Origin of the sequence: Paenibacillus wenxiniae, from assembly GCF_039822605.1 — a bacterium.
Lineage (GTDB): Bacteria > Bacillota > Bacilli > Paenibacillales > Paenibacillaceae > Saccharibacillus > Saccharibacillus wenxiniae.
This window is the reverse complement of record NZ_JBCGUH010000010.1, coordinates 1-57,671: the sequence shown is the minus strand read 5'-3', so window position 1 is coordinate 57,671 and position 57,671 is coordinate 1. Positions and strand designations below refer to the sequence as shown.

General features: G+C 43.0%; 35 protein-coding genes, 1 pseudogene and 2 CRISPR repeat arrays. Of the genes and pseudogenes, 28 read left to right on the top strand and 8 right to left on the bottom strand.

Translation table 11 applies throughout. The features are described 5' to 3' along the window. The first annotated feature begins 314 nt into the window (after positions 1-314). Positions 315-1,634, top strand: a complete 1,320-nt coding sequence (locus AAHF22_RS17130; protein ID WP_347326248.1) for a glycoside hydrolase family 27 protein — start codon at positions 315-317, stop codon at positions 1,632-1,634. Positions 1,635-1,781: 147 nt separating this feature from the next. Here the strand turns inward: AAHF22_RS17130 and AAHF22_RS17125 are convergent, their stop codons facing one another. After that, the gene (locus tag AAHF22_RS17125) at positions 1,782-2,663 is read right to left on the bottom strand and encodes a DegV family protein (protein WP_347326247.1); all 882 of its coding nucleotides are present in this window, start codon (positions 2,661-2,663) and stop codon (positions 1,782-1,784) included. Between the two features lie 482 nt (positions 2,664-3,145). Between AAHF22_RS17125 and AAHF22_RS17120 the strand changes: the two genes are divergently transcribed. The 9 genes from AAHF22_RS17120 to cas2 all read left to right on the top strand — a co-directional run bounded on the left by AAHF22_RS17120 (position 3,146) and on the right by cas2 (position 16,986). Further along, entirely contained in the window at positions 3,146-3,748 is a 603-nt protein-coding gene (locus AAHF22_RS17120) for a DUF1836 domain-containing protein (RefSeq protein ID WP_347326246.1), read from the top strand. A gap of 183 nt (positions 3,749-3,931) precedes the next feature. Further along, positions 3,932-7,232: direct repeats of the CRISPR family, unit length 29 nt; unit sequence GTTTTATATGCACGTAGTGGGTTTTAAAG. Positions 7,233-8,330: 1,098 nt separating this feature from the next. Further along, positions 8,331-9,059, top strand: coding sequence for a CRISPR-associated endoribonuclease Cas6 (cas6, locus tag AAHF22_RS17115; protein ID WP_347326245.1), 729 nt, complete (start codon positions 8,331-8,333; stop codon positions 9,057-9,059). Between the two features lie 6 nt (positions 9,060-9,065). Further along, positions 9,066-11,087 carry a hypothetical protein gene (locus tag AAHF22_RS17110; RefSeq protein WP_347326244.1) on the top strand — a complete coding sequence of 674 codons (2,022 nt, stop codon included), beginning with the start codon at positions 9,066-9,068 and terminating at the stop codon, positions 11,085-11,087. Positions 11,088-11,089: 2 nt separating this feature from the next. Further along, the gene (cas7i, locus tag AAHF22_RS17105; protein WP_347326243.1) at positions 11,090-11,995 is read left to right on the top strand and encodes a type I-B CRISPR-associated protein Cas7/Cst2/DevR; all 906 of its coding nucleotides are present in this window, start codon (positions 11,090-11,092) and stop codon (positions 11,993-11,995) included. After that, positions 11,995-12,729: a type I-B CRISPR-associated protein Cas5b gene (cas5b, locus tag AAHF22_RS17100; protein ID WP_347326242.1), complete on the top strand. Its 735-nt coding sequence runs from the start codon at positions 11,995-11,997 to the stop codon at positions 12,727-12,729. Before cas7i ends, cas5b begins: the two co-directional genes overlap by 1 nt. Positions 12,730-12,818: 89 nt before the next feature. Further along, a complete protein-coding gene (gene cas3, locus AAHF22_RS17095) occupies positions 12,819-15,173 on the top strand; it encodes a CRISPR-associated helicase Cas3' (protein ID WP_347326241.1) in 2,355 nt (784 codons plus the stop codon). A gap of 60 nt (positions 15,174-15,233) precedes the next feature. Beyond that, positions 15,234-15,734, top strand: coding sequence for a CRISPR-associated protein Cas4 (gene cas4 / locus AAHF22_RS17090; RefSeq protein WP_347326240.1), 501 nt, complete (start codon positions 15,234-15,236; stop codon positions 15,732-15,734). Further along, on the top strand, positions 15,731-16,720 hold the full coding sequence (gene cas1b, locus AAHF22_RS17085; RefSeq protein WP_347326239.1) for a type I-B CRISPR-associated endonuclease Cas1b: 990 nt from the start codon (positions 15,731-15,733) through the stop codon (positions 16,718-16,720). The genes cas4 and cas1b overlap by 4 nt, the downstream gene beginning before the upstream one ends. Before the next feature lie 5 nt (positions 16,721-16,725). Continuing rightward, entirely contained in the window at positions 16,726-16,986 is a 261-nt protein-coding gene (gene cas2, locus AAHF22_RS17080) for a CRISPR-associated endonuclease Cas2 (RefSeq protein WP_347326238.1), read from the top strand. 207 nt (positions 16,987-17,193) lie between these two features. Next, positions 17,194-21,015: direct repeats of the CRISPR family, unit length 29 nt; unit sequence GTTTTATATGCACGTAGTGGGTTTTAAAG. 266 nt (positions 21,016-21,281) lie between these two features. On the opposite strand, the pseudogene AAHF22_RS17075 reads toward cas2, so the two are convergent. Beyond that, a pseudogene (locus tag AAHF22_RS17075) lies at positions 21,282-22,780 on the bottom strand (VWA domain-containing protein). Positions 22,781-23,050: 270 nt separating this feature from the next. On the opposite strand from AAHF22_RS17075, the gene AAHF22_RS17070 reads away from it, so the two are divergent. Beyond that, positions 23,051-24,682 (top strand): right-handed parallel beta-helix repeat-containing protein, encoded by a 1,632-nt coding sequence (locus AAHF22_RS17070; RefSeq protein ID WP_347326330.1) that lies wholly within the window; start codon positions 23,051-23,053, stop codon positions 24,680-24,682. A gap of 642 nt (positions 24,683-25,324) precedes the next feature. Here AAHF22_RS17070 and AAHF22_RS17065 read toward each other — a convergent pair. Further along, a complete protein-coding gene (locus tag AAHF22_RS17065) occupies positions 25,325-27,265 on the bottom strand; it encodes a helix-turn-helix domain-containing protein (RefSeq protein ID WP_347326237.1) in 1,941 nt (646 codons plus the stop codon). A gap of 494 nt (positions 27,266-27,759) precedes the next feature. Between AAHF22_RS17065 and AAHF22_RS17060 the strand changes: the two genes are divergently transcribed. Continuing rightward, positions 27,760-28,140: a hypothetical protein gene (locus tag AAHF22_RS17060; RefSeq protein WP_347326236.1), complete on the top strand. Its 381-nt coding sequence runs from the start codon at positions 27,760-27,762 to the stop codon at positions 28,138-28,140. Between the two features lie 929 nt (positions 28,141-29,069). Here the strand turns inward: AAHF22_RS17060 and AAHF22_RS17055 are convergent. Continuing rightward, positions 29,070-29,711 (bottom strand): hypothetical protein, encoded by a 642-nt coding sequence (locus AAHF22_RS17055; RefSeq protein WP_347326235.1) that lies wholly within the window; start codon positions 29,709-29,711, stop codon positions 29,070-29,072. 93 nt (positions 29,712-29,804) lie between these two features. On the opposite strand from AAHF22_RS17055, the gene AAHF22_RS17050 reads away from it, so the two are divergent. The 9 genes from AAHF22_RS17050 to AAHF22_RS17010 all read left to right on the top strand — a co-directional run bounded on the left by AAHF22_RS17050 (position 29,805) and on the right by AAHF22_RS17010 (position 43,296). After that, entirely contained in the window at positions 29,805-30,266 is a 462-nt protein-coding gene (locus AAHF22_RS17050; protein ID WP_347326234.1) for an SMI1/KNR4 family protein, read from the top strand. 50 nt (positions 30,267-30,316) lie between these two features. Continuing rightward, positions 30,317-30,556, top strand: coding sequence for a hypothetical protein (locus tag AAHF22_RS17045; RefSeq protein ID WP_347326233.1), 240 nt, complete (start codon positions 30,317-30,319; stop codon positions 30,554-30,556). 107 nt (positions 30,557-30,663) lie between these two features. Further along, entirely contained in the window at positions 30,664-31,254 is a 591-nt protein-coding gene (locus tag AAHF22_RS17040) for a GNAT family N-acetyltransferase (RefSeq protein ID WP_347326232.1), read from the top strand. Positions 31,255-31,743: 489 nt separating this feature from the next. After that, the gene (locus tag AAHF22_RS17035) at positions 31,744-33,711 is read left to right on the top strand and encodes a 3'-5' exonuclease (RefSeq protein WP_347326231.1); all 1,968 of its coding nucleotides are present in this window, start codon (positions 31,744-31,746) and stop codon (positions 33,709-33,711) included. 14 nt (positions 33,712-33,725) lie between these two features. Then, complete coding sequence (locus AAHF22_RS17030; protein ID WP_347326230.1) at positions 33,726-36,032, top strand: RNA-binding domain-containing protein; 2,307 nt, start codon at positions 33,726-33,728, stop codon at positions 36,030-36,032. A gap of 847 nt (positions 36,033-36,879) precedes the next feature. Continuing rightward, positions 36,880-37,203 (top strand): hypothetical protein, encoded by a 324-nt coding sequence (locus AAHF22_RS17025; RefSeq protein ID WP_347326229.1) that lies wholly within the window; start codon positions 36,880-36,882, stop codon positions 37,201-37,203. Positions 37,204-37,847: 644 nt separating this feature from the next. Then, positions 37,848-38,498: a TetR/AcrR family transcriptional regulator gene (locus AAHF22_RS17020; RefSeq protein WP_347326228.1), complete on the top strand. Its 651-nt coding sequence runs from the start codon at positions 37,848-37,850 to the stop codon at positions 38,496-38,498. A 203-nt stretch (positions 38,499-38,701) separates the two neighbouring features. Continuing rightward, the gene (locus tag AAHF22_RS17015; RefSeq protein WP_347326227.1) at positions 38,702-40,180 is read left to right on the top strand and encodes an efflux RND transporter periplasmic adaptor subunit; all 1,479 of its coding nucleotides are present in this window, start codon (positions 38,702-38,704) and stop codon (positions 40,178-40,180) included. Further along, a complete protein-coding gene (locus AAHF22_RS17010) occupies positions 40,177-43,296 on the top strand; it encodes an efflux RND transporter permease subunit (RefSeq protein WP_347326226.1) in 3,120 nt (1,039 codons plus the stop codon). The genes AAHF22_RS17015 and AAHF22_RS17010 overlap by 4 nt, the downstream gene beginning before the upstream one ends. Before the next feature lie 132 nt (positions 43,297-43,428). Here AAHF22_RS17010 and AAHF22_RS17005 read toward each other — a convergent pair whose 3' ends face one another. Continuing rightward, complete coding sequence (locus AAHF22_RS17005; RefSeq protein WP_347326225.1) at positions 43,429-44,502, bottom strand: WD40 repeat domain-containing protein; 1,074 nt, start codon at positions 44,500-44,502, stop codon at positions 43,429-43,431. A 487-nt stretch (positions 44,503-44,989) separates the two neighbouring features. Here AAHF22_RS17005 and AAHF22_RS17000 point away from each other — a divergent pair, with 487 nt between their 5' ends. After that, the gene (locus AAHF22_RS17000; protein ID WP_347326224.1) at positions 44,990-45,274 is read left to right on the top strand and encodes a hypothetical protein; all 285 of its coding nucleotides are present in this window, start codon (positions 44,990-44,992) and stop codon (positions 45,272-45,274) included. 205 nt (positions 45,275-45,479) lie between these two features. Here AAHF22_RS17000 and AAHF22_RS16995 read toward each other — a convergent pair whose 3' ends face one another. The 3 genes from AAHF22_RS16995 to AAHF22_RS16985 are packed head-to-tail and all read right to left on the bottom strand — an operon-like array spanning position 45,480 to position 48,079. Next, complete coding sequence (locus tag AAHF22_RS16995; protein WP_347326223.1) at positions 45,480-46,970, bottom strand: sensor histidine kinase; 1,491 nt, start codon at positions 46,968-46,970, stop codon at positions 45,480-45,482. Further along, on the bottom strand, positions 46,967-47,653 hold the full coding sequence (locus tag AAHF22_RS16990) for a response regulator transcription factor (RefSeq protein WP_347326222.1): 687 nt from the start codon (positions 47,651-47,653) through the stop codon (positions 46,967-46,969). The genes AAHF22_RS16995 and AAHF22_RS16990 overlap by 4 nt, the downstream gene beginning before the upstream one ends. A gap of 21 nt (positions 47,654-47,674) precedes the next feature. After that, positions 47,675-48,079 (bottom strand): CBS domain-containing protein, encoded by a 405-nt coding sequence (locus tag AAHF22_RS16985; RefSeq protein WP_347326221.1) that lies wholly within the window; start codon positions 48,077-48,079, stop codon positions 47,675-47,677. A gap of 142 nt (positions 48,080-48,221) precedes the next feature. On the opposite strand from AAHF22_RS16985, the gene AAHF22_RS16980 reads away from it, so the two are divergent. The 6 genes from AAHF22_RS16980 to AAHF22_RS16955 all read left to right on the top strand — a co-directional run bounded on the left by AAHF22_RS16980 (position 48,222) and on the right by AAHF22_RS16955 (position 57,583). After that, complete coding sequence (locus AAHF22_RS16980) at positions 48,222-48,662, top strand: Imm63 family immunity protein (RefSeq protein ID WP_347326220.1); 441 nt, start codon at positions 48,222-48,224, stop codon at positions 48,660-48,662. 393 nt (positions 48,663-49,055) lie between these two features. Then, entirely contained in the window at positions 49,056-49,964 is a 909-nt protein-coding gene (locus AAHF22_RS16975) for a methyl-accepting chemotaxis protein (protein WP_347326219.1), read from the top strand. A 683-nt stretch (positions 49,965-50,647) separates the two neighbouring features. Beyond that, positions 50,648-51,445, top strand: coding sequence for a family 20 glycosylhydrolase (locus AAHF22_RS16970; protein ID WP_347326218.1), 798 nt, complete (start codon positions 50,648-50,650; stop codon positions 51,443-51,445). Between the two features lie 129 nt (positions 51,446-51,574). Then, complete coding sequence (locus tag AAHF22_RS16965; protein WP_347326217.1) at positions 51,575-55,264, top strand: S-layer homology domain-containing protein; 3,690 nt, start codon at positions 51,575-51,577, stop codon at positions 55,262-55,264. A gap of 208 nt (positions 55,265-55,472) precedes the next feature. Continuing rightward, positions 55,473-55,649, top strand: a complete 177-nt coding sequence (locus AAHF22_RS16960) for a DUF255 domain-containing protein (protein WP_347326216.1) — start codon at positions 55,473-55,475, stop codon at positions 55,647-55,649. Between the two features lie 35 nt (positions 55,650-55,684). Continuing rightward, complete coding sequence (locus AAHF22_RS16955) at positions 55,685-57,583, top strand: thioredoxin domain-containing protein (protein ID WP_347326215.1); 1,899 nt, start codon at positions 55,685-55,687, stop codon at positions 57,581-57,583. The last annotated feature ends 88 nt before the right edge of the window (positions 57,584-57,671 follow it).

Below are 57,671 nucleotides of genomic sequence, written 5' to 3'. Positions count from 1 at the left end.
ACTAAATGCCTATTAAAATTCGTTTGTTAACATAACTTTGTTTTTAAATACCATTTAAACGTTGTTAAAAGAATTATTAAGATTAGATAAAATTAAATAAATAAATAAATTAATGCAGAAAATAGATTTTAATATCGAAAAATGTCGTTTTTGGCACTATAAAATATACATTTCTTCATGCATGGCTATACATGAATGCGAAAATATTAGAATCTTGTTTTCACGATGTTATGCCGTTGAATTGCTTCCCCACAAACGGTATGATCGAGAGAGGAATGTACGAATGATCGATCTAAAGATGAGGAGTGTATAACATGCGACATCATCAATGGACACATGTACCGCCGATGGGCTGGAATAGCTGGGATTGCTATGGAGCTGCGGTACGCGAAGAAGAGATTCGAGCTAATGCACAATATATGGCGAATCATCTCAGGGAATACGGATGGGAGTACATCGTTGTCGATATTCAGTGGTATGAGCCGGGCGCCGTGTCATCTGCATATCGTCCATTTGTCTCGCTGGAGATGGATGAGTATTCCAGACTGATTCCGGCAACGAACCGTTTTCCATCAGCAGTAGAGGGCAAAGGCTTTAAACCGCTGGCGGATTATGTACATTCGCTGGGACTGAGCTTTGGTATTCATATTATGCGCGGTATTCCACGTCAGGCAGTGCATGGGGATACACCGATCAAAGGAACTGCTGTAACCGCACGCCAGATTGCACATACGAACTCCATCTGTCCGTGGAATACGGATATGTATGGTGTTGATGCATCGAAAGAAGGAGCACAGGAATATTACAATTCTCTGTTCGACATGTATGCGGAGTGGGGAGTCGACTTTGTTAAAGTGGATGATATTGCTGCTTCGCGTTTATATGATACACATCTAGCAGAAATTGAGCTGATTCGTCACGCAATCGATCAATGTGGTCGTGCGATGGTGCTCAGTCTGTCACCGGGACCTGCGCCGCTTGCATACCATGAAGCATTTCGTACCCATGCGAATATGTGGCGCATAACCGATGACTTCTGGGATCAATGGGAGTTGCTGTATGAAATGTTTGAACGCTGTGAGCAGTGGGCACAGTTCGTCGAAGTGGGTAGCTGGCCGGACTGTGATATGTTGCCGCTCGGTCATATCGGCATCCGTTCAGTCGATGGAGGCGGAAGTGATCGCTGGACACGGTTTACTGAGGATGAACAGACGACGATGATGACGCTGTGGTCGATCTTCCGCTCGCCGCTCATGTTTGGCGGCGAATTGCGTGATAACGATGCCTGGACGATGTCACTGCTTACAAATGATGAAGTGCTGGAAGCGAATCGCTCCGGTCATTACGCACGTCAGGTGTATCGGGATGAATATGATCGGATTGTATGGATGTCGGAGCATAGCCGCACAGGGGAATATTATATCGCACTATTCAATGCAAGCGATGATCCAGCGCTGGTGCGAGTTAGTCTGGAGCAGCTTGGTCTATCTGGCAATTTCCGTCTGCGCAATTTATGGGAGCGCGCGGAAGCAGGAATGGTGAATTATGATATCGATGTGAAAGTGCCGGCGCACGGGGCTAGATTTTATAAATTGAGTCGGATGGATTATGAGGATGTTGTTGTACGTATGTAGAGGTGAGGTGTAGGGGGAACCTAATCGATTGCGATAGCGGTTTATGCGATTGCATAACTAACAAAAAGAGGAGAGAGCATCATGCTTTCTCCTCTTCGGCATACAGGTTCAACGTAGTGGTGGTCAAACGATCATTTTATATTCGAATCAAGCCATCGTCGAAATCGGCGCACCCAAACGCCCTAATGCACTATAATGATTTTTAATCCAAGCCAGTGCCAGCGTACCTTCACCGGCATGAATACCAGCCACCGGAATAAACGAAGCAATCTCGATCCGCAGCAGCGGAGCCATATGCATAATCTCTTCCTTCAGCTTGAATGCGCCTTCCATATTGTTCGCATGCATAATACACACATGGCGTACATGCTCAATATCCTTTTTTAGCATATCCAGCAGTTTTAGCCGCGCTTTCTTCACGGTACGAATCTTATCCTCGACGATAACCTTACCTTCTTGAAAACGAAGCAATAAATGAATCGATAACAGCTGGCTAATGACAAGCTGTGTACCGGATACACGTCCGCTACGATGCAGCTGTGACAGACTGGCTGGAATCATATAAAAGCTCATATCGTGGATCATCCCTTGAATCCGGTCACGAATCTCCAGCGCGCTCAATCCTTCACGCTGATACAAAATACCTTGCAAAATCATCTCCCGTAATGGAAATGCACCGATCTTGGAATCAATGCTAATAATAGGCGTGTCTGCAATCTCTGCTGCTTGGACGGAAGAATTGTACGTTCCGCTCAGTTCAGAGGAGCAATGGATCACGATAATATCATCATAATGCCCTTTCAGGCTCTCATATAATTGAATAAATTCACCAATTGGTGGCTGTGAGCTGCTTACCTTCTCATGCTCACGCATCTTCTCATAAAATTGCTCGGATGTAATATCGACATTTTCACGATACACTTCATCTCCAGCAATCAGGCAAAGTGGCACGACATACACATCATGCTCACGGGCAAAATCGGCATCCAACATGGCCGTGCTATCGGTTACCCAGGCGATTGTTCTCATTCAGATCACTACTTTCCATTGAAAGGTTTCAGCAATGCCTTGAAGAACGCAATGTAGCGCGACACCTCAAACATTGTGAGCATATGGTATTTTGCAAATGTATGCAGTCATTGAAGGTAAGACAAAATAGACATATGTACTATATAACTCTATCATATAGTTATTATAACTAGATGTGAGGTTGATTACAAACTTTAAATGTTGTTACGAAAACGAATTGTTTTTCGTTTCAGATGTTTTTCGGTATAATAGTAAAATAGTCATTTCTAGTAGCAGGATGTTCACTGTTTGGACATATAAAGCATGACATATGCGAAGAGAAGCAGATAGTAACGCTGGGACTACCTACTCGATATCCACATTAGCACTAGTCCATAGCTGAGCGCCGATACCAGCCAGCTACGAAACTACATACTCCATATTCACATCAGCAGTATGACAGACAATAGCCAATATAGTAGCAATGGAAGGAGATACACGTTATGGAACCGCAATACCCACTGCTTGACCAGCTCAAAGAATGGGGCGAGAAGAAGGTCGCCTATCGCTTTCCACGCTGGGAACAGCTACCGATGATCGGCATTTATATGGATCAACTTGTCGCCTGGTTAGAATATCAGTTCCACCAGTTCCCCGGCGAAACCGCAGGCAAGCTTATTACCCCGTCCATGATTAACAACTATGTAAAGCAGAAGATTATTCCGCCTACTGTGAAAAAGAAATATTCCCGCGAACATATCGCCTATCTCATTATGATCTGTAACTTAAAGCCCGTACTGCCGATTGGCACGATCCAAACGATGATTTCTATCCAGTTGAAAACGATGACGCTGGATGAGATTTATAATCATTTTTGCGAAGAACAGGAAGCTGCTTCACGGTATACGATGGAAATGGCGAAACAGGAAGGTCGCCAGCTGCGCGACAATGCAGAAGGCTCGCAGGAGAACATGCTGGCTGGATTCTCGCTCAAAATGGCGACGCTGGCTAATGCAGGGAAGATTTTGGCGGAGAAGATTACGGGGTTGGAAGGGGAAGGGAAGGATGGGGTTGAGGGGCTGGAGGTAAGGCAGGTTGGGGAGTAAGCTGGTGTTTGTATTTGCAGCGAACGATTATTTTGTCGAATCGCTCGTAAGGCAGACGGGGTAAGGGATTGGAGAGATTTTTGTTTTGAAGGATTTACAGGATTGGTCGCTTGATGCAAAATGAGAATTAGGAAATGGAATATTTGCTTGTGTGGCAAGGGGTTTCGGGGGTTTGAAGATGGGGTTTTATATGCACGTAGTGGGTTTTAAAGTGAGGAGCGTACCCTTGGTGTTGAGGTGGAGCGGCAGTTTTATATGCACGTAGTGGGTTTTAAAGCGGCTTAGCTTGACGTGCCGGGAGTCTCCGTAAATAGTTTTATATGCACGTAGTGGGTTTTAAAGTCAGCTAGACTAACGTAGCACTGGAACTCACTTACGGGTTTTATATGCACGTAGTGGGTTTTAAAGGTCGATAAAGAACCTGAGCCGTATATTCGTCAAAAGTTTTATATGCACGTAGTGGGTTTTAAAGACACCCCTATGACGAGCTGGAGACTATTTCCGTCCACGGTTTTATATGCACGTAGTGGGTTTTAAAGGCTGGAGATAAGAAGGCTTTACGACAGTTGATGGATGGTTTTATATGCACGTAGTGGGTTTTAAAGTGTTTTGAGCTGTATGAATACTGTAAGCTGATCCTGTTTTATATGCACGTAGTGGGTTTTAAAGCCAGATATTCCGATACCGGTAGTAATGCGTTCGCCTGTTTTATATGCACGTAGTGGGTTTTAAAGAATTGACAGTAATCCATAGCGATAATACAGCCAGAGTTTTATATGCACGTAGTGGGTTTTAAAGCACGACGAACATCGAATAATTCTTCAATTTGGTTATAAGTTTTATATGCACGTAGTGGGTTTTAAAGAGTCCAGGAGCTGTTGCTGATTTGCAAAAAGCAGTCCGTTTTATATGCACGTAGTGGGTTTTAAAGGGCTTTGCGTTTACGAGGAATCTTGCGGCAGATATCAGTTTTATATGCACGTAGTGGGTTTTAAAGACCAACAGATCGTGCTCGACAGCGCAGACGGGGTGGTTTTATATGCACGTAGTGGGTTTTAAAGTTGATAGTCTATTCACGCAATACAGTCTATCTAATGGTTTTATATGCACGTAGTGGGTTTTAAAGAAAGGATCAATGCAATTTAAAGCAAACATTACTCCGTTTTATATGCACGTAGTGGGTTTTAAAGAAATAAGCACTCCCTATGCAATTTGCTTCAAAATCAGTTTTATATGCACGTAGTGGGTTTTAAAGTAATGATATCTGCACTAATTGCCGCTTGGAGGTCTTGTTTTATATGCACGTAGTGGGTTTTAAAGCCTGTAAAGCCCCAATTCGTCCCACTAATGTTATTCGTTTTATATGCACGTAGTGGGTTTTAAAGTTTCACCAGTGCTTTGAACCAAAGCAGGATACGGCTGTTTTATATGCACGTAGTGGGTTTTAAAGTCAATAAACTTTTTAGCTTTTGTGAGTGTGGTTACTTCGTTTTATATGCACGTAGTGGGTTTTAAAGGGATAACAACCAGTATTACCCCAGCACCGCCACCATGGTTTTATATGCACGTAGTGGGTTTTAAAGTCATTTAGTCAACACACAGCATATGAATGGGTAGATGGTTTTATATGCACGTAGTGGGTTTTAAAGTACGGAAAGACTATTGAATCAAATGAATCTAGTTTATCGTTTTATATGCACGTAGTGGGTTTTAAAGTTGATAGCAGCATCCCAAACATTTGTCACCTTTAAGGTTTTATATGCACGTAGTGGGTTTTAAAGCTTAAAAGCTTGAAGTAAAAAGTGTAGCATCGCATCGTTTTATATGCACGTAGTGGGTTTTAAAGATAGATTTAGCCATGCTTATTAGCTCCTATTTAATGGTTTTATATGCACGTAGTGGGTTTTAAAGGGCTTTTTGATTATCATTCAGCAGCCGAATGTACCGTTTTATATGCACGTAGTGGGTTTTAAAGTGATCGGTATGACCTTGAGTTCCGTTGTACAAAAACGTTTTATATGCACGTAGTGGGTTTTAAAGGCTTATACGGTGCTGAGCAAGAGCCAAGTCGCGCAAGAGGTTTTATATGCACGTAGTGGGTTTTAAAGTCAGGCATTTAACGATTTTGCTCAAATGGACACTCTGTTTTATATGCACGTAGTGGGTTTTAAAGGTTGAGCATCAGCGCGGAGCTGAGTCAATGTAGTTTGGTTTTATATGCACGTAGTGGGTTTTAAAGTAGGGATCAAGACGAGGTACAACCTGGTCAATAAGCCAGTTTTATATGCACGTAGTGGGTTTTAAAGAGCGTTGCTGATCACCCTGCTGATTTGTCTGGTATGGTTTTATATGCACGTAGTGGGTTTTAAAGTTCTTTCATCTTCGTTAGACTCTGTTGTGTCACTCCGGTTTTATATGCACGTAGTGGGTTTTAAAGTAGCGCGCCCTATGCGGCAATCGTCGATGTGAATTGCCCGTTTTATATGCACGTAGTGGGTTTTAAAGGAAACATCGGGTGGTATGGATGGGATGAACCGTCTAGCGTTTTATATGCACGTAGTGGGTTTTAAAGGAGTATAGCGTATCTAACCTATTGCCAGGCAGCATGGTTTTATATGCACGTAGTGGGTTTTAAAGACTGGACGATTTCTTGAAAGAAAATCGAGAATTTATAGTTTTATATGCACGTAGTGGGTTTTAAAGTCGAATATAATAGGCAGATCACTATTATCTAGCGCTGTTTTATATGCACGTAGTGGGTTTTAAAGGGAGTTCCAATGTAGTGTCCCCTCTATTCATAGCTAGTTTTATATGCACGTAGTGGGTTTTAAAGCATGGATCAGCAATAGGGTCGCTTCGATCGTAGCAGTTTTATATGCACGTAGTGGGTTTTAAAGGTCAATAGAGTTGTCAGGTAAGATTTCGACACTGCGTTTTATATGCACGTAGTGGGTTTTAAAGGTGGGAATGCTTCCTGTACTTCTGGTGTGAGTGATAGTTTTATATGCACGTAGTGGGTTTTAAAGGTTGATCCGATCAGCTATTTTGGCGGTGGGGGAAGCGTTTTATATGCACGTAGTGGGTTTTAAAGTTCATTGAGGGGATGGAGTCTAAATTCACATCATATGTTTTATATGCACGTAGTGGGTTTTAAAGCGAAAAAGAAGCAGCAGAGATCGCAGGAACCGACTACGTTTTATATGCACATAGAGGGTTTTAAAGCTAGGATCGAGTTTGATGGCTAAAATCAAATGCGTTTCGTTTTATATGCTCGTAGAGGGTTTTAAAGATACTCAGGATCATCGTTCCACGCTTTCTGTGACGTCCGTTTTATATGCACGTAGAGGGTTTTAAAGCTAAAATCCGGTTTAATGAGCATTAATGCTTCCGTGTTTTATATGCACGTAGTGGGCTTTAAAGACTGGCAAGGGAAAAGTCATTAAAACGATCGATGAGTTGTATATGCACATAGCGGTTTTTAAAGCGAGGGATCAGCTGGACGATATTAACTGGGTCTTTTTGTATTTTATATGTACGCATAGAGTTTTAAAGTTTAATAAAACTGGAGATCGCAGGGACTGAAGACAAGATTTATATATGCAATCGTTTCTCAAATCAGCTCAATAATTTCCTGTATATTTCCAATCCTCGGTTTTAAGCGTAGACAGACAAATTCCTCGCTACGATTATGCAGCTTAAGATTATTTTAAGTTAGTATTCAACTTTGAAGGATAAACAATATTCAATTTGCTATCTAAGTAGAAATGTATGTGCATAGTTATTGTAATTGTATCGATACACTTCCTTACATAAGTGTAAATAAAACGATAGTGTTCGTTCACAATAAAAGAAATTATAAAGAATCAGGTAGTATACAAACTATTGAAATATAGATGTGAATCGTTCTCGATTTCAAGATCGGCGTTCGAATATCTCTTAGCCTTTATTATAGAGATTTTGAGAGCAACAATAAGATTTAGAAAATTAACTGCTTGCCGATCAAGATTTGTAATAAAAATAATAGAACTAATAAATATATTGTTGAGATTTTCAGGATTGTATGATAGGTTAAACAACATGAGAGATGTATAAAGAAGAGAAACAATATACTCAATATCATAAAGGAGTGGTATTTTGAAAAGTTATAGTCTAGCTACAATCATAATTCAATTTGGGATTTTTTTATTTGCTGGATTGACTTTTGTCCTTGAACTTATTAGAGTGTTTTTAGTTAAATAAAAAGAACGTTTAAACTAAACGTCCTCTTTAAGGTCAGTGTCTGCTTTATGATACAGAAATGCTGCAACATCTCTGTATCAAGTCATTATATATTACATCTCTCATTTTTTAAAGCATAATCTTATTTTATATTTACAATGTGGGATTTAAAATTATGTTTTTGAGTTGCATGTAGACTCTTTTTTTCTTTTTATATGAACGATAGTGGGTTAGGTAGTGAACGGTTCCACCATAAAAAGCTTTGCATTTTCTAATGCTTGACTATATACTGGGACTATATTCCTTTTATGAGACTTTTGTACTTTTATACAATGATCCATATTATCTATAAGGAAGTGAGTATATGCGATTAAGCGTCACTTACAACGTATCGCGTATCCCGGTAGCGTATCGATTTGTCGTTCTATCCTTGATCAAAGAAGCGTTAAATCAAGCAGATCCCGGTTACTATCATACGTTATATGTAGAAAATGAAGGTAAGATGAAGCCTTTTTGTACCGCTGTATACTTGAAAGACTTTACATATCAACAGGACGAAATTCATTTAACGAGTCTCACCATCAATATTGCTTCCGCTGATATGACGTTTATGTTGCATCTATTCAATGGATTGCAGCGGTTAACAAGCTACACTACACTTTATGGTGTCTGGGAGCGCGCGCATATTCAGATGTTGCAAGAGACGGAAATCCACAGTGATCAAGTTCACTTCTCCACGCTTTCTCCTATTCTGATCGAAGACAAGCAAGGCCAGCCTCTTCACCCTGATCAAGTTGAATATGCTACAGAGTTTGGTTATTATGCTGCTCTTCGTATTCGTGAACTGACTGGGCGTGAACCGTATCGTCCGATTTTGATCCAGCCTCTTACGATGAAACGCGTCGTTATTAAAGAAACAAATTCTACTTTTCGTCGGTCGAATACTGAGACCAAGAAACTTCATTTCACGGCATATCGCGGCCAATTCGTATTGCAGGGACATCCGGCGGATTTGCAATTTTTATATCAATCCGGTGTAGGTAAACGAGCCTCGCAATCATTTGGTATGCTTGAGTACATAAGGGAAGGATGATCGCTGGTGTCGGTCGAGATTGAACTGATTGCTGAAGATTGGATGATGACGGCAGGGCTGATCGGCTTAACAAGACTGTACAAAAATCATCCTCACCCGCCTGTCGTGACACAGAGGGGCCTTATATTAACGGAAGATCACCTGCGTTCATTTTCACAATCTTATGTCGAATGGTTAATTCGTGAATTTAGCATTGTTGAGCGAGATGTTAAACGAATGGGTTGGGCGAAGACTCAAGTAGAACAGGCGATGAATATGCAGTTGGTCGAACCTGAGCAAATTGCAGCATGCACGGAAAAAGTACAGGTGGCAGTCAAATCGATTCGTGCTATTGTAGTGGAACAAATGAAAAAAGTCGAAAAATATTTTGCAGATATGGATGAATACAAGCAATTGAATCAATTGGCTACTCGGCTTGATGATATCGCTAAAGACAAGCAAGCATGGGAGCAGGCTGCCGAAGTCAAAACAGCTATCGATGATTACCGCCGCATTATGTCAGTTCCCCTAATCAATGAAAAGCTTACGCTCAATTATGCCAAAGCTGTGATCTTAAATGTTTTCTTTGGGCAGACGTCCATTTTACAGCCAACCTTTAATGCCCGATCAACCGTACAACATATCGAGCAATTGGATAAAGATTTTTCCATGCCTGCCCTGTATGATTTACAGCTGTATGGAGAACTGTGCAAACCAGCGGAACAGGCTAATATTGTTGATTTGTTGCGTACATACAGTGAAGTATATAAGCCCTTTAAAGATTGGCTTCGTAAAGTGAAAAAGATGAACAGTAAACAGGAGATCCATGCGTATTTTCAGCAGGACGTATTGCCCTGTTTTTTGATCACCGGTATGCCTGCAAGTCAATCTTATGAAGAACTTACGTTTTCACCACTGGCGTTGTCGAAAAAAAATGCGGTGAATTTCAATTGGAATTTTGATAAAGATACGCCAACTCCAATCAGTGCGCTTGCCAGGCTGTTATTATTTGCTGTGCCTGCTGGACTGGCGGTATACAATCGACGAATCGGGACAGAAGACTTTAATGAGACGAAGCGATTTTTTGGTATGATTTTGACACAAAGCTATTTTCAAGTAAATGTAGATCTGAATAATCAGTATCGTACTTTACGTAATGGCGGCACTACATTTGATGAAGCGATTACAAATATACTGGATGAAACTCATGATAAGGCGAAAAACTTAGGAAATGCCTATTTGTTTGTTGAATTACATTCAGAATATCAGATGAAAAAAACGCTGCTGGACTATTACCATATGCCACCGTATCTGGTAACTTTCTTAAGCAAATATGGTAAACATATTCATTATATTCAGCACACCCATTGTAAAGAGGCTTTCGTCCGTGCCCTATTGAAAGGGATCGATCCTAAGCAAACGGTATATGAATTACTGCGTCTGGCCATCAAGCCTAAAATGAAAAATCCAGATGCTTCTGAGCAAGTACGGCAAGCAGAAAGTAGTCGATTGGCCTCTAGTGCTTTTGTAGCGGCTCAGAATCGTAGACGTCTACTGGATGCCAAACAAAAAATAGCTGACCCATCCAAAGGAGTGAAGTCTATGGCACATCCAGACGCTAAAATCTATATTGTGTATCGCCAGGGTATTGAGCTACGTCATCGAATGCTGGATATTCGTCCAAGAGAACAAACCGAAGGCAAAACATACCGAGCAGGTGGACAAAAGAAGCTGGAAAGTATTGCTTATCGTCTATTGAATGCAGCCAAAGCTGGAGATAAGTCGGCATTTATGGATACTGTGTTTCGGGTCTACATGTCGGCTAATACAATCGGTGCCCGCCAATCGAGTGAAAAACCGAAATATTTAGAAGTGTCTAATATTTTCCTGGACGGTTTGCAAGAGAACGGCATCGATTTCGATACGATCGCGACTGCATTTATAGCCGGTTTACTAGGAAGCAACGAAAAAAATAATTCATCCAACCGTGACGACAATGCGGATACTACTAATGAAGATACGAATGAAACATCTGAGGAGGTTCGCTAATTATGGGAAAAGCGATTTCATTTACAGCTATATTTCGTGCCAATTCATTAAACTATGGTGAAGGCATTGCCAACATTTCAGAGTTAAAAAAGATTCATCGCGGCAATGGCGATGTACTAACCTTTGCTTCACGCCAAAGTGTACGCTACGATATCGTGCGTCTGGGCAATGAATGGTTCCAATGGAATTTGCAGACCGTGGATAAAGCGAAGGGAACCGTACAATTTCGTGAAGATGTCACAATTGAACAGTCGGAAGAAATGGATCTGTTTGGTTATTTAAAAACAGGTAAAAAATCGTTAAAGCGCCCTGCTGTTGTTCGATTATCGCATGCGGTGTCGATGGAACCTTATCGAAGTGATATGGAGTTTCTGAATAATATGGGACTGGCGGAACGAATTGATGAAACGCCTAACCTTGCCAACATTGAACAACATGAAAGTTTTTATACATATACTGTAACAATTGATCTCGATCGTATCGGTGTCGATCTTGCGAACAAAGAGAATCCAGTTGAATTACCGGCAGCAGAGAAAATTAAGCGCCTGCATGAACTGCTGGATATATTGAAGCTGTTAAATCGTAATATTCGCGGAAGACAGGAATCTTTATCTCCATTGTTTGTGATTGGAGGGATCTACCCGGTTGCCAATCCATTTTTCCTGGGGCGAGTTATGCTGGAACCGCAAAATCGATTCTGGAACTTGAAGGTTGAAGCGTTACAAGATGTTGGTAATACGACATTTGGCAATCATGTAGTAGCAGACGACACTCATATTGGCTATGTTTCCGGCATCTTTCATAATGAGGCACAGTTGCAGGCAGCCTTTACGCATACAGGGACGGTTGAGCAGTTTTTTGCCCATCTTAAAACTGCGATTACCGATTATTATGGAGCGAATGTATAATGAACGTACTTCGACTCGATCTGTATCAGCAAACTGCCTGTTATAAAAAGCCATTTGCCTTCAAAGTATCTGAGACGTATCCATTACCGCCACATTCAACCGTTAAAGGGATGTTGCATGCAGTACTTGAAGCGACTGAATTGATTCCGATGAGCATTAGCATTCAGGGACAGTATGATACGATGGTTACGGATTACCAAACTCATTATTTTTTCAAAACAGATAAGACGGAAGAATTTCCATTGACTGTTGCTGGATTAGATGTAGAACGAGATTTTCAAGATATTACAACGATGCCCATTTATACACATATGTTGTACGATGTGAATTTGATCATTCATGTTGCTGCGGCACCCGATGTGCTGCAACAATTAAAACAGCGTATAGATGAAAGTCCTGTACACTTAAGTTTGGGACGCTGGGAAGACTTAGTGCGTGTTGATCGTTGTGAATGGGTCGAGTTACAGGAAGCCACTGAAGATTTAAGTTTAAAACAAAATGCATTTATTCCGTTATCGATGATCCAAAATTCGCATATTGTTTACTTTCCATATCAGCTCAATTGGACGTACCGTATCGTCCAGGGAGTGCGCGTATGGGATAAATTAAACGTAGGTTATGTACAGGGTAATACACAGAATGATATATCAAGTGATGGCGAACAAACATTGTGGGTTGATCCTTATGAGGATGGTGTCTTTTTTGCACCTGCTATTGAAGAGTCCACTTATTAAATACAGCGACAGCGTAGAGAGAACCGGAAAGAATGCCGTGTTCTCTCTTTTGTATCTTTATACATTCATTTATGACAGGGAGGACTACGATGTTGTTTTATGCTAAATCTAAACCAGCCTGGCCGAATACTGAGACGATTAAACAGCATACTGAAGCGCTTGTTCGCTGCTATCATATATTGAAGCAACATTATCAGCATAAACTGATCTGGATGAGTGAACGAGATTGGCAGTTATTATATTGGGCTGTTATGTATCACGATGTCGGAAAATATGATGCTGTTTTTCAAAATAAAATTTTGCAAGTCATTCGACAACCGCTACTAGAAGTCAAGCATCTACACCCTATTCGGCATAATTACATTTCAGTGCTGGCGATTCCATACAAGGAGCTGGGTTTAAGCAAAGATGAAGAATCGGTGTTGATTCAGGCTGTCGGTTATCACCATGAAGGCACGACTATTACAGGTATCGCTGATTTTAATCAGCATGTAGCAGCAGCTTATAAATTACACATTTTGCCGCATGCTGATCAGATTGAACAAGAGCTTGGGATTAAGCTGAATCGTAAAATCTCAACGGGTAAACTGTCAGCGTTACAACATGTTAATCGTTTCAAGGGCAGCAAGAACCCGTGGTTTTACAAATACATCATGATCAAAGGCTTACTTCATCGCCTGGATCATGCTGCCTCCGCTCATGTTGATGTGGAGCTGGCTGCTGAAATGGCTGTAGGTGAATATACCAGTCATTTTATTGAACATAAAATGATAATTCCGTATGCAAACACTGTAATGCCTGCGCAAAAAAATGCATTACAACGTTTTGCAGAGCAACATCAGAATCAACATATCGTCGTTGTCGCCCAAACAGGTATGGGTAAAACAGAGGCAGGGTTGCTGTGGATCGGTGAGGATAAAGGTTTTTTTACACTGCCTTTGCGCGTCAGTATTAACTCGATGTACAACCGTGTGATTGATAAAGAGGGCATTGCATTTACGACACGATCCGAAGGGCAGGAATCGATAGAAGAAGCTACTGGCTTATTGCATTCCACGACATTGGATCATTTGCAACAACTGATGGATGCGGATGAAGAAGCATTGGAGAAAACGCATCGTCAGTCTGCACAATACGCGAACAAATTGATCATTTCCACCATTGATCAGGTTCTGAAATTTCCGTTGTTCTATTTAGGATTCGAGAAAGAATACGCAACAATGGCATATTCCAAAATCATCATTGATGAATTACAAGCTTATGATCCACGAATTGCAGCTGTCATTGTACAGGCGCTCGTCATGATCGACCAAATCGGCGGTTCGTTTATGATTATGACCGCTACCTTGCCGCCATTTTACTATACGGCATTACAAAAAAAATTAGCTTGCAATCAGCCGCTATTACAGGATGATGATAGCGAACAGCAGCCTAGACCTGCACTCGTATACGGTGAATACATTGATGATACGATTGTTCGACATCATGTTCAGATTCGATCCGAGTCGATTGTGGACGAAGCAACAATTCAGCGTATTGTACAGGATGGGAAGCAAAGCAAAGTATTAGTCATTTGCAATACAGTTAAACGTGCTGTGGAAGTGTATCGTGAACTGCAAAAGCATATGGATCAACCGCATTTGCTCCATTCTCGCTTAATCAAACGAGATCGTGCACTGCGTGAGAAAGATATCATTACATTTGCTAAACATGAACAGAATGCAGGCATATGGATCACGACACAACTTGTGGAAGCGAGTTTAGATATCGATTTTGACATATTGCATACAGAGATGTCCTCATTGGATAGTCAATTTCAGCGCTATGGCCGCTGTAACCGTAAAGGTCTCAAGTCGGTGGAAGCGATTAATATATGGGTCTATACTGCTTATGTATCTGGCGTAAATATCGGAAAAAACTCCATTTATCACGAAGATATTTATGCACGTAGCCTTGAGCTATTTGGTACTTTTCAAACCGGTATTTTGTCGGAAACAGCAAAACATCGTATGATCCAATTGCTATATGACGAAGAAGCACTAAAGGAATCCACGTTCAAACAATTATTTGATCATACATTAGAACAATTACAATTTCGGACTTTATATGAAACAAGTCGTAAACAGGCACAGGATTTATTACGTGATATTCATGAAATACAAGTTATTCCTGAATGTTTTCGAGGGAATCCAGAGATTGAAGCGGCATTGCATGACTGGAGTACGGCAAAAGGAGATTATGAGCATATCGCACGCATTAGACGAAAAGCCCGCCAAACGCTGGAGCAATACACCGTTGGTGTAAATGAGTATGTGGCTCATGCTAAAAAGCTATTGAGTCCTATTAAGCCATTAAAAGATCTCTATTACGTGTCTGTCGAATATCATGAACAAACCGGTTTAGATACGAGCATCATCACTTCCGATACAGCTATGATTGTATAAATTCGATCAATCATTTTGAAGTCATTCTTTAATGGGTTGGGAAAGAAAGGAATGATCAACATGTCTGTTCGTGGAATCGAGATGCATTATTACGCTGTCTGTAAACGAAAGCTATGGTTATTTCATCGTGGCATCGGTTTTGAACAGGGGCATGACCGAGTAGAAGAAGGCAATATTTTGCATGAACAGGCCTATGCTCGTTTGGATAAGGAAATTGCTCTGGGTGATCATGCTGTGTTGGATGCTCTGGATGGTGAGTGGGTACGAGAAGTGAAGATTAGTAGCCGAATGGAACAAGCGGATCGGTTACAAATGCTGTATTATCTATATTTGCTAAAAGAACGCGGTATTAGTAAAAAGGGGTTGATTAGCTATCCAACGGAGAAAAAGACAACCGAGCTTCAACTTGGCGTAGACGAGGAAAATGAGGTACAGATCGCGCTGGAAGGTATTGATCAGGTGCTGACCGGACGAGTCCCCATGTATCGTAAAAAGAAAGTTTGCGCCAAATGTGCTTATCGTGATTTTTGCCAATCAGGCGAAAGTGAGGAAGAAGAATGAGTACAGGAAGAGATGTATTTATTTTCTCAGCAGGCCAATTGCATCGGAAGCACAATACGCTATATTTTACGGACGATAAAGGTATATCCCGTCCATTACCGATTGAGCAGACAGAAAATGTACATTTATTTGGCAATGTCGATTTTAATACTTCGCTCCTTCACATCTTAACCCAGCATGACGTCAAACTGCATGTGTATAATTATTATGGCTATTATGATGGTACATACTATCCTCGCAATTCGCGTATTTCCGGGTATACGACCGTTCATCAGAGTGAGCATTATTTACATGCAGGCAAACGAGCAATGTTAGCTCGTTCCTTTGTACGTGGCGGTATTCATCATATGTTACGTAATTTGCGCAAAGCAGGTACAGAAGCGAGAGCGCACATCGATACATTATCCGCACGCGCAGAGTTGCTTGAGCAAGCAGATCGTATTCCCGCCATTATGGGCATAGAGGGGCAGTGCCGACAAATATATTACGATGCATTTCCGCTGCTTGTTAAAGCTGATTTTGTCTGGGCAGGTCGCACAAAGCGTCCGCCACGCGATCCATTAAATGCGCTGATTTCGTTTGGCAATAGCCTGATGTATACATCGATTATCTCCGAAGTATACAAAACAATGCTTGATCCAGCGATTAGCTATCTGCATGAACCATCAAGCAAGCGATTTTCACTCAGTCTCGATCTGGCCGAAATATTTAAACCGTTTATTATTGATTCTCTCGTGTTTAGTCTCGTTAATAATCGACGCATCCAGCACAAACATTTTGTGGATATGGAGGGGATGGTCTATTTAAATGAGGAAGGCAGAAAAATAGTCATTGCAGCATTTGACGAACGGATGAAGACGACGTTCAAGCATCGTAAGTTGGGCCGAAATGTGTCGTATCGTTATCTTATTCGTTTGGAAGCGTATAAGTTAATTAAGCATGTGATCGGAGACGAAACGTATAAACCATTCAAAGCCTGGTGGTGATTAACATGTTTGTCATTATTACGTATGATGTTGGCGAGAAACGAGTCGGTAAAGTGTGCAAAAAGCTGCGTGAATATTTGGATTGGACACAAAATTCAGTGTTTGAAGGCGAGATTACGAAAGGCAAACTGAGTCGCTGCCTGGCTGAATTGAAATCGATCATGGAAGTGGAAGATTCATTATATTTATATAAAGTAGAAAATCCACGTGCGATCAAAAAGGAAGTGTATGGTACAGATAAGTCGTTTGATCAATTGTTTTTGTAGCAGAAGACGAAGATTGACCTGGAGCCGAATGATCATTTTGCATTGAACGATAATTTTGTCGAATCGCCTGTAGACTAGACGGGGCAAGGGATGAGAGCGATTCGTTTGAGTTATGGATCTACATGATTGCAGGTTCGATGCAAAATAGGGTTGAGGCAGTTGGAAGAAGCCTTTGGCTGTAAGGGGTTTGGGCGGTTTGGCGGCGGGGTTTTATATGCACGTAGTGGGTTTTAAAGAAGACCATAAGGAGGTGAAAAATATGCGCAACTATGAGTTTTATATGCACGTAGTGGGTTTTAAAGATGAATAAATTGCCAGTATCCCTGATCGTCGTTGGAAGTTTTATATGCACGTAGTGGGTTTTAAAGATTTCCCCTATCGCGTTTTTGATCGAAAGTCTGGCGTTTTATATGCACGTAGTGGGTTTTAAAGTCAGGAGTGAATATAGGTCTGAGAACAATAGAAAGAGGTTTTATATGCACGTAGTGGGTTTTAAAGACCGATAATGTCTTTCTTTGCTAGAGCACTACTGAGTTTTATATGCACGTAGTGGGTTTTAAAGTTTATCTAGGAGGTAACTATGTTCAAAAAAATGTCTAGTTTTATATGCACGTAGTGGGTTTTAAAGCGTTCTATGGTAACCATATCCGTTTTGAGTTCCATGTTTTATATGCACGTAGTGGGTTTTAAAGGAAGTAATTCATATCAATCAATCCGGCTAAATCCATTGTTTTATATGCACGTAGTGGGTTTTAAAGGATGAATAAGGAGGAAATTCCGTGGCTACGTATGATCGTTTTATATGCACGTAGTGGGTTTTAAAGATTCTAATAGTTTGGGTAGCTCATTGCTCCAACTTACGTTTTATATGCACGTAGTGGGTTTTAAAGTCCCGATATTGTAGCAGGAAAGCTTTGTTTTCATCAGTTTTATATGCACGTAGTGGGTTTTAAAGGCTTGTAAAACAAAAGAGCCAGAGGGGTAGCTCTGGTTTTATATGCACGTAGTGGGTTTTAAAGTCGGCTAACGTAACAATCGAATACACAATGACGGCTGGTTTTATATGCACGTAGTGGGTTTTAAAGAAATGATGCCGTCATAAAATGGATACAGTTTGATGTGTTTTATATGCACGTAGTGGGTTTTAAAGTCACGCAGCTGAACAGTATGACGACAATCAGCATGAGTTTTATATGCACGTAGTGGGTTTTAAAGCTTATTATGGCGGTTATCAGCACAGCGATAGACAATAGTTTTATATGCACGTAGTGGGTTTTAAAGCGTTTTCCCCGGTTTCGTCCGTTGAGTGCAGCAGCGTTTTATATGCACGTAGTGGGTTTTAAAGAGCAGTTATCAAAACGTCTATCACAAGATACAGCCGGTTTTATATGCACGTAGTGGGTTTTAAAGTATAAATTAAATTATGCGCAGGAAATTAGTGACGCGTTTTATATGCACGTAGTGGGTTTTAAAGCATCGATAAAGAGCTGGCGCAATTCGTCGTGTTCGGTTTTATATGCACGTAGTGGGTTTTAAAGCTATTAAACTTGATGGGTATCGTAATTGTATTGAGGTTTTATATGCACGTAGTGGGTTTTAAAGCACTTTACACGTGTAAGTAGTGGCAGGCAGTTTCTAGTTTTATATGCACGTAGTGGGTTTTAAAGATTTTATGAAAAGGATTTTGAGCGTATTGAAGCAGGAGTTTTATATGCACGTAGTGGGTTTTAAAGTCCTTTTGACACCGAGCGAAACAGAGAAAGCAAGCATGTTTTATATGCACGTAGTGGGTTTTAAAGTAATATGGTCACCGTGGGCATGAGTAACTAAGATCGCGTTTTATATGCACGTAGTGGGTTTTAAAGCAGCCAGATCGGAGACTTCTCATCTAAGCCGCCGTGCGTTTTATATGCACGTAGTGGGTTTTAAAGTAATGTGGTCTTCAACTATCTTCTTATTATCCAAAAGTTTTATATGCACGTAGTGGGTTTTAAAGTAATGTGGTCTTCAACTATCTTCTTATTATCCAAAAGTTTTATATGCACGTAGTGGGTTTTAAAGTAATGTGGTCTTCAACTATCTTCTTATTATCCAAAAGTTTTATATGCACGTAGTGGGTTTTAAAGTTGCGTACGATGGTTGCTGTTCCAAATGCTGCTTAATCGTTTTATATGCACGTAGTGGGTTTTAAAGTAGATAGTGTCCTTTCATCTGGTATGTAGAAAGGGTGTTTTATATGCACGTAGTGGGTTTTAAAGTATTTCGGATCGGTCGATGAGTATCACATGCACAAGTTTTATATGCACGTAGTGGGTTTTAAAGGATCATGGGTTGAACTGATTACACGAGATGAAGCGGGTTTTATATGCACGTAGTGGGTTTTAAAGTTACACATTCGACGGAACAAACGGAAAGACTAATTTAAAGTTTTATATGCACGTAGTGGGTTTTAAAGTGTGAAGAACCTGCGCTGCTGCTGTGGAATCTGAATCGTTTTATATGCACGTAGTGGGTTTTAAAGTTGTCTGAAAACCCTTTCTCAACGTATTGTAGAACGGTTTTATATGCACGTAGTGGGTTTTAAAGAACCATAAACAAAAAACATTCACGTCCAAATCAGGAAAGGTTTTATATGCACGTAGTGGGTTTTAAAGTGATCTAACACTACGACTCTGGGCAGGTGGATTAGCCGTTTTATATGCACGTAGTGGGTTTTAAAGTCCTTTGATGATCTCGTAGAAGTGAATGATTCCCTGTTTTATATGCACGTAGTGGGTTTTAAAGTGCAAAAAAGAGCGGAGTAAAATCACTCTCGCCCTTATTTTATATGCACGTAGTGGGTTTTAAAGGCTCGTTGCCTGCTTGGGTTACGACGCTGTGCTTCGTTTTATATGCACGTAGTGGGTTTTAAAGAGCGATATACGGTGTTACCAAGCCCCAACCGTTCTTAGGTTTTATATGCACGTAGTGGGTTTTAAAGCTTTCAGAATCGGTGGATACAGGGCATTGAATCCAGATGTTTTATATGCACGTAGTGGGTTTTAAAGTGGGGAGATGTTTGCTGCGTGACCATTTGAGAAGCCGTGTTTTATATGCACGTAGTGGGTTTTAAAGTACGATATGTGGATTCGTGAGGGATTAATCACCGTGTTTTATATGCACGTAGTGGGTTTTAAAGGGATTATCAAAGGGAATGAGTTACCATCGTGCAGGAGTTTTATATGCACGTAGTGGGTTTTAAAGCGTGATGATTGCTGCAACAGTGATACCCAAATGCGTAGTTTTATATGCACGTAGTGGGTTTTAAAGGGTGCTTGCGCTACTAGCCACCCATATATAGAGAAGGGTTTTATATGCACGTAGTGGGTTTTAAAGGGCAAAGTGACGATCACGCATCCGGTAAAGGATGTGGTTTTATATGCACGTAGTGGGTTTTAAAGTTTAATAGAAGAAAAGAACAGAGCAGCATTATCACGTTTTATATGCACGTAGTGGGTTTTAAAGCTATCTGTAATGTGACTAATCTGCCCAGGATCAGCGTTTTATATGCACGTAGTGGGTTTTAAAGTCGCTTATGTGAGGGGCTTTTTTATGCGATCACCATGTTTTATATGCACGTAGTGGGTTTTAAAGCAGTATGGTAAGTCGATGCACATTACGGAGACGTTTCGTTTTATATGCACGTAGTGGGTTTTAAAGCGTGCTGATCGAGCTGTCCGCGATCCTGAACGTCAAAGTTTTATATGAACGTAGTGGGTTTTAAAGCGTTACAACATTATGAGTCTTGGCTTGTAAGTGAGGGTTTTATATGCACGTAGTGGGTTTTAAAGTAGCGAGTGGTTGCACAATCATTGGGTTAAAGACCAGAGTTTTATATGCACGTAGTGGGTTTTAAAGGAAGAAATCTCGGCTGCGTGCATGCATGCGAGCAGGTGTTTTATATGCACGTAGTGGCTTTTAAAGTTGAATACACACTCCTACTCTGTTAGTATGGAGAGTCGTTTTATATGCACATAGCGGGTTTTAAAATCACCCACCCTACAATCTCCATTAATCAACAAATCCCCTCACGATAAACTAAGCAGTGAACACGAACGCACAACATAATACGCTCTCACTCTGAATATCAGAGAGGGGATTTTCATACTACTGAGACTATAAAGTTTCAATATCTGATCTTCACCCTACTTCATTACAACAATACTTGTTCTCATAAAATATACAGTATACCTTTACCAGCAAGCCCAGTATAAAGGGAAATAATGTTCCACATACTTCCCCAATATCCCCACGCATCACGCCAAAATATTTTTCCGCCGCGCCTCTTCTATCCAGCCCGGAAACTCATTCAACAACCGATCATACAACTCCTCATCGCTCACCTTCGAAATGTCATCCAGTTCAAAAAAGTCCGCATTATCGATAAAACGTCCCTGCAAATCGTCCAGCTCCCGTAGCACACCATAGTTGGCCTTACCCAACCCAACAAATTGCCAGAACAAATTATGATGCGAGCTGTCGGTAATCAGACGAGCAATTTTGCTTTTACTGCTCCCCCCCCATCGCTGAAGAAAATAATGTACGTTGGCAGATGAATATTTGGTTCTTCCACTGTATATTTACGGATTATATCCTCCATAACAGGCAGTTCATTGTTCGTCCCACCTTTGCTGCCAAGCTTGTACGCACGCGCGACATAGTTCTCATAATCCTGCGCCGTCACACTTGGCGCTCGCAGAAACTCCTTCGCGAAAAACCACACATCCAATTCGCCATCATCGTCAAATGCAGCTGCAATTGCCAGCACGCGCTCAAACGCTTCCTGCACGATGCCTTTTTTGTAGAGCGAATACATCGAGCCAGACGCATCAAACACGACGGCTACACGAGCGCGGATCGGGGCGAGCTGTTTCTTTTGCAGCGATAACGTTACTTTTTTCTTAAGCAGGTCGATTTTGGTTAACGGCACGGTTAATTTGGGCGATTCCGATTGTGATGGCTGTGCGGTTGGTTGTAAAACCGATGACGATTGCACAGGAGTAGCAGATCCCGATGATGCCGCGTTCGCTTGCGAAGCTTCCATAGAACCCGAAGCGAAGGAAGCCGATTGGTTATTGTTCAAATTATTAGCACTTGAATCAGTAGCACTCAACTCAGTAGTACCTAAATCAGCCGGAGTCGGCTGAGCAGCGTCCAGACTAGCAGGAAAAGATGGAGTCGCATTTAATCCAGCCGTAACCGCATTATTTAACCCGGTTCCAGCTGTAGCTTGTCCAGCATTTGCGTCATCATCGCCTTCAATCTCCACGCCAAACGACTCTGCCAGCGGCTGTAATCCGCCGAAGAATCCACGTCCAATCGCCCGTACTTTAAAAGCATCTTTGTACTTATACACTTCGATTAGAATGATTGCTGTTTCGGAAGTGACTTCGGATAGTGTGTAGGTAATTTGTTGTCCGTTCATGTCCAGTACTGCCTGGCACTGACCAACCTGAGCGAATGTACCTGCGCCTTCCAGTGTAGCGGTAAACACACATTTGCTAATCGGTGCTTGCTGCAATCGGTTTAGATCCAGAGTAAAACGTGAGCTTTGCGCATCGACTTGAATCCATTGCACCGATTGATGCGGATCGACATTCTGATTGTAAAAAATAAAATAGTCGTCGGAAGGGACTTTGCCATCTTCATTGACCATAAAACAACTCACATCGAGCGCAGACGGTGTACTGCTGCATTGAATAGTTACATTCAGTGTATGACCTGATGGCAAAGTGGTATTTTGACCTTGATTCAATTGGATCGGTTATCCAGACATAGGGTTGTGCCTCCTGTATGTAAATGATGTAAATGGAATAAGCTACAAAACAGCTGCTCTACCTTTTACCATAAGTTCTCTAATCTTCCACGTCAAACTAAAAATTGATCGCAAGACATCCTTTTGCACATCGTTTTCGCACATAGTAAAGTATTGAGATTGTATTCTATCACTTGAGGTTAATAAAGGAAGTTAGTATATAAATAACCAGAAATAAAACGACTACAGGGAGGTATTCATTTGAACAAAATGACGGGATGGACAGCATGGAGTCTGGCGGCATTGTTAACGGTAGGCGGTGTCGGTACAACACATCATGCACAGGCAGCAAGTACGGTATCGTACACGGCATCCAGTGGTTTTGGCTCCACACAGGGCGGTAACGGGTGGCATTATCAGCAAAAGAATGGCACGACCTACAGCGATCTTACATACCAATCCGCAGCCAATCGCTGGGATGCGGGTGGAAGCTATCCCTGGGTATCCTCCAACGCGCAGCATCCAGGCAATACTGCCGATTCTGTGCGAACATGGATTGCTCCAGGCAGTGGAACAATCACAATTGACGGTACTGTCAAAAAAGGAAGTGCCGACGGTGATGGCATTACCGCCACGATTATGAAAGACAGCACAAGTTTATGGACACAAACGATCCAAACGACAACCGAAGTGCAGCCTGCTGACGTAACGAATATTCCAGTACAGCAGGGGACGGAGATTCATTTTGTCGTTAATCGGATCGGTTCGATTAGCTTTGATCATACGCTATGGAATCCGACTATCGTATTCACACCAGGTGCGTATGTACCGGACGATCATAGCCTGTCGATTTTGGATTTTGGTGCGGTGGCGAATGACAATCAGCCGGATGATGCGGCGATGGCGGCGGCGATCCAGCAGGCGAAAACGGAAGGTAAAGATGTGTATGTTCCAGCAGGGCATTTTGAACTGAGCGATATACTGACTGTCGATGGTGTTACATTAAAGGGTGAAAATAAAGCACAGTCGATCCTCACTTCAACCAATCCAGAGCGCGGTTCGATTGATCTGACCGGCAATAGCCCGGCGATTCGTAATCTAGCGCATGTGTACAGCAGTGTAGCCGAGCGCGATGGGAAAAACCAGAAGAACAGTATTAGCGTCAAACAGGCAACGAATTTTGTCGTGGATCATATTGACGTACAAAAGGCGAGTACCGCAGGTATCTATGTTACTGATTCAATCGGTGGCACCATTACGAACAATACGGTACAATATACGCAGGCAGACGGTATTCATCTAACCGGTGACAGCAGCGATATTACCGTCCAATACAATACGGTAAAACAGGTTGGCGATGATACGATTGCTGTGGTCAGCTATGGTCCAAGCGCAAAATCGAGTGGCGATCAGGGTCAAACGAACAACATCCGTATTTTAAATAACGATGTAGGATATGACTCTAATGCACGTGGTATTTCCGTCGTGGGCGGACGGGATGTACAGATCGAGGGCAATCATATTGAGCGGACACAAATGGCTGGTATTTATATTGCGACTGAAACAGGCGATAACAATGATTATAATACACAGCCTGTTGATTCGATTACGATCAATAATAATACCGTAGACCGCACGGCGTTGAAGCCGGGTGGAGGTCATGCGGATATGCTCGTCTATGCAGGATATACAGCGATCAATAATGTTACGTTTAATGATAATACAAGCTCTAATGCAACCAAATACAGCGCAGGTGTATGGGGACGCTCCACTCCACAGATCGGCACGGTAACATTTAACAATACGACGATTATTAATCCGAAAGACCCGAATCAGGTTTATAATTTCCTTAAAGGTACGGTGTATTGGAATGGTAATCAAGTCTATCCTACGAATAATTAAATGGAATACTGGAATGACAACGCAAAACATATCGTTGGTAAAACGTACATCGATGATGAATGTTCCACCGATACAGGCACCCATCACGTCTATATTCGGCACAAACGTACATGATGATGACTGTTTCACGTAATATTACGGCTACGAGCTAATCTGTACCTCTAAAAGAATAAAGCTTTGTTCATTATACTTACCAAAACAGCATCCAGTCCTATTCATACATCAAAAGCCAGCAGACGCGGACGATCCGTCAACTGCTGGCTTTACCTATACCTGTCTTCATGATCTGACATAATGACCTATCTCAATGACCTATCTCAATGACGTATCTCAATGATCTATCTCAATGACCTATCTCAATGATCTATCTCAATGATCTATCTCAATGATCTATCTCAATGATCTATCTCAGTAATCTACTTCAGCGGTTTAGTCTACCTCAACGATCCATCTTAATGATCTCTCTTAATAATCGATCTCAATCATATGACTCAACTATATGTCTCTACGATGTGACTCAACCAAGTGACTCAACCAAGTGACTCAACCAAGTGACTCAACCACATACCTAAACGATGTACTGTAATTTGATCGTTGATCTATCCATTCAGACGATCTTGAACTTGCTCATCACCCAAGCATTTATTTTGTCAGCAGGTCAGACAGCATCTGAATCTGATTGTCGACGGCAATGGGATCTTCATAAAATAGATCATAATAATTTACCATATGCACACGTCCATTTTTTACTGCATCCAGGCTTTTCCATACTTCACTTTGTTGCAGCTCCTGCAACTTCTGTTTTCCGCTGCCTTCCGGGTCATACACGTTTAAAATAATATCTGTGCCAGTTAGCTCTGTGAGTGATTCCATCGATACGGTGGCATTCCATTTGTCCGAATGCGCGAATAGCTTCTTCACAGCTGGTGGCGGCTGGACTTCCAGCATATTGTATAGCACTTCGCCGCCCATATTTCGGTATCCATACACTTGTAAATCTTTTTGGAAAATGCTCAAAATCGTCACGGTCGTATTCGGTGCCATATTTGCATGCAAATGAGCTTTAGCCTGTTCCAATCTGGCGTCAAAGGCAGTGCTCCACTTTTGCGCTTCTTCCTCTCGACCAATAAGTTGTCCCAGCTTTTGCATCCGTTCTTTCAGCGGCATCGTAGTCTTGAGCAGAACGGAGGGAGCGATTTTGACATACTGATCATAGCTTTCATCCCAGGTGGAGATGATCAGATCGGGATTCAATGCCACGACTTGCTCCAGTGAGTCACCGAGTGCTTCGGTACCTTCATTGTTCACATAACGATATTCGCTTAACAAATATTCCGGGTAGCCGATTGGGCGCACACCTAATGTGAGCAGTTCGCCATAAAACCAGTCGGTCACAATACGTTTTGGATGAACAGGCACGATGGATGTGCCGCCCGCATGCTTAAACTCATGCGTAGCAACCGTAGTGGCTGGCTGGGCAGACGTTTCATTGGAACTGGCGCTTGTATGGCTTGTAGTGCCGGAAACGGGTGCCGCAGTTGATGCGCAGGCAGAGAGAATAAGCGTTAGCCCAAGTAGGGCGATCATCATTTTTCCTTTTGTAGCGGTAAACATAGCATATTCCCCTTCTGTGGTAGCTTGATCCGGTGAAGCCGGTCTTTGTCCAGCATAAGGGATAGCAGTCAGATGCAACATGGCAGAATTGTGCATCTGCATTGTACGAAGTTTCCGATAGTCGCCGGGTGTAATGCCACGCACACTTTTGAACGTTTTGTTCAGGTGGAATTCATCGGAGAAGCCGCAGCGGAGGGCGATCTCGCGCAGATTGGCATCGGTAGAGGTGAGAAATTGTTCTACAGCAGACAGTCTTGTACGAATCAAATACTCCTGTGGCGAGACGCCGTGCTGTTTACGGAACAATCGACTCAGACTACTGGCGCTCACATGTACATACTGCGCAATGCGCCGTAGGGATACCGGTTCGTAGTAATGCGTATCCATATAGTGGCGAGCTAACGATACCGCATCCGGCTGGAGTCGCTGGACACCGCCGCGCTCCAGTTGTTCATATACCCGATATACGAGCTGATGCAGTGCTGCCTTGCCATATAGCTGATCCAGTGCTTTGCCACCTGTCCAACGTTCCAGCAACTGGCGTAAATGCTCAGCGAAGAACAATGGATCATCTGGCTCAAAGCCATAACATTCACGAAATGGAGTGGTATCATAGCTTGCCTTTAATTGCCTGCTCCATATTCCTGACGGTTCGGCGCGGTACAGCAAAGTGTATACACCGATGCCCTCTTGTCCGGGTTGAATTGAAATCGAAGACCCTTTCCCCGCATGAAAAAGACCAAATCGTTCGATACTGTACAGACTACTGTTCAATTCCACATCCGCTACACCGCCATAGGAAAACATAAACAGGCTGGCAGGAGCAGGATGTACTTTCCTCACTCGTTCTGGCTGCAACCATTCATGCCGAATATCGATTAAAGAAAGAGAAGCGCGCGTCCAGTGTTGTATGTAGTCGGCTATATGCTCACGTGGAGGTGAATAGCCTGTAGATTGAAAATGTTTCATATCATATTTTCCCCCTGCTGTACGTCTATAAACTATAGACTCTTCATGTAAATGAGATTCATTATCATTTATTATATCGAATCTGACTGCTCAGTGGGATGATTTTTAATTATTTCATAAAATAAAGGTTATGCAGTGACTACTATCGATTTTGCTAGTGTTATTGTTTTACATGTTCGATAACATTAATTCGATAACATTAAGATGTAGTATATATAGTTATTGCCCGTGTACAACATTACATATATATTTTATCAAAATGACGATATTTCGCCTTAAATCGTCTAAAATAACGAAATTTGGGCGAAAATTTGAAACGTTAAGCCAACCTATCCGTATACAGTATGAAGGAACCACCTGTACATCAATACATGCCGCATCTGTAGGATAGCGATACACAAGTCAGTATTTTCATGTAAGTAAAAGAAGTGAAATTGCTTCATCCTAACATCGCTATGATGCAGATGCCCATTCTGAAACGGAGGGGTAGACAGATGGAGACGTTTGATAAACGTAATATGTTTTTTAGTATTATTTTGCTGATTGCCGCGTTTGTGTGGATTGGAGCGTATGCAAGCGAGGTGAAGCTGGAGCGCGAAGTAGAAGCGTACTTGCTGGACAGTCGCCAGTATCGTGCCGAAGATATTGATTATGTCAAAGCCAGCTTCGGCATCAATCCATTGCTAGGTGTAGAAGTCCATTTCACAGACGACCCGGAAGCACGTTATTATTACACACGTAGCGAAGGCTTGATTACTCAGTACAATGCCAAACCACGTGATGGCATCGATCTGCATCATAGCTATGCGTACAAGCATAAAGAGGAAGAGATCGAAGCAAGAGAGCACATTCCTGTGCAATTGGCGATGAAGTAAGGATGAAGTAAGTAAGTGAAATAGGTAGATGAAGTAAGTAGATAAAATAAGTATGTATGAAGTATATTATGTATGAAGTGAGTATATAGTATCTATGGAATGAGTACGTATTATTGATATAGGAATAGCCAGCAACAGTAGCACCTTCAGCAACGAGCCACTCTGTCAGAGCACGGCATACGAGCTTGGAGGTGCTTATTGTTTTACATCATGATTGTATAAAATAGTGTCAATATAGTATCTACAACATCGTGATAACTATCAAAACTTGGATACATTCCATTCCAACGTTTAGATTATTGTCTATTGTATTTATAAACCCGTGGTGCGAGTTCAAGTTCATCTTGGATCATCCTTATTTTCTAAAAGGTATGCGTAAGCAAAATTTCGTCGATTTGTACTTCACAACTAGATAAACGCCTAGAGCGAATGTAAGTCTGGGCAACCTGACGGATGGCAAGGAAAGCCATCTTCATAAAAGGGGGAAATCACGTTCATTTTGGACATTTTTCTGTGCAAGGCTATTTTAGGTTTAATATAGAGTGTGTAAGTAAACTTGTATGTAAGCAGCATGGAACGGAGGGAAGGAAATAAGGGGAAGGACGATTTATAGTGTTAGCGATCTCCTAACACGAGGTTCAATGAAAAGGGATTTTTGCGAAGCAAAATATCGTACTGCTTTTGAGCAGGGGAATCTACAATGATTTCCTATTCCGTAGATTCCCCTGCGAGACCGGAGTCCGCCCCTTATTCTTTCCCGGAACGGTGTATATCCTAGCAAAAACAGTTTGCGTGTGCGCTCTAGCACTATGGGAATTTATTATTATAAATGTAATCATTTATTCGAGCAGAGCAGAGCAGAGCAGAGCAGAGCAGAGCAGAGCAGAGCAGAGCAGAGCAGAGCAGAGTAGAGTAGAGCAGAGTGAAGCTTACTCCACCTGAAAACCAAATACAAACGAGGTCTGACCTGTAGCGTGTTCACCATCCGCGCTCATCCAATCCGCATTAAATTCATAATAATAATAGCCTGCTTTGTGCGGTGCCTGGAATGCTCCATCATGTAGTGTGATTGGCATGGGCGGATGATCAGCAATGCTATGAACATGTATCGTACTTGTATCTTCGGATGCACGGATCGGGTATTGAGTCAGTTCAACCATCGAAGGTGCAGGTGTGTATGGAAAATGTAGCTGTACGCTCGCTCCAGCTTTGATAGCAGGCAGCGACTGCCCTTTCAACATCGCTGCGCCGCCAACAAAATCAGCACAGCCCTTGTTACCCCAGCAGTAGGAGCTTTGCGCAACTGGAATCTTGGTGTGGTCTGCGGCTCTAACCTGCAATGATGGCAGCACATCGCCGTGTAATGGTTGAAGTGATGTAGCATCCTTTTCCGGTGCTGCTATTGTCGTTTCTGCTGCTGGAAATACAGATGCGGATTTACTTGACGTAGACGCAGACTCACTGGACGGAACACTGCTCATAACTAACGCTGGCGTATGCTTGGTACAGCCAATTATGGAGATCAATAACACGCATAACATAAAAAGCTTGCTGTTTCTCTTTCTATTCACATCATCCACCTCCTATAATAGAAGACGTAAGGAATATCCATTTTGTTCCTGAATTACTTTTACATAGAAATGAAGTGGAACAGAGATGAAACGATGGATCAATCATTGCAAGCACGACTGGATCGTTATCCATATAGCCATACTCGGAATACAGCTTTACCCCAATGGATTGCGGCAGCAAAACAGGAGCTTCGCTACCGATTGCCCGACTCCTATGTAGGGTGGCTCACGCATTACGGATCATTATTTTTCAATCGGCAGGATGGTGTATACAGTCTGGCACCACCAGAGTTTCGCGACGATGCGGTCGATGATTTGCTGTATAACTATCGTCTGGATGCAGAGGCGGATTGGCTACCAGCTGGCAGATTATACATCTATCATCCAGATGAAGATGAAAGCTATTATTGGGATGTGAGTAAGCCTGTACATGAGCCGAGTATTCCGGTAGAGTATCCGATGATGCGTGTGGATCATATGGATGGACTAGCGGAGGTATATGCAAACAGCTTTGCCGAATTTGTAGATAGGATGCTTACAGCGCGTGGATATTAAGCAGAAGAGGGAATAAGATGTAATGATGAATAGTTATGAAGGAGGACCCCATGAGTAGATTTGAAAAGTTGTTGATTAAATACATGAGCTATGGGTTTGTAGTGGGACTGTTTTATTCTTTTTTGGCGAATAGGGTGGTAGCCGTATCGACTGTAGATTCCAGCGCGGTGCTGCGCTCACCGCTAGACGAGTATATAATGGATGCTTTATTTAATGCGACACTCGTAAGTGTGATCGTCGGTGCTTTAGTAGCTATTAGCTACTGGGCGAATCCACCTGGAAAGCGCTGAGGGACCGGTTTACGAGATTGATAGGTACCAAGTGAATGATTACAAAGTTGCTAAGTATCAGGTTACTGAGGTACATAGTCATTTGACACGAAAAGGAGCCTATATCTATGACGAATAAGAAGCATACGGAGCAAGCAGATAAGTCATCTGAAACGGTAACTAGACAACAGTCCCATTCAAACGTAGCTGCACATGTCCAATCGGAGCACCAACATCCTGTTGCGATCAAGTATCAATATCGCACACTGCATGGACTCCCCGAAACAGACATACTTCAGCGAATCGCCCGACTGCACGAATCTATATTTACAGCGCACGAAGACGATGGACTTGTTCAGAAAATACATAACAATGTCACCATACTGGATAGGAAGAAGTTGCTGACGATTGTAGCGCTGGATGGAGATAAAGTCATCGGCTACAAAATCGGCTATCCGTTAATGGAGGATCAGCATACATTTTATAGCTGGCTTGGCGGTGTTGATCCCGCTTATCGTCAGCAAGGCATCGCCTCGATGCTAATGGACGAGCAGCACCAATATCTACATCAAGCCGGATATCATAAAGTCCAGACGAAAACGATGAATCGCTGGCGCAATATGTTGCTGCTGAATATTGGGTACGGCTTTGATATCGTGCATACGTTTACCGATGCGCGAGGGCTGTTTAAAATTGTGCTGGAGAAAGATCTGGTGTAGGAATCGGTGTAGATTTTAGGAACACAGATGAGGATAGGGGTGAAAGAGTGGGCATATCCATTAGCCTGACATCATAGGAATGAAGCGGCAAGGTGCATAAGCAAAGTAGAATAGGTATAGAATCGTATACGTAATCATAATATGCAATTATAAAAGCAAACATAAAAACAAACGCAAAAAGCAGATCGGACTGTACAGATCTGCTTTTTGCCGTTCACATACAATCTGGTCAATGTAACAGAAAAGGAACTACTTTAAAAATAATAAAATAAATGTATTTCATACATAAACTAGAAAAATAGGTATTTCCATAATAGTACAAAAGATGTATTATGAAGAAGATTAAGCAATATATTCACTCTTATGACACCTGTCTATATACCTATACATCATATCTGAACACAAAATATATTCTCCGTTAGTATTCCAGAAGCACTGGAACGAAAGCAGAAGTAGCGCGGAATCGACGGCAACAAGGAGCACGAACTTATGGCATACATGATTCCAGAAACGATTCCTGGCTCAGCCACGCAAGGAGAACGGATTTTATTCAACACCTTCCGCAAACATCTTCCCGACAACTATATCGTCTACTATGAACCCCATATTAACAACGGTCATCATCGCAGACCCGACTATGTAATCATCGGTCCCGATCTCGGTCTACTCGTACTGGAAGTGAAAGACTATACCGAGCATACATTGTACCAGTTAAGCCCGGATGAATGGCAATTACATACTAACAAGGGCACTGAAAGTTTGGAAACTGTGAAAAATCCGATCACACAGGCGCGTAACTACGCGTTCCATATCCACAACAAACTGAAAAAAGACCGCAATCTGCTCCAGCAGGAAGGCGCTTACGCCAATAGTCTCAAATTTCGCTATGGCTATGGCGTTGTATTCACCCGTATGAAAGAAGTGCATATGATTCGCAATGAAATTCATCGTTGCATCGACCTTAATCTGGTACTAACTCGTGAGCAGATCAATCCAGATGATGAGCAATTCGATGCAGACCATCTGCGGGAACGCATGAGCAATATGTTCCCAATTCCTTTTCACCAGCGTCAATGGCTGAGTGAGGAAGACATGACAGCGATTCGGTATCATCTATTTCCGGAAGTGCGTATCCGTGCAGATATTCAACATCGTGGCTATTATCAGGACGATGTGCTGCTATCGCTACACAATATGCAGGCGATGGATTTGCATCAAGAATCGCTTGCTCGTCAGCTTGGCGATCGGCATCGATTGATCCGTGGCGTGGCCGGAAGTGGCAAAACGCTTGTACTCGCCACACGAGCACGCACACTTCTGCGTGAGCATCCCGATTGGCGTATTCTCGTACTCTGCTATGGCAGCCCACTATCGTGCAATATTCGCAGCATGATCATGCACAAGCTGTGCGAACCAGAGGATTTGTTCGAATGGTCAACGATGCAGATACAAGGGGAAGCAGAACAGGCACAGGCCAATGACATATTGCCCGAACAACTTGAAATTGGGACGTTTCACGATTGGATGTATAAGCACTTTCCATTGAAGTTTTCCATGAGTGAGAAAGAAAATGAACGTCAAATTCAGGAGCTGCTGGATCAACTGGAAAGTGGAACGATGATCGCACCACAATACGATGCGATTCTCATTGATGAAGGTCAGGACCTGGAACCACAATGGCTAGAGCTGATCACGAAGTCACTTAATCCAGATACACAATCATTATTGATCGTAGAAGATAAAGCCCAAAAGATTTTCCGCCGCAAAGTCAGCCTATCTCGTAACACCGGACTCGACTTCCGTGGACGCTCCAAAATATTAAATATCAACTACCGCAACACATCACAGATCGTTCATTTTGCCTGGGAGTTTTATCGTTCCCATTCCAAGCTCAAAGATAAATTCCAGAATACGATTACTGCAAGCGATGTCGCCGAGATTATCCCCCCTCAAGGCACCAAGCGTAAAGGCCCTGAACCACAGATGCGTCATTGTACATCGATTACAGACGAGATGAATTGGGTTGCGGAGCAAATTCAATATTTGCATGGGGAGAAAAAAGTCGCTTATACCGATATGGTGATCCTATATCGGGTGAAGGGTAGCTACAAAAACACTTATATCGTCGACACGATCCGGCAGGGCTTGCAGGAAAGCGAGATTCCGTTTAACTGGTTCACCGAGAATAAGCGAACGAAAGATGCTTTTGATCGTTACGAAGAAACGGTGAAAATTTCCACGATTGATAGTGCGAAGGGAATGGACTTCCGGGCAGTGTTTATCGTGAATGTGGACGGGATGCCAAGAGAGAAGGCGAAGGACGAGGAATGGGATGAGGAAGTGTCGCGGTTGTATATTGGGATGACAAGGGCGATGGAGTATTTGTATTTGAGTTATAGCCGGATGGAAGGATTTGCGAAGTGGGTGGAGGAGAACATTAATTTAAATAATTATTAAAAGGAGTGTGTGAAATGGATAGCAAAATTATAAGAAAAATGCTTAAAGAAGAAGAAAATGCCCTTTTAGACTTTAAATCAATCTTTTTTGATATAAATGATAGTAAAAGTAAAATGGATTTTGTAAAAGATATTTTGTCTTTTTCTAACTCTACTATTAACAACAATGCTTACATTATTTGTGGCGTTAAAGAAGATGGAACTGGAAATAAAGAGATTCTAGGTGTGCATGCTAATACTCATATTGATGATGCAAGATGGGTGCAACTGCTAAGCAGTTATTCAAGTCATCCAATAAATTTTAGTATTAGAAAAGTAAAACTTGATATAGAAAATGTTTCGATCATAATAATTGAAATTAGCAAAGATCAAAAAAGGCCTGTTTTTTGTGCAAAAGATCATGGGGAAAAATTGAAAAAAGGGAATATATATTATAGAAATGGTTCCACCAATGATATAGCTAAAGATTTGGTTACAGTAGAAAGGATAATACAAAAAACTCAACAAATTGGCGAGAACAATCCACAATCGGATCCTACGTATAACAGGTATTCAAAATTCCCACCAGCACCTTACTATGAATTTTTTGGGAGGGAAGATGAATTGGTAGAGGTTTTTAATGATTTAATTAATCATCATAAAAATTATCTTTTATCCTTAGTAGGAGATGGTGGGGTAGGGAAAACTTCCATCGCTTACAAAGTAGCTGAAAGAGTCAAAAATGATATTGAGGAAGGAGTTAGTGAATTTGATGATGTGATTTGGATAAGTGCTAAAGATCAGAGAATTTATTTTGATGAAAGAAGAGAATTAGAAAGAGAGTTTAATTCTATCGAAGATCTTTATAATAAAATTTTATTAATATTTCATGATTTTAATTTTTTGATAAAAACTAGTTTTGCGGAAAAATTAAAATTAGTGAATGAAGCTTTAAATGGGACAAGTTTTTTATTTGTTTTAGATAATCTAGAGGTGTTTTCTAATGAAGAGATTAAAAGAATTAATGATTTCGTAAAAAATGCACCGAATGGTCATAAGTTTTTATTCACATCAAGACATGATCTTAGAGTTCAAGAAATTGTATCTGTATCTTCATTTGGAAAAGAGACAACAGAAGTATATGTAGATAATATTATACAAGAATTAAATAAAAATATTAGCGGAAAAATAAATGAAATCGAAATTCAACAATTGTTTGATAGTTTCTATAAATTAACTAATGGAAATCCACTCTATATAAAGTTCTTTCTATCACAAATGTATAAAGGAAGACCTTTGACAGAAATTCTAAGCCGAAGAAATGTAGATAGTGAAAAACCATTGAAGGCTTACTGCTTTGACTCTACTTTAGAAGAATTAGAAAGTGATGAAATTATCATGATGTATTCGTTGGCAATATCTGAAGCCAGCTATCTTTCGTTAAATGAATTAATATGTGTTACAAACCTAGAAAGAAATCATATTCAAAATTTACTGGAACAGTTGGTAGCTAGATCGATGATTTACAAAGAGTTTAACAAAGGTCAACAAGTTTATATTTTAAATAGTTTATTAAAAAATTATTTGATTGAAGAAAAACGCATACCTGGTGCTGAACAAGTAAGATTAACTCAAAAAACGCGACTTTTTGATATATATAATAAAGATATTAATGAGGACTATGCTTTTAATTTTGGTTTAAAAACTGTTATAAATAAAAATGAAATTATGTCTTTTAATATGTCTATTGATTTGTTAAATAGTAATGAACTAATAACAGATAGTATAGACGTAATCCCGAAACTTTATTCAGGTAATTATATGTTACCTTTATATACAATACTAAGAAAAATTTCTAACAGAAGACGTGTAACTGATTTTCATATATATAATGAAATAAACACCGCTTTTGTACAAGCCTCAGCTAATACTTCTTACAAAGAGTTAAAAACAATGTTGAGTGTATGGAAATGTATATTATATATGAGAATTGAGAAATATGATGATGTAATTCAGGAGATTGAATACATTAATAAAAGTGAAAATACTCATCAAAACTTGTTACTGGTTTTGAAAGCATCTGCATTAAGCTCTCAAGCAAAGGAAGAATTTAATAAACAACGTTTTAAAAAGCATGATGATTATAGAGAAGAATCAAACATGATTTTTGGAGAAAATTTACAGGAATTTATGAAAAAGCCGTATTTCTTTTTTATAAAAAATAATATAATTAAACATTATCGTTATAACACAAATCATTTAAAACAAAGCCTCGAACTTGATACTAAAGACTACAGTCCATTCATTCCAGATTTTGACATGGTAAATCGTTTTTCTTTTTAATGGTAACTTTATATTTAGAAAATTATTTAAAAACACTCTATTTATATAAATAGAGTGTTTTTTATGAAATTTGATAAATAAGCCTTTAAAAATTTATAGTTGAATTTAGTTCAATGGAGAAAATATTGGGAGCGAGGTATACATTAATTCTCTCAAACAACTAATAATAACTTGCAACAAATGCTCATACTAGGCATTGGTTTGGAAACAATCCTTGTAGTCGAGATTCTAATCAGCAATAGAAAGTATTGTAACTACTACAAAAATGTTTAATCTGTTAATTCAATAGTTAAATCGACTTATTTTACAAATCAAGGAACAATTTAAGATGAAGGACTAGGTATTTGGCTCTATCAAGCAAATTGCTGATAATCTGAGATTAACATCACTAGTATATCGACCGAAAAATGCTATGCAAAGAATGATGGTATTAGTTGGGATCATAGCAACCTAAATTCGTAAAATGGTAGATGCTAATTAATCCTCTGCTAAAGATGTTAGAAGACACTAATGTTTTTTACAGATATTTTTAATAAGCTGAATACCATAGTGGTGGATTATAGCTTCGATAGAGTAACTGACAAGTTTGACAAATGATATATGTAGAATAGCTCGCTATATTTAATTTGCTTGCTCAATTAAGTACCTAGATAGGTAATTAAATAAACACTTTTTAGATATTTAAGTAAGAAGATCCTCTACTATACAAACCCAAATTTGACTTCCCCCAACCACCCCAACTATAATACGTACTCATGAGAGCCGTTGCAGCCAACCCATCACTATATCACGATACAACCTGCACACAGCTCCACTACCTTGATTTCTACAAACGGAGGGTTAACCAATGAATGAGATAATCAAGCTTTTTGATGATTACGAGTATATTGTCGATCGGTATACGGTCGTCGGCGAATGGGAAGTCTGGGTGCAGCATGCGAAGCTGGGCAAGACGCGCATCGCTGTGCGGATCAAGCAAGGGCGGGATGAGCAGTATTACCATGATGTGAGCCACTTTTACCAGCCGGGCAGTGAGGCAGCGCCTTACATTTTGGAACAGGCAGGGCAGCATACGCCGGAAGCGGCGATTCGTCATGCGATGAATCAAGTGTTTACGCATTTTCGACCGGATGATGCGAAGGCAGAATGGATTTTAAATGAGAATTTTTAGTCTAGCGATGTCTGAATTTTATTACGAGATCAGAAAAAGATATAGCGGTGATGAAGCTTTATAAAGGTAGCTGCAATCGCATAAGAAGACATTATAACGAGACGATACAATGAATCCCACAATAAAATGCGATAACGAGAATATAGGCTGACATTTCATCATAAAAGCCAAAACGATGATATTCCATATATGATAAAATTTTATTATAAGAACGATAACGATAATAATAACAAAAGCCGGATGCGATCGATGCATCCGGTTTTATTATTCTCTTTGTTGTTCGCCTTATTACTCCCTTTGTTGTCTCTTTTACTGTTACTGCTTTCGGTTTACTTCTTTCATTTTACGCCTATTTCCATACAACGTTTTAACGCCGATCCCCTTATGGATTTTTTGCAACACTCCACATTTCAATTTCAATTCCATATTCCAACGCCACGTAAAGTTTGCATTCAGTCAGAAAGCATGCTATATTCTGACTACAGAACCGAAATGGTTTTTTGGTCACGAAAAACATTCGCTATATCTACTCTCATCTTTACGCTTACAGGACAGGGCTAGCATGCTGTGTATTGCCTGATTTTGCCTGTTCGAAATGGGTACGGGATGAATCCAGACAGTACGGCGAGACAGGAGGGAATGCGATGAACGAGTTATTTTGGGATGAGGAACCGATCAAATTATCATTTATGCTGGATCATTTGTTGTTAGAGGAGGAGCGTATGATGAGTCATTCACATGATGAGCGCTATATGAAAATTATTGAGTCTGCACGTGAGGTGTTTTCCAAGTTTGGTTATAAAGGGACGACAGTTGATCGTATTGCGAAGAACGCCGGGATTGGCAAAGGAACGATCTATCTCTTTTTTGAAACGAAGGAAGAGATTCTGAATGCGATTCTGGATGTATCGCTAATGGAGATGGTGCGTCAGGCAGAGGAGATTATTAACAGCGAAGGGGATAGTAAGGAGCGAATGTATCGCGCGATTTATACTTGTATCAGCTTCCGTGAATATCATACCATCGCTGATCGTCTGGCAGAAGAGCTACAGGAGTTTGGAACAACCGCCTCCCACAAAGCATTATGCCATATTGATTCGGTTGTGAACACAGCGGTCTGCCGCTTGCTGGAGCAGGCAGTTGCGCAGAAGCTCATTCGTCCGATTGACAATGTGAAGTTGACTTCACTTGTACTCATTCATATGTATGATGCGATGACACTCCATTGGGAAAAGGAGAACGAACCGCTTAGTAATGATGAAGTGTTCGAGATGCTGCACAAATTCCTGACTTGATTGAAGTGAATGAAGTAGATCTAGTGGATGCAATGGGTGCAGGCAATGCATATCGAATACTTATCGCATATCAGAGCTTATCGTATATTGAACAATTACCTTACTGTCACAACTCATTGATCTATAGATAGAAGCATATAGATAGAAAAGAAGTCACAGGCGATTCACGCCAAGCGGGGATATGGAAATGGAGGAGCAAGACGATGGTAAAGAAAATACAGCCTCTCTGGGCTGCGGGACTAGCCTTAACGATTTTACTGGCAGGTTGCTCAAGCAAGGAAGCGGAACCGGCGGCAACCAGCGCAAGTACGGTAACCGTAGCTAAAGTACAATCTGTACCTTTAAACGCAGTCTATGATCTGTCTGGTACACTTGCTGCGGTTCAGCAATCGCCGGTCGCTTTTGAGCTTGGCGGTACAGTTGATCGTATCCGAGTCAATGTGGGAGATGCCGTTAACAAGGGGCAGGCGATTGCAACGCTGGATAGTGCGGATTTACAGTTAAAGGTAAGTGAAGCACAGGAAGCGGTACAACAAGCGAATGCAGGCTTGACCGCAGCGAATGCTTCACTCAGCAATGCAACAGCTGTTCGCTCGGCAGCACAGACAGGTGTAGCGGCAGCCGAAGCGCAGGTGGAAGGGGCGAAAGCGAAGCAGCAGGGCGTGCTGGATGGTGCGCGTGAGCAGGAGAAGCAGCAAGCGCGTAATGCGGTGAGCAAGGCGCAGACGGCGTACAATCAGGCGAAGTCGGCTGCGGACCGTGCAGAGACGTTATTCCAAAATGGACTGCTCACCAAGCAGGAAAATGAGCAGGCACAGACTTCCCTTGCGACAGCAAAGGATGCACTGGATGATGCGAATCAGCAGCTTTCATTGACGCTGGCAGGGGCAAGTAATTCAGATCGTGCAAGTGCTGCCTCTGCGGTGAAGCAGGCGCAGGTAGGTGTACAGTCGGCTCAGGCGCAAGTGTCTCAAGCAAGTGCAGGGATTGAGCAAGCACAGGCAGGCGTACAACAGGCGCAAGCGTCGTATGATCAGGCCAGTGTATCACTGGCGCAGGCGAAGCTAGCCTTATCCAAATCTCAGCTGAAGTCGCAGGTGAGCGGCGTTGTGCTGGAAAAGGACATTTCAGTTGGGCAGACGGTAGCGGCAGGCACGACGGCATTTACGATTGGTCAGCTTAATCAGTTGAAGGTACTGCTGCCTGTGCCGGATGAGCAGATTACCCAGTGGAAGACCGGTCAGCAGGTAAGTTTGAGTTTATATGACGAGCAACGTACCGGACGGGTGACCAACATTTATCCAAAGACAAATGATAATACAGGGACGATTAGCGTGGAGGTTCAACTGAGCAATCCGAATCAAGATTGGAAGCCAGGACAGGTGGTCAAAGCATCCCGTAATGTACAATCCCAAAAAGGCATTATGGTGCCTGTCGAAGCGGTCGTTAGTATGGATGATTCACCTTATGTGTATCGCAGTGTGAATGGTAAAGCTGTACGTACATCCGTGAAAACCGGTGCTCTGATGGACAACAAGCTCGTCATTACGGAAGGACTGAAAGTGGGCGATACGATCGTCACATCAGGTGCCGATCGATTGATGGACGGTGATCGCATTACAGCGCAGGCTGCGGGAAGTACGAAGGCTACCAGCGGATCGCAGGAAGGCAGTGCGCAATGATTCGATATCTTGTTAAGAAAAGTAAGATTACCCTGCTGTTTTTCGCATTGCTGATCGGGATTGGTGCATTTAGTGGCTTTGGACTACCGAAGCAGCTTATGCCAGACATCGTTGTGAAGCAGGCAACGGTGACGACTGTCTATGCTGGCGCTACACCGGAGCTAGTGGAGACGACCGTCACGAGGGTGCTGGAATCGAAGATTAAAGAAGTATCCAATCTCAAGACGGTCAGTTCGGTGTCGATGTCAGGCGTATCTGTTATTACACTGGAGACACAACCAACAGCGGATGCACCAACCGTATGGAGTGAACTGCGTAAAAAGGTCGAAGATGCAAAGGCGGATTTGCCGGATGGCGCCGATGCACCGGTCATTAATGATAATTTGACTAAAGCCTTTGTTCAGTCGTTCGCCATCTACGGGGATAGCGCGCAAAATTTATGGAAGCTACAGGATCTGATGACTAACTGGCGAGATCAGCTGCGCTCGGTTGCGGGCGTAACCGATGTAACGATTACCGGCTTGCCGAAACAGCAGGTACGTATTGAAGCGAATATGTCCAAGCTACAACAATATGGCATTCCGTGGGAATCAATTCTGAATGCGGTACAAAAGGAAAATAACCGCGTGCCGACAGGCACACTGGATTATGCAAAGCGCAGCTACCAGCTGACCGTGCCAGTGGATCATGATGCGTCCAGTTTGGAAAAGGTTGTCGTTTTCAAGTCTGAAAATGGTACACCGGTTTATTTAAAAGACGTTGCCAGCGTACAGATGGGCAATGAGAAGGTAGAGTACAACAGTTATTATAACGGACAGCCGTCGATCTCCATTCAGATTAACAGTGAAGTCGGTTCGGATGTACCATCCATGTATGAACGTGTGAATGCGAAGATGGATGAACTGAAAACGACATTGCCGTCCAATCTGAAGCTTGCATCGCTATTTGCGCAAAAGAACGAAACCGATCGTATTTTCCACAATCTGCTCGTGGAGATGCTGATTGCAATTGCAGTCGTTATCGTTGTCTGTATGCTGGGCTTAAATCTGCTAACTTCATCCTTTGTCGCACTGGCGATTCCGATCTCGATTGCGATTGCAATGACGTTCTTGCCGGGCATGGATATTACGCTGAATCAGATTACAGTTGTCGGTCTAATTATCGTACTCGGCATACTGGTCGATGATGCAGTTGTCGTTAATGACAATATCGAACGAAGGCTATCTGTGCTGCGCGAGCGTCCATATGATGCGGCGATAAACGGTACGAAAGAAGTATCGGTCTCGATTTTGACAGCAACGCTGGCGACGATTGCAGCGTTTGCGCCGCTGATGTTCTTGACAGGTGACGTGGGTGCTTTTATTAAGCCGATTCCGGTCGTCATTTCACTGGCGATGCTGGCATCGATGGCCATGTCGCTTACGATCATTCCGATCTTCCGTATCTGGTATGAAAAACGAAATATTTTAAAAGGCAAAAAGCGTGCTAATAGCAAGCCTGCCGGATTACTCGGCAAGCAGATTCAGAGTGTGTCGGATAGCTATGCCCATCGCCTGATGCCAAAAGTGTTGAAGCGTCCGATGCTGGTCGCGCTGGCAGGGCTAATTGTGAGCACCTGTATTTATGGACTTACACTGTTCACGCCTGTACAGCTATTCCCACGCTCTAGCAATCCAGAGCTGACGATCAAGATTACGATGCCAACCGGCACATCGATTGAAGATACAGACAGTACGGTGCGTCAGATTGCCCAATGGGCGCAAAAGCAGCCCGGTGTGGAATCGGTATCGTCTGCATCGGGTGGTACTGCGCCACCGCTCTTTTACAATATTACGAATATCGCTTCCTTCTCGACCAATCAAGGTGAGGTGCTGTTAAAAGGCGAGCTTGGGCAGCTGGATAGTACAGCGGCTGTTGCCAATTGGCCACAACAATTGAAGCAACTATTTCCACAGGTCACCACATCGGTCACACAGACCGAGCTTGGTATTCCAGTCGGCAAGCCCGTTTCGATCCGTATTCTTGGTACGGACTTGAAAGAGCTGCGCAAGCTGACCGATCAGGTGAAAAATGTAATTGCATCAACGAATGGAACAAGTAATATTAGCGATACGATGGGTGTGCAGGATTACACACTGGACTTTGAAGTGAATCGTGCGGCTATGGATCGCTACAATGTGACGTATGAGAATCTGACGCGTACATTGCTTATGACCGGTACAGGCGTGAAAGTAGGCGAGTTTGATAATGGACGTGATCTGGTCGATATCAAAATTTACATGAAAGACGCACCGTCGACAGATCCAGCTGTTCTGTTCCAGCAGGTGAATGTGACGAACTCGGACAATGTACAGGTTCCGTTGACACAGCTCGTCCATATTCATCCGGCGTTCTCCATCAAGCAGATTAATCATTATAATTTGTCACGTTCCAATACGATTGAAGCGGATGTGAATGGACGTACTGCTACCGAGGTGATGCAGGATGTGAATGTCGGTCTGGCAAAAATCAACTTCCCACCGGGCTATTCATGGGAAGTGGGCGGCGAGACATCGAAGCAAAGCGATATTTTCATCGATCTGGCGAAGTTATTTGCGATCGTTGTCGTGTTGATCTTTATTTTGATCGCGATGCAATTTTATTCGATGTGGATTCCGCTGATCGTTATGACGACCGTGTATCTGGCGGCAGCTGGAGGGGTGTTAGGCTTATTTATTAGTCAGACGCCAATCGGTTTTATGTCCATTATGGGTGTAATCTCACTGGCAGGGATTGTCGTGCGAAACGGAATTGTACTGATTGAATTTATCGAGGACGCCCGCCATGAAGGACTGGAAATGAAAGAGGCAATTATTCAGGCAGCGTCTGCCCGTTTCCGACCGATCCTACTCACTTCACTGGCAGCGATTGTTGCGCTATTGCCAATGGCAACAGTGGGCGAGCAACTATTCCGTCCGCTAGCGATTGCGATTGTATTCGGATTGGTGTTCTCGACGCTACTCACATTGTTCGTTGTGCCATCGCTGTATATGGTGCTGGCTCGCCATAACGATAAGCGCAAAGCTCGCAAGGCAGAGCAAGAAGCGCTATTGGAGCAAAAGCTCAATGAATGGTAAGGATAGAATACATCGCATCAAGATTAGGATGATATGACACAGATGAGCAGACCCTATAGCAGATTAAGATGCTATAGGGTCTGCTGCTTGTATGACCTACAAGTCTACTGGGTGGGAAATATAGCGCCAAACTTATTTCACCTGAATGCCGATCAATGCAGTTACAACACCGTTATCCTCTGCATACAGCGATATACGGCGACTATCCATGCTCCAGCGGAGCGAGTTGTTATACGCCTGAAATTCAGTCGTAACCGGTGTAGTCGTGCCTGTACTACGATTGAAAATGTACAGACCTTTCATCCCCTGCTGACTTTCCTGATAAATAGAAAAGGCGAGCATTGTACCATCCGGCGACCATGCCGGGCGACCGAGCAGCGTTCCTTCGGCAACTTTACCAAGCATTTTACCATTGTGATCGATAATCATTAGCTTTCCCGGCTCAGATTCATTATGACCGACCTGCTGAATAACGATCGACTTGCCATCTGGTGCCACGTCAAAATTCCACACATCCTTTGCAATCGGCATTGCCTGTAATTCGCCTTTTTCTACACGATTCAAGGCAGAACCACCGACAAAATAAATCGTTTCGCCAACTTGTTGTACTTGCATAATCGTATCTTTGGTATTCGTACCTTGAAGTTGAAGTGTTGTTTTATGCCCTTGCAGGTCAAAAGTCTGTAAGCCCGTATCGGGGGTTCCGCTGATTAGATGCGAAGAGTCCGCCCATTTGAACTCATTTACCATGTCGATATTGCCAATAGTGACGATATCTCCAGATTGGATATCGAGAATATAGCCTTTGATCGTATATCGGTCATTCGCTACACCTTCGGTAAAAAATACATGTTTGCCATCAGGTGCAGCTTCAGCAAGCAATTGTATTCCTTTGCGATCCGGTGTTAGCTCATGTTCAGCGCCTGTAGCAGCGTTATGCACCATCAGGCGATTGTTGCGCTCGATAATCATCTCATCGGCAGATAGCCAGGTCCGCCCATACACTTGATCAAGTTTATCAATTGAAGATAGACTGATGGATGGCGCCACAGGCACACTTGCTGCATGATCTACTACCGTTAGCTTCTGATCATTGCCACAACCAGTAAGCAGCGCCAGTGCCAGTAAGGAGCAACTGGCAAGCAACTTCCAGTAACGCTTATGATGACGAGAGGTTTTCGTTTGTAAAGTTTTAGAAGGTCTCAAAGCTCTCAAAGCTCTCAAAGCTCTCAAAGCTCTCAAAGTTCTGAAAGTTCTCAAAGTTCTGAAAGTTCTCAAAGTTCTGGAATTTTTCAAAGCTCTGGGAGTTCTCGAAGTGTAGCATGAAGGAGACGAACGAGACGAATCAAGCTGGATAAGATCAACCATAAAATCAACTCCTAAATTATGAAAATAATCCGACTACATACAAGCGCAGCGCTGGAAGGATGTGCGGTCTTACGTATGCATTCAGCGTACTACGTATACATTTCCAGTGTATGTACAATTGTATCGAACTTGTAAACAACAGCGTTTTTGGATGTTTTGGTGTACAATCGTGCAAAGATGTTGTTCATGGTATGATGAATAGGCAATGCACATGTAAGAGCAATGCACATGTAAAATATGGAATCATAATCAGCCTGGAAAGACTGTACCACCTGCAAGCAGGAGTGGACGCCATGCCGAAATCATGCATGTGGAGGTGAAAAGCATGAACGACCAGATTAGAGATAGACAGCGGCTACGTATACAGCTTTTGCAGGATTTATACGATTATCATTTTGGACCGGAAGAACGTTCGTTTCATCTGCCTGGGCCGAAGAAAAATGTAGGGCCTTTAACCCATAAAGAAACCCGTCTTGCTTATGACTATTTACACAAAAAAGGCTTAATCGACATTAAAGATGTTGTGGGATATATGCATTTTGTTATTACGCCGCAGGGTATTGATCTGATTGAAGATCGTCTACTGGGACAACATTCGAATCAGACATAGACGAAGGGTTTAGTCGGAATAGGTGAATGGTGATAGTGATATTACGCTACTGTTCAAACTTGGTCTGCGATAAGCAGTTAGGAACAGCAATACAAGCAATAACTCCATATTGAACAGTATAGAAAAGACTTTATTGCATGGATGAACAGCAATAAAGTCTTTTTTCATTATATGGATTATCCATCCTAACCCCGTATACATGCATTCAATAAAGCGGCATACTCAGTACAAATACATTACTATGTTCATCCGACGATTCGATATATAGGTTGCCGTTCATACGCTGGGCAAGCCGCCGCGCCAGCGGTAAACCCAGTCCGGTGCCGCTGCTCGCACGCGAACGATTCTGGCTTAATGTCGTATACGGCTCAAACACCAGCTCTTGCTGATCCGCAGGAATCGCAGGGCCTGAGCTGCTCATACGAATCTGTACGGTTTCGTCATGGAGCTGACTTTGTACGGTAATCCAGCCGTGTTGCGGCAAATTGTATTTGACCGCATTATCGAGTAGATTAAGCAAAATATGCATCAAATGCTTTGGATCGGCAAGCAGCTGTACAGGCTGATCGAGCTTCACATCCAGCGCTATGCCTGCGCTGGTCGCTTTACCACGTGTGCGTGCAGCTGCTTCTTCGATCAGATCATTGAGCTGTACCTGTTTAGGATGAAGCTCAAAATCATATTTATCCAGCAGCGATAAACGAATGGAGTCTTCAATTAATTCAATCAGACGACGGATTTCGGATGAAATGCTGCTGCTTGCCTCGCGTACAAGCTCAGGATCATCGCCATACATACCGAGCAGATCGGCATAAGATTGAATGGATGTAGCAGGCGTTTTTAGTTCATGGCTAATATTGCCGATAAAGGCCTTTTGTAGCTGCTCCAGTGCAGAAAGTTTCGTTACCGCTTGCTGGAGCTGTAGTTTCTCCTGTTCTAATAGATTCATACTTTGCTCAATCATACTGCCCATCTCCGTAATGCTGTCACCTAGCTCGCCCAGCTCATCCGAGCGCTTAAGCAGAGCATGTCGTTCATCTGGATACTGGCCATGTGCAATGGCACGTGCCTCGGTCATTAACGTATGAATATCACGCGTCTGCCGATGAATATACAGCCAGCCGATTAGAAAACTACACGCAAGTACAGCGGCTCCTGTCCATAGACAGAGCATCAACATATTATGGTAAAATTGCTGTTGCTCTGCAATCGACAGATGGAGCTGAATAACGCCAAGCAGCTGATCTGCACCATACACCGGCGTTAAATACAGCACATTCGAGCCTTCGGTAATATAAGCAGTTTGTCCTTGTAGCGCATAACGCATCGCTGCGCTGACATCACTACGGCGAGCTAGCGGTAAGGAATCACCGCGCAGCTCGCCGTTTCGATCGTATACAATTACCCGCATATTACTGGAAGCTCCCAGATCTACTGCTAACTCAGCCGCTCGCCGCTGCATGAACAGGCTAGGCGATAATCGCTCACCGCTTAAATAGGCTTGCTGAATACGCATCTGCATCAGATCACTTTGCCGCAGCAGAAGCTGTTCGGTCTGTTGTTGCTGATTACTACGAATACCGGATAGTACTAGTAAGCTAAGCACGGTCACCGTAAACAGCAGCAGCGCACCGAGCAATAATGGGAATTTCCAACGCAAACCGAGCCGTGGATGAAGCAGGGAATAGGCTCTCATGCCTGCGGCTCCGAGCGATAGCCAATTCCGTAAACGGTTTGCAGTAGGGATTGGTAGGGATCGAGCTTTTTACGCAAGCGTTGAATATGAATATCCACTGTGCGTGTTTCACCCAGATAATCCATTCCCCAGACTAGCTCTAATAGCTCGTCTCGCGTATACACGCGTCCTGGATGGGTAGCGAGCAGTACGAGCAGATCGAATTCTTTGGGCGTAAGTTCTAATGTCACACCGTCAATTCGAGCTTCGCGGCTGGCAGGCTGTACGGTGAGCGGCCCAAGCGTTCGCGGCTCGTCAAGTGGGAGAGGAGCATTTTCGCGATCTACACGCCGAGCAAGTGCTTTAATTCGCGCAATTAACTCACGAATATCAAAAGGCTTGGCGACATAATCATCCGCACCAAGCTCCAGACCGAGCACGCGATCAATCACATCATCACGTGCGGTCAGTAGCACAATGCCTAAACCGCGTCGTTGCTCCAGTCGGCGGCATACTTCATAACCATCCATTTCAGGCATCATCACATCCAGCACGAGCACATCCGGACGAAATTGCGCCACACGTGCCAGCGCATCCTTGCCATCGGTCGCGGTCTCCACCGTAAAATGCTCGCGCTTGAGCGCATAGGCAATCGAGTTGCGAATCGCAGCTTCATCATCCGCAATTAGCACACGCGTCGACATGGACAGGCTCCTTTCACACGATCAATCGGTAATGGTATCATTGTAGTATTCGATAATATCTTTACGGCGAATAATGCCGAGGAACAGACCTTCATTATCGGTAACCGGCACAAAGTTCTGATCGGCAGCGCGATTGAGCATATCTTCCATATTGGCAGTAATGACGACACTCTCGTTATGTACACGGCGCTGAATATCCGTAAGCGGTACATGGCGCATCGCTTCAAAATCAAGATTAAATGCATTTTTTAGCTTCCATAGCAGATCGCCTTCGGATAGTGTACCCACATACTTCCCTTGCTCATCAATGATGGGAATAGCGGAATAAGGATGACGTTCCAGCTGTTCTAGCGCTTCGAGCATCGAAGCTGTGGACGATACATAAGTAACCTGCTCTTTTGGCAGGAGAAAATGTGAGATTTGCACAAATGTCACTCCTTTACATCGTATGTTATCAATAATATTTCCATTAAAACATATTTTGAATCGCATGTGTAAAGGTTTACAGCATTGTAGCCACAAAGCAGGCAATGTATAATCCCTTATTTTAGGTGAAGGAGCTAGTACAATGAAGACCAAACAACAGTTGATTGATGCTATCGTAGCACAGCTACAACAGACAGCGCTGTACAAGGATGACTTGATTTCATGGGTAGAAGCTGCCTTTGACGATTCATGGCATGGTGATCTGGAGCCGCAGATCGCTATCGACCCGGATGGATACAGATTACTACTATATGAGCGTGGAATTCAAATTATGAACCAAAAAATCGATCCATCGCGCGAGCATGATGTGATCTACTGGATCCTGGATAGCTGTATTCAAACGGCCGCTTATCTGGAATTGCTTCGTCTTCACGGGATTGAACAGGGTAAAGGGCATTTACAGTTAACGGACACGATACAGGCAGAATGGTCTGCATTGATTCAACGCGCCTTTGCAGCTACCGATGATAGATACGGAGAAATGTATCGTAGTGGACGAAGAAGGGAATTGGAGCGGAGGTAATAAAGGGGTGTAGCTGGGTGTAGCGATAAGGGAGTTGATAAGTAAGGGGGATACACATTTTATCAGAAGCGGAATGAACGTAGTTCATATCTGTTTTATTGAGGACAATCTATGGAGGATCAATCGTATATTTTCGCTGAAGGCATTATTCACATAGATGAATAGTGTCTTTTTCCAATGCAGACATATTGATTTTGAGTGGCATCATGCCGATATAGGAATCAGTTCTTATATACCAAATATAGGAATTAATTCTCTTTTGAAAACTTATGTTTAATTATATTCTTTAATTGGAAAAATATAATTTAATTGGTTATTTAAACACGATAGAATAATAACACCTATATAAATAACAAGTAGATAAATATACATCGCTACAGGAGGATATGCGCTATGGAAAAATTGAATGAACAGGTGACAGATGAATTGGTCGTGCGCGCATTACAGGAAAACTTGGCAATTATTCGATTTGATACCGAGCATCGTGTCGCTTACGTTAATGATATTTTTGCACGTGTGATCGGGTATTCGCCTGGCGAAATGGTTGGGATGCATCATCGTGATCTGTGTTTTCCAGAGTTTTCGAATAGCCCGGAGTATAAAGATTTTTGGGACAATCTATTTACAGGCATTACTTTTCACGATCGAATTTTACGCCGTAATGCCAATGACGATGAGGTCTGGCTGGAAGCAACGTATATGCCGGTATGGGATCAGGGACGCCGTCATGTGATCGGGGTAACGAAGGTGGCAACGGATATTACCGAACGTCATCATCATTTGAGCCGTGTTGTGGATGATCTGCAACATACCGCCCAGATGCTGCATCAGCGTTCTTCGGATGGTATGCTACACAGCGAAGAGCTGCTGGTCAGCATGGAGCAGATCGCTAAGGTGACTTCTTCTAACGGAGAGACGATCCATCGCTTGCAGGAACAAGCTTATGAAATTCAAGATGTCGTGAAAACGATTCGTAAAATAGCATCTCAGACGCAAATGCTCGCACTCAATGCAGCGATTGAGGCGGCACGTGCAGGCGAATTTGGGCGTGGCTTTAATGTAGTTGCGCAAGAGGTTGGCAAACTGTCCAATATGGTGCAGGAATCCATTGCTCAGGTGAAATGTAGCGTAGACGCGATGGACTACGAGGTGCGCAAAATTTACAACACAACCACAGAAGTAGAACAGAGTGTAAAACGCGGACAGCAACGTATGCAGACAGCGATGGAGTCGTTTAATGCGATTTTCGCATCGGCTAATGAGCTGAATATTCATGCAGATCGTGTAACGCATGAGATTTGATGACAGGTCGTTCGTAGTTGTAGTCATTGCCAGGTAGTATCAGACTCATTATCGGTAAAAAAGGTTATCCTATCTATATCTTAATATGATGCTAGCAAACTAATAAATATCGTATTCAGCAAGCGAGAGTGAGCAGATCGTTATATGATCTACGTACTCTCGTTTTTTTGTAAGGAAATGGATGGAGTTGAATGATTATGATGTGATATGAACTTTATGTATAAATTTTCATGTGAATTAAACTTACATCTATAGTGGGGGTTATAATTATTTTCATAATGAAAATATTCAAATGTTATTGACGATGACTTTCTCACGTTATATGCTAATGATGAAATCGTAATCAATCCCATAGCGGCCGTAGATCGGCGTGTTACCAGTAATGGGCATGAGCCAACAACGGAGTGTAGTTATGACATACGTATGTCGTATGTTCTGCCTCTCTTGTGTGTGCTCTTATTTGCGTTTTGCCGAATTGTTCACGTTAAACGATTACACAACAAGCGGCGACTGCAGCGTCTCCTTGTTGGTTAGATTTTCGTTTAGCATCGTTTGTCATTCGTGTAGTAGATCATCTCGATCCGTATAGCTCACGTTACAATGGAATACTGAATAAGGCGAAATTATGACAGCATTGTTCAACAGCTATGTTTGGATTTTAACCCGATATGGAGGCAAACATAATGAAAAAAAGCTGCTTATTACTTATGATCGTCCTGCTTGTCGTTACGTCCTTTTCTTCAATAGCTAACGCACAAACTCAGTCACAGGTCAGTGAATCCAGCTCGTCATCTAACAGGCAACAAATAAGTGTGCAGCAATATATTCCGAATGGAACGGCCGTCTGGAAGCTGCAAAAAGGCACGCGCTTGTATATTGTGCAGGACGGGGGAAACACGGTTGATCCCACTTTAGCAAGTGTCGTTAAGCTGGTCGATGCCGAGCTGGCTGCCAAAGGGTTACCTTCTTCCGAACCGTTGCCCATTCAGACGGGAGACGAGTCTCTTGCCGAAGCTGGCGATATTATTATCCGTCTCGGACAGTTATCCGAAACTTCGAATTCGGAAGCATACAAGCTGGAAATTGCGGATCGGATCAAATTGACTGCACCGACCGCGCGCGGCATCCTGTATGGATTACGTACCATTGAGCAGCAGTTGTTAGTGTCCGGTGATCTACAATACGGTACGATTATCGATTATCCGACATTGTCGGAGCGTAGCTACCATATCGATATGGCACGTAAATTTTATACAAAAGATTGGTTGATTCAACAGGTGAAAGAATCATCCTGGCTGAAAATTAACACGCTTGAATTACATTTTTCCGAAAATGAAGGCTTTCGGCTGGAGAGCAAAGTGCATCCAGAAGTCATGTCACCGGAATATATTACACAGGCAGAAATGAAAGAGATTTTGGCGGTGGCTAAGCAATATCAGGTGGATATTATTCCTTCCTTTGATAGTCCAGGTCATTTGTAATATTTACTGCGTAACCATCCTGAATGGAAGCTCAAAGACAGCGAAGGTAACGCATGCAGCAACACGGAAGTATGTAAAGGTGCGCTCGATATTACGAATTCCGCAGCTAAAGCGTACATTTTTGATCTGTTGGATGAATATGCAGAGCTGTTTAAAGATAGCAAATATTTCAATATTGGCGGCGATGAATTTATTGATTTTAACCATTTTGATCGCTTCCCACAGCTGCAAAATTATGCACGCAATGTGCTGGGCATTGCTGATGGGACAGGGATCGATACCTTTATCGATTACACGAATCAGGTTGCCGAGCATATGGAGAAAAAGGGCTTTATTGCCCGTATCTGGAACGATGGCTATTTCCGTGATAATCAGACGGAACGTGTCCAATTGAAAAAGTCGATCCAGATCAACTACTGGACCAAATGGGATTCTCATATGGCGCCGGTGCAAACGTTTATCGATGAAGGCTTTAAGCTTGTTAATTTCAACGATGCCTATTTCTATTATGTACTTGGCGAAAATGCAGGGTATACATACCCGACTGGTGCCAAAATTTATAATGAATGGCATCCGGGTCTGTTCCCGAATATTAGCTCGGCTGTAAAGCAAGAGTATAATTCGCCGTATCCAGCTGCTATTCTAGGCGCTTCGTTTGCCATTTGGAGCGATACGCCGGGAGCGCAAACGCAGGATCAGGTAAGTGCAGGCGTGTATGAACCATTACGCGCCATGGCGGAGAAATCATGGATTGGCGAAAAGCGCTATAGTGATTATGCTGCGTTCAAAAGCGTATTTGATCAAATCGGTCAGATGCCGGGTTATGACCGTGCGCTGCCGACCGCAAGCGATATCGTAGACGCGAATAGTGTAGGTGTCGTTTATATCCATGCTGTCGATGAGGCAGGACAGACGCTGTATACTAGTCGGGTGTTCGGCACGCTCGGCTCTGCCTATACATTGACGCCGGACGTATTATACGGCTACAGTCTGCAAAGTCTGCCCGCCAATGCCAGCGGTACGTTTAGCGTCAAAGGCACTACGGTAAACCTTATTTATAATTTGAAAACGGACAAAACCGCTTTGCAGCAAGCCTATGATCAATCCGCCGCTTATCCGGCTGGCGATTATATTGCTGTCTCCTACCAACCGTATGCGCAGCAGCTTCAGCAGGCGAAAGCCATTTTGGATGATGCCAAAGCGACTCAGACGACGATCGACAGTATGGTGAGCAGTGTAAAGCAGGCACAAAGCCAGTTAATCGCGATGTCCAAAATGCAGTTGTATGTACTGATTCAGTTTCCACAGGCTCAAAACGATGCCGTATCGTCATCGTATACTAAGTACCTGGCAGCAATTGAGCAAGCAAAGCCGCTTCTGATTGATACGACCGCTTCCGAAGAGGATGTAGCCGCTGCGGTTAAGAATATCATCAGAACGATGAAAAATGTAAAGCCGATTGCCTTTAACGCCACGATGTACAAGGGGCTGAACGATGAGCAGTCTATCGATTTCAGTCCGGCATTCGACGGTAAATCGAGCACTTACGCAATGATTAATAGTATGCAGCAAGTAGGCGATACGATCGTATTCCATTTTGCTAAACCGATGAATCTGTCCAGCTTTACGGTTCAATATTATCCGGATGCGAACTATGGCAGAATCAAACAAGCTAATTTCCAGGTTGCCCAGCTGGTAGGAGGTTCGCTGCAATGGAAAACGGTCGGTACACTGGATGATTCAAAGCAAACGATGACGCTAGCGATGAATGAAAACGATGTGCAGCAAGCAAGAATCGTCTATACAGCAGATAGCGATGAATATACAATCCTTAACGAGCTGTCGTTTGACTACAATTCAAGTACAGATGATGCAGGCATTCAGCAATTGCGATCGATTGATACTCAATCGAACCGTATCCATTTACAATGGAATCCAGTTAGCGGTGCATCTTCCTATCTCGTGTATGTTAATGACGACGCACAGCCGATTTATAGTGGTAGTGATCCTTCTTTTGTGCATAGCGGTTTGCAGCCGAATACGGTTTATACGTATCGAGTGATGTCGGTGAGCAATGGCATGACCAGCATTCCGTATTTTGTACAAGTCAAAACGCTTGAACTGATCGATACGAAACTGTCGGCTTTGATGATCGATCAAGGTCAATTATCGCCAGCATTCGATCCTTCTGTTACCGCGTATACAGCGAACGTTTCCAGCGACGTGTACAGGTTCGGTTTTACGGTCGTTAAGCATCATCCGCTACAACAATTGACCGTGACAGGTGTAACGTATGGATCGAGTGTTACTGCCGATAGTTACAGCTATCAGGTCGATATACGACAGCCGCAGCAATCGGTAACGATTGAAGTCTATTCGCCCAATGGAACCGGCATAACGAGTATGTATACATTGCAAATTGTACGTAGTGCTACTCCATGGTTCAGCACAAAGCTAACTGGATTGCAAATTGCGGGTGGATCGCTTACACCGACATTTTCACCGGACACACTCAGTTACAACGTGTCGGTCGGCAGTGGTGTTGCTCAGACAACGGTGACGGCGAATGTATATGATACTTCTGCTGCGCTTACGATAAACGGGCAATCCGCTATTAGCGGTCAGGCACAGTCCATCCCTTTGAACATTGGCGCTAATGTTATCCCGATTACGATTAAAGCACGCAACGGTCAGATCCAGACGTATACATTGCTTGTGAGCCGTCAGGCTTTCTCTGACAGTGGTTCGGGTAGTGATCGTTCTCGTAACAGTTCTGGTAGCGGCAGTTCAGGAATCGTTTCGACTCCAGAAGCTCCGATTGTGTCCAACAACGGTCGTCTGATCCTCCATCCTTCGCAATCCGGCGAAGTGCGATTAGACAATACATTGTTGCTTTCGATTCCAGCAGGAGCGAGCGACAGTCCATTGATCGTTACGATGAAACGTCTGGATACCAGCGAGCAACCACCGACCAATGGTACTGTGCTGCTCAGTCCGGTATATGAATTGTTGAAAAATAATCCTTCGAATTTTATTCATCCGGTTACACTCAAGTTTACTTTTGATCCAAAAAAAATTGGAGCTAACGAGACAGCCGCCATTTTCTATTATGGGGAGTCCAGTCAGCGCTGGATTAAAGTTGGCGGTACGGTTCAAGGCAATGAGATTACGGGCGCGGTGAACCATTTTACGAAGTTTGCAGTTATGGCAATTAGCAAGACAGCGGATGCGCCTGCAACCGAACCAACGGTGACACAACCAACAACTCAACCAGCCAACTCTATTTCGTTTAGCGATATCCAATCTAGCTGGGCAGCATCCAACATTAAGCGTGCTGTTGCGCTTGGAATGGTGAAAGGGTATGCGGATGGTACATTCCTGCCGAACAAGCCGGTCACTCGCGCTGAATTTATCGTAATGTTGGCGCATGCGCTTCAATTGCCGACATCCGATCATACGCTTCATTTTAAAGATCAGGCACAGATTGGCATCTGGGCACAACCAGCGATTCGCGCCGCAATGGATGCCAAGATCGTTAAAGGCTATCCGGATGACCGTTTCCGTCCGAATGCGATCATAACACGTGCAGAAATGGCATCGATGCTCGCAGCTGCGATCCAATTGAACGAGTCCAGCAACACGGTATCTCGTTTTGCCGATGAAACTAGCATTCCGGCATGGGCAAAAGCATCTGTACACCTATTACAGCAAAAAGGAATCATTCAGGGTAGAACGGGTCATACCTTTATGCCACAGGCTGCGGCTACACGGGCTGAGGCGATCACCATTATTCTTAATCTGCTGGACGCTTCCAAATAGACTGGTGTATCGGCATACTGTATGCAGTTAGATGTTAGGCTGATCCAGCCGCTGCAAGCGGTGTAGCTTCATATCGGCACATTAGGTGCAATTATATCCTCGTTTGAAGAAATGAATTCTCTCTCTGCTTGCAGGTGAGAGAATTCGTTTTTTCTTTTGTTCCACATTCGGTTATATTATCAATAACAATCATAAGGAGGAATTCATCATGCGCGAATTTATCGAAGGCGATCATAAACATACGAACGATCTGATCCACGAGAAATCCCCTTATTTACTACAACATGCCCATAATCCGGTGAACTGGATGGCATGGGGAACGGAAGCATTTACCAAATCCAAGCGAGAGGGCAAGCCGGTCTTTTTGTCTGTCGGCTATTCCTAGTGTGGCTTACATCCACATGTCATTGGTGTCACGTGATGGAGCGAGAAAGCTTCGAAGATGAAGAAGTAGCTGCACTGCTTAATGAATATTTTGTACCGATCAAAGTCGATCGGGAAGAACGGCCAGATATTGATAATCTGTACATGGCGTATTGTCAGGCACTGACCGGGCAGGGCGGCTGGCCGCTTACCGTGTTGCTGACCCCAGAGCAGAAGCCGTTTTATGCCGGGACGTATTTTCCCAAGCAGACGAAGTATGGCCGGATCGGCATCATCGATATGCTGACTCAGATTCGGGATAAATGGATGAATGAACGCGAGCGCATTGTCGAAGCAGGCGACGCGATTGTACAGCGGATGAATGAAGTGAAAGCACAATCGGAACCCGGCAGTTTTGATGAATCGATCTTGCATCGGGCGTATCAAACGCTGGTAAGCTCATTTGACGAGCAGTATGGCGGTTTTGGCGGAGCACCGAAGTTTCCAACTCCGCATCATCTGATGTTTTTGTCGGCTTATGCCTATACGTATGATCAACCGCAGGCGCTGGCAATGGTGCGCACTACATTGGAACGAATGCATCGGGGCGGCATTTATGATCATATTGGCTTTGGGTTTGCCCGCTATTCGACCGATGAGCAGTGGCTCGTACCACATTTTGAGAAGATGCTGTACGATAACGCGCTACTTGCGATTGCCTATGTGGATGCGTATAGTTTGACCGAAGATGAGCAGTATGCGCGTGTGGCCGAGGAGATATTTACGTATGTGTTACGGGATATGACTTCGCCGGAAGGCGCTTTTTATTCGGCAGAAGATGCTGATTCAGAAGGTGTGGAAGGCAAATTCTATTTGTTTGATCGCGATGAGATCGAGGATGTGCTCGGTCTGGAAGCGATGCATACGTATTGTAATGTATATGACATTTCACCGGAAGGTAATTTTGAAGGTGCCAATATACCGAATCTGATTGCGCATACGCTTGCGGATATTGCGGAAGAACGAGATCTGAACGAGCTGGCATTGCGCACAGATCTGGAGGAATATCGTCAGAAGCTATTCCATTACCGTGAGCAGCGTGTTCATCCATTTAAGGATGACAAGGTGCTTGTATCATGGAACGGCATGATGATCGCTGCGCTGGCTCATGCGAGCAAACGACTGCAAAAGCCAGAATATGCACAGGCTGCTACCCGTGCCGTTGATTTTATCTGGGAAACGATGTTCCGCAAAGATGGACGATTGATGGCTCGTTACCGTGATGGACATGTAGCTTTTCCCGCTTATGTGGATGATTATGCGTATCTGATCTGGGGTTTACTGGAACTGTATGAAGCAACCGGTGATTCGAAGCATATTGGGCGTGCGCTGACGCTCAAATCGCAGTTAATCAGCCTATTCTGGGATGAAGAGCAGGGCGGCTTTTACTTTAGTGGCGCTGAAGGTGATCAACTGATCAGCCGCACGAAGGAAATTTATGACGGAGCGATTCCTTCGGGCAACTCGGTAGCAGCATGGGTACTGGCGAGACTGGCAGCGATGACGAATGATGATGAGCTGCGAGGTTATGCCGAGCGCATACTGGATGCTTTTGCCGGAACGGTGAAGCAATATCCAGCCGGTTATACGATGCTGATGCTGGCTGGCATGCAGATCATAAACAGTACGGAAGAGATTGTCGTTACTGGCAAATGGGAAGATTTGCAATACCAGCAAATGCTTGCTGAAGTGCAAAAGGCGTATCGTCCGTTTGCAGCGTTATTATTCAACGAGAGCGGAACTACCGGCGAAGCAACACGTAAACTGTTGCCGCATTTGCAAGATAAGTGGTCTTCATCGGATGCGATGACGTATATATGTGAAGGCTTTGTATGCCATGCACCATTAACGACACTGGAAGCGGTGACAGAGGCGTTGCAGCCAAAGCGTGCTTAAGGATACACTTTATACAGATACAGATACAGATACAGATACAGATACAGATACAGATACAGATACAGATACAGATACAGATACAGATACA

Bases quoted from the DNA above. Each gene is read 5' to 3' on its own strand.
- AAHF22_RS17130 (WP_347326248.1), top strand. From the start codon at position 315: ATGCGACATCATCAATGGACACATGTACCGCCGATGGGCTGGAATAGC.
- AAHF22_RS17125 (WP_347326247.1), bottom strand. From the start codon at position 2,663: ATGAGAACAATCGCCTGGGTAACCGATAGCACGGCCATGTTGGATGCC.
- AAHF22_RS17120 (WP_347326246.1), top strand. From the start codon at position 3,146: ATGGAACCGCAATACCCACTGCTTGACCAGCTCAAAGAATGGGGCGAG.
- cas6 (WP_347326245.1), top strand. From the start codon at position 8,331: ATGCGATTAAGCGTCACTTACAACGTATCGCGTATCCCGGTAGCGTAT.
- cas7i (WP_347326243.1), top strand. From the start codon at position 11,090: ATGGGAAAAGCGATTTCATTTACAGCTATATTTCGTGCCAATTCATTA.
- cas5b (WP_347326242.1), top strand. From the start codon at position 11,995: ATGAACGTACTTCGACTCGATCTGTATCAGCAAACTGCCTGTTATAAA.
- cas3 (WP_347326241.1), top strand. From the start codon at position 12,819: ATGTTGTTTTATGCTAAATCTAAACCAGCCTGGCCGAATACTGAGACG.
- cas4 (WP_347326240.1), top strand. From the start codon at position 15,234: ATGTCTGTTCGTGGAATCGAGATGCATTATTACGCTGTCTGTAAACGA.
- cas1b (WP_347326239.1), top strand. From the start codon at position 15,731: ATGAGTACAGGAAGAGATGTATTTATTTTCTCAGCAGGCCAATTGCAT.
- cas2 (WP_347326238.1), top strand. From the start codon at position 16,726: ATGTTTGTCATTATTACGTATGATGTTGGCGAGAAACGAGTCGGTAAA.
- AAHF22_RS17070 (WP_347326330.1), top strand. From the start codon at position 23,051: ATGACGGGATGGACAGCATGGAGTCTGGCGGCATTGTTAACGGTAGGC.
- AAHF22_RS17065 (WP_347326237.1), bottom strand. From the start codon at position 27,265: ATGAAACATTTTCAATCTACAGGCTATTCACCTCCACGTGAGCATATA.
- AAHF22_RS17060 (WP_347326236.1), top strand. From the start codon at position 27,760: ATGGAGACGTTTGATAAACGTAATATGTTTTTTAGTATTATTTTGCTG.
- AAHF22_RS17050 (WP_347326234.1), top strand. From the start codon at position 29,805: ATGGATCAATCATTGCAAGCACGACTGGATCGTTATCCATATAGCCAT.
- AAHF22_RS17045 (WP_347326233.1), top strand. From the start codon at position 30,317: ATGAGTAGATTTGAAAAGTTGTTGATTAAATACATGAGCTATGGGTTT.
- AAHF22_RS17040 (WP_347326232.1), top strand. From the start codon at position 30,664: ATGACGAATAAGAAGCATACGGAGCAAGCAGATAAGTCATCTGAAACG.
- AAHF22_RS17035 (WP_347326231.1), top strand. From the start codon at position 31,744: ATGGCATACATGATTCCAGAAACGATTCCTGGCTCAGCCACGCAAGGA.
- AAHF22_RS17030 (WP_347326230.1), top strand. From the start codon at position 33,726: ATGGATAGCAAAATTATAAGAAAAATGCTTAAAGAAGAAGAAAATGCC.
- AAHF22_RS17025 (WP_347326229.1), top strand. From the start codon at position 36,880: ATGAATGAGATAATCAAGCTTTTTGATGATTACGAGTATATTGTCGAT.
- AAHF22_RS17020 (WP_347326228.1), top strand. From the start codon at position 37,848: ATGAACGAGTTATTTTGGGATGAGGAACCGATCAAATTATCATTTATG.
- AAHF22_RS17015 (WP_347326227.1), top strand. From the start codon at position 38,702: ATGGTAAAGAAAATACAGCCTCTCTGGGCTGCGGGACTAGCCTTAACG.
- AAHF22_RS17010 (WP_347326226.1), top strand. From the start codon at position 40,177: ATGATTCGATATCTTGTTAAGAAAAGTAAGATTACCCTGCTGTTTTTC.
- AAHF22_RS17000 (WP_347326224.1), top strand. From the start codon at position 44,990: ATGAACGACCAGATTAGAGATAGACAGCGGCTACGTATACAGCTTTTG.
- AAHF22_RS16995 (WP_347326223.1), bottom strand. From the start codon at position 46,970: ATGAGAGCCTATTCCCTGCTTCATCCACGGCTCGGTTTGCGTTGGAAA.
- AAHF22_RS16990 (WP_347326222.1), bottom strand. From the start codon at position 47,653: ATGTCGACGCGTGTGCTAATTGCGGATGATGAAGCTGCGATTCGCAAC.
- AAHF22_RS16980 (WP_347326220.1), top strand. From the start codon at position 48,222: ATGAAGACCAAACAACAGTTGATTGATGCTATCGTAGCACAGCTACAA.
- AAHF22_RS16975 (WP_347326219.1), top strand. From the start codon at position 49,056: ATGGAAAAATTGAATGAACAGGTGACAGATGAATTGGTCGTGCGCGCA.
- AAHF22_RS16970 (WP_347326218.1), top strand. From the start codon at position 50,648: ATGAAAAAAAGCTGCTTATTACTTATGATCGTCCTGCTTGTCGTTACG.
- AAHF22_RS16960 (WP_347326216.1), top strand. From the start codon at position 55,473: ATGCGCGAATTTATCGAAGGCGATCATAAACATACGAACGATCTGATC.
- AAHF22_RS16955 (WP_347326215.1), top strand. From the start codon at position 55,685: ATGGAGCGAGAAAGCTTCGAAGATGAAGAAGTAGCTGCACTGCTTAAT.